The organism is Agromyces sp. NBRC 114283 (genome assembly GCF_030268405.1).
GTDB classification, from domain to species: domain Bacteria; phylum Actinomycetota; class Actinomycetes; order Actinomycetales; family Microbacteriaceae; genus Agromyces; species Agromyces mediolanus.
Window position 1 is genome coordinate 3296852 of the sequence record NZ_BSQP01000001.1, and the last position, 54041, is coordinate 3350892.

Annotated in this window: 55 protein-coding genes and 1 pseudogene (2 of these 56 running past the window's edge); 32 read left to right on the forward strand and 24 right to left on the reverse strand. The window is 72.0% G+C overall.

Annotation, left to right across the window (positions count from 1 at the left end; genetic code table 11):
* A protein-coding gene (locus QSJ60_RS15800; protein ID WP_285464395.1) for an ABC transporter substrate-binding protein crosses the window boundary here: on the reverse strand, nucleotides 1-775 show its 5' portion. It extends 194 nt beyond the left edge of the window; the window shows 775 of its 969 coding nt (coding positions 1-775); its start codon is at nucleotides 773-775; the stop codon falls past the left edge of the window.
* A gap of 78 nt (nucleotides 776-853) precedes the next feature.
* On the reverse strand, nucleotides 854-1681 hold the full coding sequence (locus QSJ60_RS15805; protein ID WP_285464396.1) for a helix-turn-helix domain-containing protein: 828 nt from the start codon (nucleotides 1679-1681) through the stop codon (nucleotides 854-856).
* A 55-nt stretch (nucleotides 1682-1736) separates the two neighbouring features.
* Here QSJ60_RS15805 and QSJ60_RS15810 point away from each other — a divergent pair, with 55 nt between their 5' ends.
* The 4 genes from QSJ60_RS15810 to QSJ60_RS15825 all read left to right on the forward strand — a co-directional run bounded on the left by QSJ60_RS15810 (nucleotide 1737) and on the right by QSJ60_RS15825 (nucleotide 7091).
* A complete protein-coding gene (locus QSJ60_RS15810; RefSeq protein WP_285464398.1) occupies nucleotides 1737-3377 on the forward strand; it encodes an ABC transporter transmembrane domain-containing protein in 1641 nt (546 codons plus the stop codon).
* Complete coding sequence (locus QSJ60_RS15815; protein WP_285464399.1) at nucleotides 3374-5122, forward strand: ABC transporter ATP-binding protein; 1749 nt, start codon at nucleotides 3374-3376, stop codon at nucleotides 5120-5122. The genes QSJ60_RS15810 and QSJ60_RS15815 overlap by 4 nt, the downstream gene beginning before the upstream one ends.
* Nucleotides 5123-5223: 101 nt before the next feature.
* The gene (locus QSJ60_RS15820) at nucleotides 5224-5961 is read left to right on the forward strand and encodes a DUF2306 domain-containing protein (RefSeq protein WP_285464401.1); all 738 of its coding nucleotides are present in this window, start codon (nucleotides 5224-5226) and stop codon (nucleotides 5959-5961) included.
* A complete protein-coding gene (locus QSJ60_RS15825; RefSeq protein WP_285464402.1) occupies nucleotides 5946-7091 on the forward strand; it encodes an FAD-dependent oxidoreductase in 1146 nt (381 codons plus the stop codon). The genes QSJ60_RS15820 and QSJ60_RS15825 overlap by 16 nt, the downstream gene beginning before the upstream one ends.
* Nucleotides 7092-7104: 13 nt before the next feature.
* Here the strand turns inward: QSJ60_RS15825 and QSJ60_RS15830 are convergent, their stop codons facing one another.
* Nucleotides 7105-7974 (reverse strand): PfkB family carbohydrate kinase, encoded by an 870-nt coding sequence (locus QSJ60_RS15830; RefSeq protein ID WP_230764394.1) that lies wholly within the window; start codon nucleotides 7972-7974, stop codon nucleotides 7105-7107.
* A 150-nt stretch (nucleotides 7975-8124) separates the two neighbouring features.
* On the opposite strand from QSJ60_RS15830, the gene QSJ60_RS15835 reads away from it, so the two are divergent.
* The 10 genes from QSJ60_RS15835 to QSJ60_RS15880 all read left to right on the forward strand — a co-directional run bounded on the left by QSJ60_RS15835 (nucleotide 8125) and on the right by QSJ60_RS15880 (nucleotide 20084).
* The gene (locus tag QSJ60_RS15835) at nucleotides 8125-9159 is read left to right on the forward strand and encodes a LacI family DNA-binding transcriptional regulator (RefSeq protein WP_285464404.1); all 1035 of its coding nucleotides are present in this window, start codon (nucleotides 8125-8127) and stop codon (nucleotides 9157-9159) included.
* Nucleotides 9160-9328: 169 nt separating this feature from the next.
* Nucleotides 9329-10504, forward strand: coding sequence for an ROK family transcriptional regulator (locus tag QSJ60_RS15840; protein WP_285464406.1), 1176 nt, complete (start codon nucleotides 9329-9331; stop codon nucleotides 10502-10504).
* 79 nt (nucleotides 10505-10583) lie between these two features.
* Entirely contained in the window at nucleotides 10584-12059 is a 1476-nt protein-coding gene (locus QSJ60_RS15845; RefSeq protein ID WP_285464408.1) for a M81 family metallopeptidase, read from the forward strand.
* Between the two features lie 255 nt (nucleotides 12060-12314).
* On the forward strand, nucleotides 12315-14120 hold the full coding sequence (locus tag QSJ60_RS15850; protein ID WP_285464410.1) for a peptide ABC transporter substrate-binding protein: 1806 nt from the start codon (nucleotides 12315-12317) through the stop codon (nucleotides 14118-14120).
* A 47-nt stretch (nucleotides 14121-14167) separates the two neighbouring features.
* Nucleotides 14168-15175 carry an ABC transporter permease gene (locus tag QSJ60_RS15855; protein WP_189085826.1) on the forward strand — a complete coding sequence of 336 codons (1008 nt, stop codon included), beginning with the start codon at nucleotides 14168-14170 and terminating at the stop codon, nucleotides 15173-15175.
* A complete protein-coding gene (locus tag QSJ60_RS15860) occupies nucleotides 15172-16065 on the forward strand; it encodes an ABC transporter permease (protein WP_285464413.1) in 894 nt (297 codons plus the stop codon). Before QSJ60_RS15855 ends, QSJ60_RS15860 begins: the two co-directional genes overlap by 4 nt.
* 56 nt (nucleotides 16066-16121) lie before the next feature.
* A complete protein-coding gene (locus tag QSJ60_RS15865) occupies nucleotides 16122-17798 on the forward strand; it encodes an ABC transporter ATP-binding protein (RefSeq protein ID WP_285465353.1) in 1677 nt (558 codons plus the stop codon).
* Entirely contained in the window at nucleotides 17795-18595 is an 801-nt protein-coding gene (locus tag QSJ60_RS15870; RefSeq protein ID WP_285464415.1) for a copper homeostasis protein CutC, read from the forward strand. The genes QSJ60_RS15865 and QSJ60_RS15870 overlap by 4 nt, the downstream gene beginning before the upstream one ends.
* On the forward strand, nucleotides 18592-19509 hold the full coding sequence (locus tag QSJ60_RS15875; protein WP_285464417.1) for an ROK family protein: 918 nt from the start codon (nucleotides 18592-18594) through the stop codon (nucleotides 19507-19509). The genes QSJ60_RS15870 and QSJ60_RS15875 overlap by 4 nt, the downstream gene beginning before the upstream one ends.
* A gap of 140 nt (nucleotides 19510-19649) precedes the next feature.
* Nucleotides 19650-20084 (forward strand): VOC family protein, encoded by a 435-nt coding sequence (locus QSJ60_RS15880; RefSeq protein WP_230764403.1) that lies wholly within the window; start codon nucleotides 19650-19652, stop codon nucleotides 20082-20084.
* Here QSJ60_RS15880 and QSJ60_RS15885 read toward each other — a convergent pair.
* Together QSJ60_RS15885 and QSJ60_RS15890 are read right to left on the reverse strand one after the other, a co-directional pair.
* Nucleotides 20044-20502: a pyridoxamine 5'-phosphate oxidase family protein gene (locus QSJ60_RS15885; protein ID WP_285464420.1), complete on the reverse strand. Its 459-nt coding sequence runs from the start codon at nucleotides 20500-20502 to the stop codon at nucleotides 20044-20046. The two genes, QSJ60_RS15880 and QSJ60_RS15885, sit on opposite strands and share 41 nt — an antisense overlap.
* Before the next feature lie 20 nt (nucleotides 20503-20522).
* Nucleotides 20523-21236, reverse strand: a complete 714-nt coding sequence (locus QSJ60_RS15890; RefSeq protein ID WP_285464422.1) for an NUDIX hydrolase — start codon at nucleotides 21234-21236, stop codon at nucleotides 20523-20525.
* A 97-nt stretch (nucleotides 21237-21333) separates the two neighbouring features.
* Here QSJ60_RS15890 and QSJ60_RS15895 point away from each other — a divergent pair, with 97 nt between their 5' ends.
* Nucleotides 21334-22044 (forward strand): endonuclease/exonuclease/phosphatase family protein, encoded by a 711-nt coding sequence (locus tag QSJ60_RS15895; protein ID WP_189085820.1) that lies wholly within the window; start codon nucleotides 21334-21336, stop codon nucleotides 22042-22044.
* 14 nt (nucleotides 22045-22058) lie between these two features.
* On the opposite strand, the gene QSJ60_RS15900 is transcribed toward QSJ60_RS15895, so the two are convergent.
* Complete coding sequence (locus QSJ60_RS15900) at nucleotides 22059-22415, reverse strand: hypothetical protein (RefSeq protein ID WP_285464424.1); 357 nt, start codon at nucleotides 22413-22415, stop codon at nucleotides 22059-22061.
* Nucleotides 22416-22565: 150 nt separating this feature from the next.
* Between QSJ60_RS15900 and QSJ60_RS15905 the strand changes: the two genes are divergently transcribed.
* A complete protein-coding gene (locus QSJ60_RS15905; protein ID WP_285464426.1) occupies nucleotides 22566-23015 on the forward strand; it encodes a DUF805 domain-containing protein in 450 nt (149 codons plus the stop codon).
* Between the two features lie 9 nt (nucleotides 23016-23024).
* Here QSJ60_RS15905 and QSJ60_RS15910 read toward each other — a convergent pair whose 3' ends face one another.
* Nucleotides 23025-23423, reverse strand: coding sequence for a hypothetical protein (locus tag QSJ60_RS15910; RefSeq protein ID WP_285464427.1), 399 nt, complete (start codon nucleotides 23421-23423; stop codon nucleotides 23025-23027).
* A 45-nt stretch (nucleotides 23424-23468) separates the two neighbouring features.
* On the reverse strand, nucleotides 23469-24884 hold the full coding sequence (locus QSJ60_RS15915) for an amidase (RefSeq protein ID WP_285464429.1): 1416 nt from the start codon (nucleotides 24882-24884) through the stop codon (nucleotides 23469-23471).
* A 70-nt stretch (nucleotides 24885-24954) separates the two neighbouring features.
* Here QSJ60_RS15915 and QSJ60_RS15920 point away from each other — a divergent pair, with 70 nt between their 5' ends.
* Nucleotides 24955-25581 (forward strand): TetR/AcrR family transcriptional regulator, encoded by a 627-nt coding sequence (locus QSJ60_RS15920; protein ID WP_285464431.1) that lies wholly within the window; start codon nucleotides 24955-24957, stop codon nucleotides 25579-25581.
* Entirely contained in the window at nucleotides 25578-26366 is a 789-nt protein-coding gene (locus QSJ60_RS15925) for a DUF2188 domain-containing protein (RefSeq protein WP_285464433.1), read from the forward strand. The genes QSJ60_RS15920 and QSJ60_RS15925 overlap by 4 nt, the downstream gene beginning before the upstream one ends.
* Nucleotides 26367-26375: 9 nt before the next feature.
* Here QSJ60_RS15925 and QSJ60_RS15930 read toward each other — a convergent pair whose 3' ends face one another.
* Together QSJ60_RS15930 and QSJ60_RS15935 are read right to left on the reverse strand one after the other, a co-directional pair.
* Nucleotides 26376-26750: a hypothetical protein gene (locus QSJ60_RS15930; RefSeq protein ID WP_285464434.1), complete on the reverse strand. Its 375-nt coding sequence runs from the start codon at nucleotides 26748-26750 to the stop codon at nucleotides 26376-26378.
* A gap of 27 nt (nucleotides 26751-26777) precedes the next feature.
* Nucleotides 26778-27353, reverse strand: coding sequence for a TlpA family protein disulfide reductase (locus QSJ60_RS15935; protein WP_285464436.1), 576 nt, complete (start codon nucleotides 27351-27353; stop codon nucleotides 26778-26780).
* A gap of 679 nt (nucleotides 27354-28032) precedes the next feature.
* Between QSJ60_RS15935 and QSJ60_RS15940 the strand changes: the two genes are divergently transcribed.
* On the forward strand, nucleotides 28033-28551 hold the full coding sequence (locus tag QSJ60_RS15940) for a LuxR C-terminal-related transcriptional regulator (protein WP_285464438.1): 519 nt from the start codon (nucleotides 28033-28035) through the stop codon (nucleotides 28549-28551).
* Between the two features lie 62 nt (nucleotides 28552-28613).
* Here QSJ60_RS15940 and QSJ60_RS15945 read toward each other — a convergent pair whose 3' ends face one another.
* Both QSJ60_RS15945 and QSJ60_RS15950 read right to left on the reverse strand, forming a co-directional pair.
* A complete protein-coding gene (locus QSJ60_RS15945; RefSeq protein WP_285464440.1) occupies nucleotides 28614-31283 on the reverse strand; it encodes an ATP-dependent Clp protease ATP-binding subunit in 2670 nt (889 codons plus the stop codon).
* 116 nt (nucleotides 31284-31399) lie between these two features.
* Nucleotides 31400-32626 (reverse strand): toll/interleukin-1 receptor domain-containing protein, encoded by a 1227-nt coding sequence (locus tag QSJ60_RS15950; RefSeq protein WP_285465355.1) that lies wholly within the window; start codon nucleotides 32624-32626, stop codon nucleotides 31400-31402.
* A gap of 311 nt (nucleotides 32627-32937) precedes the next feature.
* Between QSJ60_RS15950 and QSJ60_RS15955 the strand changes: the two genes are divergently transcribed.
* Complete coding sequence (locus tag QSJ60_RS15955) at nucleotides 32938-33765, forward strand: hypothetical protein (RefSeq protein WP_285464443.1); 828 nt, start codon at nucleotides 32938-32940, stop codon at nucleotides 33763-33765.
* 145 nt (nucleotides 33766-33910) lie between these two features.
* Here QSJ60_RS15955 and QSJ60_RS15960 read toward each other — a convergent pair whose 3' ends face one another.
* Nucleotides 33911-34858, reverse strand: coding sequence for a LysR family transcriptional regulator (locus QSJ60_RS15960; RefSeq protein ID WP_285464445.1), 948 nt, complete (start codon nucleotides 34856-34858; stop codon nucleotides 33911-33913).
* Between the two features lie 114 nt (nucleotides 34859-34972).
* Between QSJ60_RS15960 and QSJ60_RS15965 the strand changes: the two are divergent.
* Nucleotides 34973-35725 (forward strand): annotated as a pseudogene (locus tag QSJ60_RS15965) (EamA family transporter); the annotation flags it as partial.
* Nucleotides 35726-35803: 78 nt separating this feature from the next.
* Here the strand turns inward: QSJ60_RS15965 and QSJ60_RS15970 are convergent.
* Nucleotides 35804-37396 (reverse strand): ABC-F family ATP-binding cassette domain-containing protein, encoded by a 1593-nt coding sequence (locus QSJ60_RS15970; protein WP_285464446.1) that lies wholly within the window; start codon nucleotides 37394-37396, stop codon nucleotides 35804-35806.
* A gap of 155 nt (nucleotides 37397-37551) precedes the next feature.
* Between QSJ60_RS15970 and QSJ60_RS15975 the strand changes: the two genes are divergently transcribed.
* A complete protein-coding gene (locus tag QSJ60_RS15975; RefSeq protein WP_285464448.1) occupies nucleotides 37552-38046 on the forward strand; it encodes a DUF6993 domain-containing protein in 495 nt (164 codons plus the stop codon).
* A gap of 283 nt (nucleotides 38047-38329) precedes the next feature.
* Here the strand turns inward: QSJ60_RS15975 and QSJ60_RS15980 are convergent, their stop codons facing one another.
* On the reverse strand, nucleotides 38330-38737 hold the full coding sequence (locus QSJ60_RS15980) for a VOC family protein (RefSeq protein ID WP_285464449.1): 408 nt from the start codon (nucleotides 38735-38737) through the stop codon (nucleotides 38330-38332).
* 110 nt (nucleotides 38738-38847) lie between these two features.
* Between QSJ60_RS15980 and QSJ60_RS15985 the strand changes: the two genes are divergently transcribed.
* Nucleotides 38848-39123 (forward strand): hypothetical protein, encoded by a 276-nt coding sequence (locus QSJ60_RS15985; protein ID WP_285464451.1) that lies wholly within the window; start codon nucleotides 38848-38850, stop codon nucleotides 39121-39123.
* A gap of 56 nt (nucleotides 39124-39179) precedes the next feature.
* Here the strand turns inward: QSJ60_RS15985 and QSJ60_RS15990 are convergent, their stop codons facing one another.
* The gene (locus QSJ60_RS15990) at nucleotides 39180-40340 is read right to left on the reverse strand and encodes a Cmx/CmrA family chloramphenicol efflux MFS transporter (RefSeq protein ID WP_285464452.1); all 1161 of its coding nucleotides are present in this window, start codon (nucleotides 40338-40340) and stop codon (nucleotides 39180-39182) included.
* Between the two features lie 287 nt (nucleotides 40341-40627).
* Between QSJ60_RS15990 and QSJ60_RS15995 the strand changes: the two genes are divergently transcribed.
* Complete coding sequence (locus tag QSJ60_RS15995) at nucleotides 40628-40975, forward strand: hypothetical protein (RefSeq protein WP_285464454.1); 348 nt, start codon at nucleotides 40628-40630, stop codon at nucleotides 40973-40975.
* Here the strand turns inward: QSJ60_RS15995 and QSJ60_RS16000 are convergent.
* From QSJ60_RS16000 to QSJ60_RS16010, 3 genes are all read right to left on the reverse strand, one after another.
* Complete coding sequence (locus QSJ60_RS16000) at nucleotides 40962-41636, reverse strand: hypothetical protein (RefSeq protein ID WP_285464456.1); 675 nt, start codon at nucleotides 41634-41636, stop codon at nucleotides 40962-40964. The two genes, QSJ60_RS15995 and QSJ60_RS16000, sit on opposite strands and share 14 nt — an antisense overlap.
* Nucleotides 41637-41791: 155 nt before the next feature.
* Nucleotides 41792-42502 carry a hypothetical protein gene (locus tag QSJ60_RS16005; protein WP_285464458.1) on the reverse strand — a complete coding sequence of 237 codons (711 nt, stop codon included), beginning with the start codon at nucleotides 42500-42502 and terminating at the stop codon, nucleotides 41792-41794.
* Nucleotides 42503-42613: 111 nt separating this feature from the next.
* Nucleotides 42614-43099 carry a hypothetical protein gene (locus QSJ60_RS16010; protein WP_285464460.1) on the reverse strand — a complete coding sequence of 162 codons (486 nt, stop codon included), beginning with the start codon at nucleotides 43097-43099 and terminating at the stop codon, nucleotides 42614-42616.
* A 149-nt stretch (nucleotides 43100-43248) separates the two neighbouring features.
* Between QSJ60_RS16010 and QSJ60_RS16015 the strand changes: the two genes are divergently transcribed.
* The 3 genes from QSJ60_RS16015 (at nucleotide 43249) to QSJ60_RS16025 (ending at nucleotide 45408) form a co-directional block, all read left to right on the forward strand.
* A complete protein-coding gene (locus QSJ60_RS16015; protein WP_285464462.1) occupies nucleotides 43249-44424 on the forward strand; it encodes a DUF4303 domain-containing protein in 1176 nt (391 codons plus the stop codon).
* Nucleotides 44421-45044: an HD domain-containing protein gene (locus QSJ60_RS16020; RefSeq protein ID WP_285464464.1), complete on the forward strand. Its 624-nt coding sequence runs from the start codon at nucleotides 44421-44423 to the stop codon at nucleotides 45042-45044. The genes QSJ60_RS16015 and QSJ60_RS16020 overlap by 4 nt, the downstream gene beginning before the upstream one ends.
* 130 nt (nucleotides 45045-45174) lie before the next feature.
* Entirely contained in the window at nucleotides 45175-45408 is a 234-nt protein-coding gene (locus QSJ60_RS16025) for a hypothetical protein (protein WP_285464465.1), read from the forward strand.
* A gap of 132 nt (nucleotides 45409-45540) precedes the next feature.
* Here QSJ60_RS16025 and QSJ60_RS16030 read toward each other — a convergent pair whose 3' ends face one another.
* Genes QSJ60_RS16030 through QSJ60_RS16045 form a run of 4 tightly spaced genes read right to left on the reverse strand, consistent with a single transcriptional unit; the run spans nucleotide 45541 to nucleotide 49606 of the window.
* Nucleotides 45541-46431, reverse strand: a complete 891-nt coding sequence (locus QSJ60_RS16030) for a nucleoside hydrolase (protein WP_285464466.1) — start codon at nucleotides 46429-46431, stop codon at nucleotides 45541-45543.
* Between the two features lie 58 nt (nucleotides 46432-46489).
* On the reverse strand, nucleotides 46490-47371 hold the full coding sequence (locus tag QSJ60_RS16035; protein ID WP_230764452.1) for a carbohydrate ABC transporter permease: 882 nt from the start codon (nucleotides 47369-47371) through the stop codon (nucleotides 46490-46492).
* A 1-nt stretch (nucleotide 47372) separates the two neighbouring features.
* The gene (locus QSJ60_RS16040; protein WP_285464468.1) at nucleotides 47373-48317 is read right to left on the reverse strand and encodes a carbohydrate ABC transporter permease; all 945 of its coding nucleotides are present in this window, start codon (nucleotides 48315-48317) and stop codon (nucleotides 47373-47375) included.
* Nucleotides 48314-49606, reverse strand: coding sequence for a sugar ABC transporter substrate-binding protein (locus QSJ60_RS16045; RefSeq protein ID WP_230764454.1), 1293 nt, complete (start codon nucleotides 49604-49606; stop codon nucleotides 48314-48316). Before QSJ60_RS16045 ends, QSJ60_RS16040 begins: the two co-directional genes overlap by 4 nt.
* Nucleotides 49607-49843: 237 nt before the next feature.
* Here QSJ60_RS16045 and QSJ60_RS16050 point away from each other — a divergent pair, with 237 nt between their 5' ends.
* The 3 genes from QSJ60_RS16050 to QSJ60_RS16060 all read left to right on the forward strand — a co-directional run bounded on the left by QSJ60_RS16050 (nucleotide 49844) and on the right by QSJ60_RS16060 (nucleotide 51996).
* Nucleotides 49844-50857 carry a LacI family DNA-binding transcriptional regulator gene (locus tag QSJ60_RS16050; RefSeq protein WP_285464469.1) on the forward strand — a complete coding sequence of 338 codons (1014 nt, stop codon included), beginning with the start codon at nucleotides 49844-49846 and terminating at the stop codon, nucleotides 50855-50857.
* Nucleotides 50858-50940: 83 nt separating this feature from the next.
* The gene (locus tag QSJ60_RS16055) at nucleotides 50941-51453 is read left to right on the forward strand and encodes a hypothetical protein (protein ID WP_285464471.1); all 513 of its coding nucleotides are present in this window, start codon (nucleotides 50941-50943) and stop codon (nucleotides 51451-51453) included.
* Nucleotides 51454-51528: 75 nt separating this feature from the next.
* Nucleotides 51529-51996 (forward strand): VOC family protein, encoded by a 468-nt coding sequence (locus tag QSJ60_RS16060; protein ID WP_189085786.1) that lies wholly within the window; start codon nucleotides 51529-51531, stop codon nucleotides 51994-51996.
* A 57-nt stretch (nucleotides 51997-52053) separates the two neighbouring features.
* Here QSJ60_RS16060 and QSJ60_RS16065 read toward each other — a convergent pair whose 3' ends face one another.
* Entirely contained in the window at nucleotides 52054-53064 is a 1011-nt protein-coding gene (locus tag QSJ60_RS16065) for a hypothetical protein (protein ID WP_285464473.1), read from the reverse strand.
* A gap of 153 nt (nucleotides 53065-53217) precedes the next feature.
* Between QSJ60_RS16065 and QSJ60_RS16070 the strand changes: the two genes are divergently transcribed.
* Both QSJ60_RS16070 and QSJ60_RS16075 read left to right on the forward strand, forming a co-directional pair.
* A complete protein-coding gene (locus QSJ60_RS16070; protein ID WP_285464475.1) occupies nucleotides 53218-53667 on the forward strand; it encodes a DUF6389 family protein in 450 nt (149 codons plus the stop codon).
* Nucleotides 53668-53743: 76 nt separating this feature from the next.
* On the forward strand, nucleotides 53744-54041 hold the 5' end (the start) of the coding sequence (locus QSJ60_RS16075) for a DsbA family protein (RefSeq protein WP_285464477.1). 566 nt of this gene lie beyond the right edge of the window; only the first 298 of its 864 coding nucleotides appear in the window; it begins with the start codon at nucleotides 53744-53746; the stop codon falls past the right edge of the window.

Sequence of the window (54041 nt, forward strand, 5' to 3'; positions counted from 1 at the left end):
TCACGTCGACGTCGGCGAGGTCGCCGAGCTGCTCGTGGCTGAGCGCGCGGCCCGTGCTGTCGGGCTTCCCGTCCCCGTCACTGTCGGCGACCTTCGAGATCGAGAGGCCGAGGTCGGCGAAGACGAGGCAGGAGATGCTGTAGCAGCCGACCTGCACCTGCTCGTCCCAGTAGGAGGCGTCCGCGACGACGGGGTCGAGGCCCCGCTCGTCGAGCTCTGCGCGGATCTCGGCCACCCTCGCGTCGTAGGCGTCGGCCCAGGCCTGGTGCTCCGCCTCGCGGCCGAGGTCCTTCGCGAGCTGGGCGAATTTCACCCGCCAGTCGCCGCCGTCGAAGCCGTTGTAGGTGTAGGTCGGCGCGATCGGGGTGAGCTGCTCGTGCAGATCGGTCTCGTAGCCGAGGCCGTTCAGGATCAGGTCGGGGCCGACCTCGAGGATCTTTTCGAGGTTGTACTCGGGATAGTTGTGGAAGGTGCCGATGCCCTCGAGCTCCTCCTGCGGGAAGAACGTCGGGAAGCGGTCGAAGTCGTCGCGGATCGGCTGCTCCTTCGCGAGCGGGATGCCGAGGGTGATGAGCATGTCCACGTCGGTCGTGTAGAAGCCGAGGGCGGCCTTCGGCTCGGCGGGCAGCGTGACCTCGCCGTACTCGGTGTCGACGGTGATCGTGTCGCCGGCGGCGACGTCGGCCGCGGAGGACGCGGCGCAGGAGGCGAGGAGCAGGGTGGCCGCGACGGCGGCGGCGGCGCTGCGGAGCGCGCGCGAGGATGCGATCTTCATGTGACCTTCGTTGGATGCGGGGGTGACAGCGCCCGGCTTAGCTTAGGCTTACCTAAGAGCGCCGACTTCGATCCTGCATCACGCGGATGTCGCGCGCCCGCCATCCGGTGCGGCGAACGCGACAGCTTGGCCGGATGCCCCGGCGAACGCCCCCGGGGTCGTGCCGAACTCCCGTCGGAACGCCTGCACGAACGCGCTCGCCGTGCGATAGCCGACCCGCCGCCCGACGATGCCCACCGGCTGGTCGGCGGCGAGCAGCTCCACCGCCGCGCGCATCCTCGCCTTGGTGCGCCAGTCGGCGAAGGTGAAGCCCGTCTCCTGACGGAACAGTCGCGACAGGTTGCGCTCGCTCGCCCCCACAAAGGCGCCCCACTCGTCGAGCGTGCGCGCGTCGGCCGGGTCCGCGAGCACCGCGTCGGCGACCCGGCGCGTGCGGTCGTCGTCGGGCATCGGCAGGTCGAGCCGGGTGAGGTCGGCGCGCTCGAGGAGGCGCACGAGTAGCTGCTCGCCGAGCGCCCGGGTCTCGGGGTCGAGCGGCTTCGTCTCGAGCTCCTCGAAGAGCGCGCGCACGACGACGGGCACGGCGACGGCGCCCGCATCCGAGCGGGGTGCCGGCAGGCTCGTCGGCAGGTAGCTGCACGCGAACTCGGTGCCGGACCCCGCGGTCACCCGATGCGGCAGCCCGGCGGGGATCCACAGCCCGACCGTCCACGGCACCGCGTGCACCCCGCTCGGCGTCTCGACGACGAGCGAGCCGCGCGAGCCCCACAGCAGCTCGTGCCGGTCGTGCCGATGCCAGCCCCACTCCTCGTCGCGACGCACGACGAAAGAACTCGTCATGATCCCGTCGACCCGGACGGGCACGTCGAGCACCTGTGCGGGGAGAGCCTGGCGGGCATGCGACATTCTTCGGCTCCTTGTCGCTGAACTGATCAGGTGAGGCTATCCTAAGCTGTGGATCGTGCCTGCGACGACCCCCGCCAGGCGGCCGCCACGCAGCGAGCGGGCGATCGCCACCGTGTTCCACCGCCGCCGACTCCTCGTCGCCGGCTCCATCGCCGGGCTCGTCGGCCACCAGATCGCCGAGGCCCTGGTGCCCGTCGTGATCGGTCTCGTCATCGATCGGGCGATCGCCCCGAACGACCCAGTCGCCCTCGCCTGGACGCTCGCCGCGCTCGGCGCGGTGTTCATCGGCCTCCTGCTCTCGTGGCGGCTCGGCGAGCTCGCCTCGGTGCGAGCGAGCGAGTTCGCCGGCCGCGACGTGCGGCTCGGCCTCGTCTCGCGCCTGCTCTCCCGCCGCGGCTTCGCCGTACCGCGCAGCCCTGGCGAACTGCTCAGCATCGCCGGCACCGACGTCGACCGGACGGCCGGCATCGTCTGGGTGCTCGGCAGCGGCGGCGCGCAGCTCGCCGCCGTGCTCACCGCCGCGGTCGCGCTCCTCGCGATCTCGGTGCCGCTCGGCATCCTGGTGCTCGTCGCCGCCCCCGTGCTCGTCACCGTCATGCACCTCGTCACTGCGCCGCTGGAACGTCGGATGGCGAGCGAGCAGGCCGCGGTCGCCGCGGCGAGCGCGACGGCCAGCGACCTGCTCACGGGTCTCCGCACCATCGCCGGCCTGGGTGCCGAGCAGGCCGCGGTGGATCGCTTCGAGCGCGTGAACCGGCGCTCGCTCGACGCCGCGACGCGCGCCGTCTCGGCGAAGGCGGCGTACACGGCGGCGAGCCTCACCGGCTCCGCGCTGCTGCTCGCCGCGATCGCCTGGGCCGCGGGAGCGGAAGCGCTGGCGGGCACCATCAGCATCGGCGAGCTCATCGCCGTCCTCGGGCTCGCCCAGTTCGTCACCTGGCCGATCGGCGGGCTCGCCTTCGTCGCGGCCGAGCTCGCGACGGTCCGCGCGTCGGCGAAGCGCGTCGACGGTGTGCTCGCCGCGGAGGCGGCGGTGGATGCCTCGCCGCCCCCGGCCCCGACACCGACCGCCGCCCCGACCCCGCCGGCGACCTCCCACGGCGCCGAGCTCGTGCTCGACGGCCTCTCGACGCCGCACCTCCCCCCGCTCTCCGCGGTCGTCCCGGCGGGCTCAGTCACCGCGATCCGGGTCGCCGACCACCTCGCGGCCCGCGAGCTCGTCGAGGTGCTCGCCGGGGCCCGCACCCCCAGCTCCGGCCGGGTGCTCGTCGACGGGGTGCCGCTCGAGGAATCCGCCGTGCCGCTCCTCGCGCCGCCGCACGAGGCGACCCTGTTCGCCGGCACGCTGCGCGACAATCTGGAGCTGCACACGACGCTCGACGACGCACGCCTCGACGAGCTCGTACGGGCCGCCGCGCTCGACGACGTCGTCTCGGGAGCGGGTGGGCTCGAACGGCCGGTCGGCGAGCGCGGCTACAGCCTGTCGGGCGGGCAGCGGCAGCGCGTCGCGCTGGCCAGGGCGCTCGGCCGGGACGCCTCGGTGCTCGTGCTGCACGATCCGACGAGCGCCGTCGACGCCGTCACCGAGGCCCGCATCGCCGAGCGGCTGCCCGCCGTGAGGTCCGGGCGCACCACCGTCGTGGTGGCCGCGAGCCCCGCGCTCGAGCGCCTCGCCGATCGGCTGGTGACCGCGTGAGCACGACCCCGCTGCCCGTCGCCGGCCCGCGCGAGACCCGCCGCGAGCTGCGCCGGCTGCTTCGAGGCCGGGCCGGCGCCCTCGCCCTCGCCGCCGCCGCGCTGCTCCTCGCCGCCCTCGCCGGCCTCGCCCTGCCCGCCGCGCTCGGCGGGATCGTCGACGCGGTGCTCGGCGGCGATCCGGGCGCGCTCCTCCCCCTCGTGCTCGTGATCGCCGGCGTCGGCCTCGCGAACGCCCTCCTCACGGGACTCGGCCGGGCGCTCGTCGCGCGCCTCGGCGAGCGCGTGCTGGCCGAGCTGCGCGGGCTCGTCGTCACCCGGCTCATTCGCCTGCCCGCGACCGTCGTGGAGCGGGCCGGCCGCGGCGACCTCGTCTCGCGCGCCTCGACCGACACGCGCATCGTGGGCGACGTCGTGACGAACGTCGTCCCGGCCTTCGCGTCCGCGGGGTTCACCGTGGTCGTGACGCTAGTGGGGCTCGGCGCCCTCGACTGGCGCTTCGCCCTCGCGGCCCTCGCGGCAGTGCCCGTGCAGCTCCTCGCACTGCGCGCGTACCTGACGCGCGCCCGGCCCGTGTATCGGGCGGCGCGCGCCGCCGAGGGCGAACGGGCGCAGCGCATCCTCGAATCGGTCGACGCGGCCGAGACCGTGCGCGCCTACGGCGTCTCCGCCGAGCGCGAGCGCGTCGTCGACGAGGCGGCGCTGCACTCGGTCGAACTCGAGCGGCGGGCCGCCCGGGTGAGCGTCGGCTTCTGGAACCAGTTGAACCTCGCCGAGTTCCTCGGGCTCGCGGCGGTGCTCGGGGCGGGCTTCCTGCTCGTCGGCGCGGATCTCGCGACGGTGGGCGCCGCGACGACGGCGGCCCTGTACTTCCACGCCCTGTTCGGACCGGTCGGGCAGGTGCTCGGCAGCATCGACGAGCTGCAGAAGGCGGCGGCGGGGCTCGCGCGGCTCGTGGGCGTGCTCGAGCTGCCGGAGCGCCCTCGCCGGCCGGCGTCCGCACGCGGGGGTGCTGCGGGCCTCGAGTTCGATCACGTGGGCTTCGCGTACGACGGCGCGATCGCCCTCGACGGGGTGAGCTTCGAGGTCGCCCCGGGCGAGACGGTCGCCCTGGTGGGCGCGAGCGGTGCGGGCAAGAGCACGGTCGCCGCGCTCGTGCTCGGCGCCCTCGAGCCGGAACGCGGTCGGGTGCTCGTCGGCGGGATCGACACGGGCGCGGCGACGGCGACGACCCGGATGCCCCGGATCGGACTCGCCGGCCAGGAGCCGCACGTCTTCGCCGGTCCGCTCGCGGACGACCTCCGGCTCGCCCGCCCCGGCGCGGGCGACGGGGAGCTCCGCGCCGCGCTCGACGCGGTCGGGGCGCTCGGCTGGGTGGACCGGCTGCCGGAGGGGCTCGGCACCGTCGTCGGGTCCGGCGGGCACCGGCTGACGATCGTCGAGTCGCAGCAGCTCGCCCTCGCCCGGCTGCTGCTGCACGACCCGGCGCTGCTCGTGCTCGACGAGGCGACGGCCGCCGCGGGCGGCGACGGCGACCACGTGCTCGATCGGGCGATCGCCCGCGTCGCCGCCGGCCGCACGACGATGACGATCGCGCACCGCCTCGACCAGGCGGCCCGCGCCGACCGCGTCATCGTGCTCGACGCCGGCGGCGTCGTAGAACAGGGCCGGCACGAGGAGCTCGTCGCGGCCGGGGGTGCGTACGGCCGGCTCTGGGCGGCATGGTCGGACGGGCGTTCCGGCTAGCAGCCCCGTCAGGGCAACTACGTACGGCGCGGGGAATCCGCGCGGCTTCCGGGGGTTCTCCGGATGCCGGACGGCCTTCCCGCGCCCCTAGCGTTCGAGCCATGACCGCTGAACCCGCCCGCCCCGCCACCAGGATCGCCTGGCTCTGGGCGCTGCTCTCCTCGCTCGGCATCGTGGCCTTCGCCGTGACGCCGTACCTCACGACGTCGCTCGCCTCGCTCGCCGAGTCCCCGGCGGGCGGGCTCGCCGGGCACTACGCCGGCCAGCCGCCGCTCGTGCAGGCCGTCTTCTTCGCGCACATCGTGGGCGGCGGCCTCGCCCTCGCGCTCGGCCCGCTGCAGTTCTGGCGCGGGCTTCGCGAGCGGATGCCGCAGCTGCACCGCTGGATCGGCCGGCTCGCCCTCGGCGGCGTCGCGGTCGGCGGCGTCGCCGGACTGCTGCTCGCGCCGGTGAACTCGGCCGGGCTCGTCGGGTTGTTCGGCTTCGGCGCCCTCGCGGTGCTCTGGCTGGCCACGGCCGTCCTCGGCTACCGGGCCATCCGCCGCGGCGACGTCCCCACCCACCGGGCGTGGATGATGCGCTGCTTCGCGCTGAGCTACGCCGCCGTGACGCTGCGGCTCTGGCTGCCGCTGCTGATCGTCGCGCAGCTGCCGTTCACGACTGGCGCCTTCGACTTCGACGCCGCGTTCCAGAACGCCTACGCCGCGGTGCCGTTCCTCTGCTGGCTGCCCAACCTCGTCGTCGCGGAGTGGCTCATCGCCCGCCGCGGCCTGCCCGGACTGCGCTTCGCGCGGGCGGCCGCGCCCCGCGAGAAGATGGAGGCATGGATCTCATCGTGATCGGCGCCGGCGCCTGGGGGCTGCCGGCCGCGGCCGAGCTCGCCGAGCGCGGCCACCGGGTGACGCTCGTCGACCGGTACGGGCCGGGCAACCCGTTCTCGTCCTCGCACGGCCCGACACGGATCTGGCGGCTCGCCGATCCCGACCCCGCGAAGATCCGGATGACGGCGGCGAGCCTCGCGGCCATGGAGCGCCTCTCCGCGATCGCGGGCGAGCCGGTGTTCCTCCGTCGCGGCCTGCTCTGGCGCGACGAGGCGGCCGCGCTCGACGCCTTCGAGCTCGCGCTCGCGGCGCAGCAGGTCGACTTCGAGCGACTGCCGTCGGCGCGGGTCGGCGAGCGCTTCCCCGGACTGGTGCCGGACGGCCGCGACGCGCTCTGGACCGCCGAGGCGGGGCCGGTGCTCGCCGAGGCGTCACTCGGCGCGCAGCGCCGCCGCTTCGAGCGGGCGGGCGGCGAGCTCGTGCTCGCCCACGTCGTCGGCCTCGACGAGACGCCGGGCGGCGGGCAGCGGGTGCGCCTCGCCGACGGGCGCGCGCTCGAGGCGGAGCTCGTCGTCGTCGCTCCCGGACCGGGCGCTCCGGCGCTCGTCGCGGAGCTCGGTCTCGACGTGCCCCTGCGCCCGCACCTCGAGCAGGTCGTGCACGTCGTCGACCCCGCGGTGCCGGCCGACGGGCTGCCCGACCTCATCGACATCGCCGCCGGGGATCGGCCGACGCTCTACGCGATGACCACCCCGGGCACCGGCTACAAGCTGGGCCTCGACGCGCCGCTCCGCGACGTCGTGTGGGGCGAGGACGAGGACCGCGACCCGGATGCCGCGCGCACGGCGTTCCTGCTCGACTACGCCCGTGAGGCGCTCGGCATGCGCGGCGCGCGGGTCGTCGACGCGAAGGTGTGCAGCTGGACCGATTCGCCCGACGGGCGCTTCGTCATCGGCTCGCCGCGAGCCGGGGTCGTGCTGGCCTGCGGCGACTCGGGCGAGGGCTTCAAGTTCTCGGCGCTCATGGGCCTCGTGCTCTCGGACCTCGCCGAGGGGCGGGCGCCCGAGCTCGATCTGGAGCCGTTCCGGCTCGACCGCTTCAGCGAGGCGGATGCCTCGGGCCTCGAGTCCCCCACCTCGCTCGGCTGAGCGCCGGGTCGGATCACGCCGGCGGGCGCGCGCCCTCCCAGCCGACGGCGGCGGCGCCCGCCGCGGCCGCGGCTGCGGCCGCGTCGCGGAGGGACGCCCCGAGCGCGAGCGCCGCGGCGAGGGCGCCCGCGAAGGCGTCGCCGGCGCCGGTCGTGTCGACGACGCGCTCGACGCGCACCGCGGGCACGGCGTCGACGCCCGACTCATCGGCGACGAGGCATCCCTCCGCGCCGAGCGTGACGACCACCGAGCGCGCGCCGGCGGCCTCGCGCAGGGCGAGCGCCGCCTCGGCCGGGGTCCCGGTGGCCGCGGCGGCGCCGAGCAGCTCGGCGGCCTCGTGCTCGTTGACGATGAGCGGATCGGCGCCACGCGGCACCTCGTCGAGCGAGGCGGGCGCGGGCGCGGCGTTGAAGGCGAAGCGCGCGCCGATCGCGCCGGCGAGCTCGGCCGCGGCGACGACGACGGCGGGCGGGATCTCGGCCTGCGCGAGCACCACCGCGGCGCGGGTGTCGGCGGCGAGCTCGACGCGCACGTGGGAGTTCGCTCCGGCGTCGACGATGATCGCGTTCTCGCCGTCCTCGGAGACCTGGATGAAGGCGGTGCCCGTGGTGACCCCGGGCACGGTGCGGAGCTCGGCCACGTCGATGCCGAGCGCGGTCAGCTCGGCGCGCAGGGTGCGGCCCGACTCGTCGTCGCCGACGGCGCCGACGAACGCGACCCGGGCGCCGGCGCGCGCGACCGCGGCCGCCTGGTTCGCGCCCTTGCCGCCGCCGGAGACCTGCACGCCCTCGGCGAGGATCGTCTCGCCCGGCCGCACGTGCCGGCGCACGGCGATCATTCGGTCTTCGTTGACGGATCCGACCACGAGGACGTCCGTGTCCATGGGGCACTCCTTCTCTGCGGCCCGGTGGGCCGGGGGTGGGAAGCGGGCGGATCTACACGAGTAGATCCGCCTCGATCGTAGGGATAGCATGACCGGGACGCAAGCCGCCGGGCACCGGCCCGCGGCCCGGAACCGAGCCGAGGAGGCGCGATGCCCGCACCCGGCGACGCCCCTCGCGCCGCGACGCGCAACGACGTCGCGCGGCTCGCGGGCGTCAGCAGCGCCGTCGTCAGCTACGTGCTGAACGACGGCCCGCGGCCCGTCGCCGAGGCGACCCGCGCCCGCGTGCTCGCCGCGATCGCCGAGCTCGGCTACCGGCCGAACGCGACGGCGAGGGCCCTGCGGCTGCGCAGCACCCGCACGCTCGCGCTGCTCGTGCCCGACATCGGCAACCCCTTCTTCGCCGAGCTCGCGAAGGCGGTGCAGACGGCAGCGTTCGCCCGCGGCTACGCCGTCACCTACGGCGACACCGAGTACGACCCCGAGCGCGAGCGCGCGCAGCTCGCCGCCCTCGCCGAACGGCAGCCCGACGGCGTGCTCGTCATCGGCGGCACCCCCGGCACGCTCGCGCCGCTCCAGGCCGCCGGAGTGCCCGTCGTGACGCTCGATCGCAGCGGAGCATCCGGCCTCCCCGGCCCGGCCGGCGAACCGCCGAGCGTCGGCATCGACGACGAGGCCGCCGCGCGGGCCGGCATCCGGCACCTGCAGCGGCACGGCCACGAGCGGATCGCGCTCATCGCCGGCCCCGAAGACTCCCCCGCCGCGCTGGCCCGGCGGCGCGCATGGACCGAGCTCGTCGGGCCGACGGCCGGCGCGGCCGGGCTCGACCGGCTCGTCGCGAGCGCCGAGTACCGCCGCGAGGGCGGCTACCGGGCCGCGCTGGAGCTGCTCGACCGCGGCGGCGCGCCCACCGCGGTCTTCGTGAGCGCCGACGTGCAGGCGATCGGCGCGCTCCGGGCGTTCGCCGAGCGCGGCGTCCGCGTGCCCGGCGAGCTCGCGGTGCTCGCCTTCGACGGCACGAGCGAGGCGGAGTTCACCTCCCCGCCGTTGTCCGTCATCCGTCAACCGCTCGACGCGATCGCCGACGCCGCGCTCGAGCTGCTGCTCGACGGCACTGCGCCCCGGCACGTGCTCGTACCGCACGAGCTCGTCGAGCGGGAGTCCTGCGGGCCGCACCCCGACTGAGCCGGGTTCGCCGGCCGGGTCGGCGCCACGCCCGGCACGGGTCATCCGCCGTCGCATCGCCCGCACCGGACCGGCGGGTGGTTAGAGTAAGCGCCGAGGCGAGACTTCTGTTCGACTTCGGGGGAACAGCATCGATTCTCGGACCAATCGTCTCGGAGAGAGGTGCAGCGTGGCCACGACGAGCAGCGCGACGGCGGGGGAACTCTTCCGGCTCATCCACACGGGCCGGGCCGACTCGCGCGCCGAGCTCGCCCGGTTGACCGGCCTCAGCGCCTCGACCGTCGCGATGCGCGTCGACGAGCTGATCGAGTACGGCTACCTCGAGGAGGCCGGCCGCGGCGAGTCGACCGGCGGCCGCCGCCCGCGGCTGCTCGCGATCCGCGAGGGGGGCTCCGTCATCGCCGCCGCCGACCTCGGCGAGCGGCACGTCACGCTCGTGCTGATGAACCGCCGCGGCGAGATCGTCGCCGACGCGATCGAGCCCATCACGCTGCGCGACGAGCCGGCCGCCGTGATCGAGGCGGTCTGGGCCGCGGCGCAGGCGCTCGCCGCCGGGCTCTCGCCGACGCCCGCGATCGAGGGCATCGCGATGAGCCTCCCCGGACCGGTCGACTCGCGCGACGGGCGCCTGCTCGCCCCGATGCGGATGCCGGGCTGGAACGGCCTCGTCGTCGGCGAGATGCTCGGCCGCATCACCGGGCTCCCAACGCACGTCGACAACGACGCGAACGCCATGGCCGTCGGCGAGTTCGTCGAGCGCGGCCAGACCGTCAACGAGCTCGTCTTCGTGAAGGCGGGCAGCGGCATCGGCTGCGGCATCATCGCGGGCGGCGAGCTGTACCGCGGCTACCGCGGCGTCGCGGGCGACATCAGCCACGTCGCGCTCGCGGGTGCCCCGCCCGTCGTCTGCTCGTGCGGGCGCGTCGGCTGCCTCGACGTCGTCGCGAGCGGCACGGCGATCGTCGACGCCCTGCGCGGCACCGGCGAAGCGGTCGAGGACCTCGACGCGGTGCTCCGGCTCGCCCAGGACGCGCACCCCCGGGCGACCGCGCTCCTCCGCGAGGCGGGGCAGCGCACCGGCGAGGTGCTCGCCACGATCATCAACTTCTACAACCCGCAGCTGCTCGCCCTCGGCGGGCAGCTCTCGACGGCCGACGCCTTCGTCGCGGGCGTCCGGCAGGCGATCTACACGCTCTGCCTGCCGATGTCGACCGACCTGCTCGAGATCGGCGTCAGCGCGGCCGGCCCGCTCGCCGGCGCGCGCGGGGTGGGCAGCTCGCTGCTCGCCCGCCTGCTGGAGCCGGGGCGGATCGACGGCGCGATCGCCGAGGCGTCCCGCCAGTAAATCCATGAATCGAAGGAAGTAGCCAGACTTTTGCGAGCCTGAATCTGGGTTCACTCGACGGGTGATCTAAGCTGGCCGCATGACCCAGCGTCCTCGCATCGCGATCGCCGGCATGGCGATCGAGTCCAGCACCTTCTCCCCCCACCGCGCCGGGGCGCGCGACTTCCAGCGCGCCGAGGGCGAGGAACTGGTGCAGCGCTACACCTCGCTCCGCGACGGCACGCTGACGGATGCCGCGGAGTGGCTGCCCGTCTACTACGCGCGCTCCATCCCGGGCGGCGCGGTGCTCCGCGAGGTCTACGACGACATCAAGGGCCGCATCCTGGAGGGGCTCCGCGCGCTCATGGCCGACGGCGGCCTCGACGGGCTGTTCTTCGACATCCACGGCGCGATGAGCGTCGACGGCCTCGACGACGCCGAGGGCGACCTCATCACCGCGATCCGCGAGGTCATCGGCACCGACGTCATGGTCTCCGCCTCGATGGACCTGCACGGCAACGTCTCCGACGCGCTCGTCTCGCAGGTCGACCTCATCACCTGCTACCGGCTCGCCCCGCACGAGGACACCTGGCAGACCCGCGACCGGGCCATCCGGAACCTCGTCGAGACCTTGCGCGACGGCCGCACCCCGCGGCGCGCGCACGTCACCGTGCCGATCCTGCTGCCCGGCGAGAAGACCTCGACCCGCGTCGAGCCGGCGAAGAGCCTCTACGCCCGCATCGAGGAGGTCGAGCAGCGCCCCGGCGTCATCGACGCCGCCATCTGGATCGGCTACGCCTGGGCCGACGAGCCTCGCTGCCACGGCGTCGTCGTGGTCACCGGCGACGACGACGCCGCGATCACCGCGGCGGCCGAGGAGCTCGGCCGCGCGTTCTGGGACGTGCGCGACGAGTTCGAGTTCGTCGGCCCGCCCGGAACCCTCGCCGAGGGCGTCGACGCGGGCCTCGCCGCGAGCGACACCCCCTACTTCATCAGCGACTCGGGCGACAACCCGGGCGCCGGCGGCACCGGCGACGTGACCTGGACGCTCGCGCAGCTGCTGCAGGACGAGCGGCTCACCGCCGAGGGCGCGCCCACCGTGCTCGTCGGCTCGATCTTCGACCACGAGGCGCTCGCCGAGCTCCGCGGCAGGACCGTCGGCGAGACCGTCACCGTCACCGCCGGCGCGCGCGTCGACCACGGCCCGCACGGCCCGGTCACGATCACCGGCGTGCTGCACTCACTGCACGAGGGCGACCCCGACGCGGGCGGCGTCGCCGTGATCCGTGTCGGCGGGCTGCACGCGATCATCACCGAGTACCGCAAGGCGTACCACGACATCGCCGACTTCACCTCGATCGGGCTCGACCCCTTCGCGGCGCAGATCGTCGTGACGAAGATCGGCTACCTCGAGCCGACGCTCTACGACGCGCAGCGCGGCTGGACGCTCGCGCTCACGCCGGGCGGCGTCGACCAGGACCTCGAACGCCTCGGGCACCACCGCATCCAGCGGCCGATGTTCCCCTTCGACACATTCGAGACGGACCCGGCGCTCACCGCGCGGCTGTTCGGCTAGCGAGGAGCACGGCCGCCAGGCCGCGAAGGCGCCAGGCCGCGAAGGCGCCAGGCCGCGAAGGCGCGAGGGCGCGAGGGCGCGCCTCGCAGCCGGCGGCCCGCCGACCCTCGCGCCCCACTTTCTCCAATTTCATGAAAACTTAGTTACGCAAACGTAACAAGTTCGTGATTGTTGGCGTTGTTCCTTCGTGCAGGATGAATCTGCGTCGAGATTCTGCACGAATTCCATCCCTCGACGAATAAACAAGGAGGTTTGATGCGTACGACTGTGATGCGGCGCCTGCTCGCCCCCCTCGGACTCGCCGCGGCCGCGGTCCTCGTGGTCACCGGCTGCACCGCGCAGGGCGACGAGGCGTCGAGCGGCAAGGACTCCGTCAGCTACGCGCTGCCGGCCGGCACGGGCCCGAACTGGATCCTGCCGATCTCGAGCCCCGACACGATGGCCACCCACAACAGCGCCATCAAGGCGACGATGTGGCCGCGCCTGTTCGAGTACAACGGCACCAGCGGCACCATGGAGTGGGACCAGAAGGCCTCCGCCGCCAAGGCGTACGAGTTCTCCGACGACCACCTCTCGGTGACGATCACCCTCGCCGACCTCGACTGGTCGGACGGCGAGCCCGTCTCCTCGCGCGACGTCGAGTTCTGGTACAACCTCGTGCGCTTCAACGCCGAGAAGACCGGCGGCTACTCGGCCGGCCTGATCCCCGACAACATCACGAAGTTCGAGATCGTCGACGAGAAGACCTTCACGCTGACCTTCAGCCAGGTCTACAACGAGGAGTTCCTGCTCGCCAACCAGCTGAGCCTCGTCTACCCCATGCCCCAGCACGCCTGGGACAAGACGAGCGCCGACGGCGAGATCGGCGACTTCGACCGCGACGAGGCATCCGCCGTCCAGGTCTTCGACTACCTCTTCTCCGAGGCGAAGGACATGAAGAGCTACGCCACGAACGAGCTCTGGCAGACCGTCTCGGGCCCGTACGTCGTGAAGAGCTGGTCGGACTCCGGCCAGGTCGAGCTGACCGCGAACACGAAGTACACGGGTGAGGACACGCCCTCCATCCCGAACGTCACCTTCCTGCCCTTCACCTCGGCGGACGCCGAGATGAACGTCGTCCGCTCGGGCGAGGTCGACTACGGCTACATCACGAGCGCCCAGCTCACGAGCGAGTCGCAGTTCACCGACCTCGGCTACCGCGTCGAGCCGTGGGCCGGCTGGTCGATCACGTACATGCCGTACAACTTCGCGAACCCGGAGATGGGGCCGATCTTCGACCAGCTCTACATCCGCCAGGCGCTGCAGCACGCGGTCGACCAGGAGACCATCTCCGACGTCATCTGGCACGGCGCGGCGACGCCCGACTACGGCCCCGTCCCGCAGACGCAGGACAGCGCCTACCTCTCGAGCGAGCAGAAGGACAACCCCTACCCCTTCGACCTCGACGCGGCGGCGAAGCTCCTCGCCGACCACGGCTGGACCGCCGGCTCCGGCGGCACCCTCGAGTGCACCAACCCGGGCACCGGCGCCGATCAGTGCGGCGAGGGCATCGAGGCGGGCAAGAAGCTCGAGATCGTCGTCACCACGCAGAACGGCTCGCAGGAGACCGACAACATGATGAGCGAGATCCAGTCCTCGCTCGGCAAGATCGGCGTCGCCATGACGATCGACTCGAAGCCGCTCGACTCGGTGCTCACCGAGGCGCAGTCCTGCAAGACCGAGGGCTCGACCACCTGCTCGTGGCAGCTCGTCTTCTTCGGCACGGCGGGCTCGTGGTACTTCCCGGCCTACCCGACCGGTGAGCGCGTCTTCGCGAAGGACACCAAGTGGAACGCGGGCCAGTACGACAACCCGGAGGCCGAGGAGCTCATCACCCAGATGACCGCCTCGACCGACAGCGAGATCGCCCAGAAGTACTCGGCCCTGCTCGCGCAGGACCTCCCGGTCATGTGGATGCCGAACCCGGTCTACCAGGTCTCGGTCATCAAGGACGGCCTCGACGTCGGGCACCAGGACCCGGGCGCGTCGTTCTTCCCGCAGCGCTGGTCCTGGAGCGAGTGACCGGGCCCGTCCCGGCACGAACGGCGAAGTGAAGTAAGGCAGCAGTGATGGTGGAAGCAGCGCGGACCGCGGTCCGAACCGCGTCGGGCGGGGCCGGGATCCTCCGGTTCCTCGGCCGGCGACTCGTTCAGGGGGTGATCGTGATCCTGATCGTCACCCTGATCGTGTTCGCGCTGCTCCACCTGGCCATGCCGCAGGGGCCCGCCCAGGGCATCCTCGGCATGCAGGCGACGCAGGAGCAGATCGACGCGTTCAACCGCGCGAACGGCTTCGACCGCCCGCTCTGGCAGCAGTACTTCACGTTCCTCTCGCAGATCGCCGTCGGCGACCTGGGCGATTCGTTCAAACTGAACCGCCCAGTCGCCGACGCGATCGGCCAGCGTCTGCCGAAGACGCTGGTGCTCGCGCTCATCTCGATGGTCGTCGCCCTCATCGTGGCGATCCCGATGGGCATCTACCAGGCGGTCCGTCGCGGCAAGACCGGCGACTACGTCTTCACCACGATGAACTTCATCATCTACTCGACGCCGTCGTTCTTCCTCGGCCTCGTGCTCGTCATCGTCTTCGCCCAGTGGCTGCACCTCGTGCCGGCCCTCGCCCCGCAGGGCGACACCGTCGCGCAGGTGCTCGCGAAGCCCGCCGGCCTGGTGCTCCCCGTCGCGACCGCCGCGCTCGGCATCATCGCGACCATCTCCCGCTACATGCGCTCGGCGACGATCGACAACCTCTCCGAGGACTACGTCCGCACCGCCCGCGCGAAGGGCACGCCGATGCCGGTCGTCATCCGCCGGCACGTGGTGCGCAACTCGCTGACGCCCGTGATCGCGATGCTCGGCTACTACCTCCCCGTGATGTTCGGCGGCATGATCGTCGTCGAGTCCCTCTTCAACTACCCCGGCATGGGCCTCCTCTTCTGGACGAGCGCGCAGACGGGCGACTACCCGGTGCTGCTCGGCTGCGTGCTCGTGATCGCCGTCGCCACCGTGGTCGGCTCGATCCTCGCCGACCTCGTGCAGGCCCTGCTCAACCCGCGCACCCGAGGAGAGCTCGCATGACGACCGCCACCGCAGCCCAGCCGGCGACGCAGCCGGCCGGCCGCTCGCCGTTCCGCCGCGGCCTCCGCCGCTTCCTGCAGAACAAGCTCGCCCTCTTCGGCGTCGTCACGATCGTGCTGTTCCTGCTGTTCTGCTTCCTCGGGCCGATCCTGCACCCGACCGATCAGGTGCACACCGACCTGAAGAGCACGATGCTCCCGCCCGGCACGCCCGGCCACCCGCTCGGCACGGACGACGTCGGCTACGACGTGCTCGGCCGGCTCATGATCGGCGGGCAGGTGTCGATCCTGATCGGCCTCGCCGCCGGCATCCTCGCGACCGTGATCGGCACCCTCTGGGGCGCCATCGCCGGGTACGTCGGCGGCACCGTCGACGCCGTGATGATGCGCATCGTCGACGCGGGCATCGCCATCCCGGCGACGTTCCTCCTCCTCATCCTCTCCGCGATCATGCGGCCGAGCGTGCCGCTCATGATCGTCGTGATCGGCCTGGTGTCCTGGCTCGTGCCCGCCCGGCTCGTGCGCGCCGAGTCGATCTCGCTGAAGTCCCGCGAGTACGTGCTCGCCATCCGCGCGATGGGCGGCACCCACGGCCGCGCCGTGGTGAAGCACATCGTGCCGAACACGGTCGGCACGATCGTCGTGAACGCGACCTTCCAGGTCGCCGACGCGATCCTCCTCGTCGCGTACGTCTCGTTCCTCGGCATGGGGCTGCAGAAGCCCGCGACCGACTGGGGCGCGATGCTCACGGGCGGGATGACGTACACCTACGCCGGCGCGTGGTGGCTGATCTTCCCCGCCGGCCTCTGCATCGTGCTGACCGTCTGCGCCTTCAACAGCATCGGCGACGGCCTGCGCGACTTCTTCGACGTGAAGGGACGCGACCGTTGAGCGCCACCGACCGCACGGCCACCCCGGTCCAGGACACGGATGACGCCGAGGCGCCCATGCTCCGCATCCGCGACCTCGCCGTCACCTTCCGCACCGACGACGGGCCCGTCGAGGCCGTGCGCGGCATCGACCTCGACGTGCGGCGCGGCGAGGTGCTCGCCCTCGTCGGCGAGTCGGGCTCCGGCAAGTCGGTGACCGCGATGGCGGTGCTCTCCCTGCTGCCGGCGACCGCGACGCGCACGGGCTCGATCGAGCTCGACGGCCGCGAGCTCACCTCGCTCACCGAGCACGAGCTGAACGGCGTCCGCGGCAAGGAAATCTCGATGGTCTTCCAGGAGCCGATGACGGCGCTGAACCCCTCGATGCGCATCGGCGACCAGATCGCCGAGGCGCTGCTGAACCACGGCGTGGGCACCAAGCAGGAGGCGGCCCGCCGCGCGGTCGAGCTGCTCGCCCGGGTCGGCATCCCCGAGCCCGAGCGCCGCGCCGCCGGCTACGCGCACGAGATGTCCGGCGGTCAGCGCCAGCGCGTCGTCATCGCGATCGCGCTCGCCTGCGAGCCGAAGCTCATCATCGCCGACGAGCCGACGACGGCGCTCGACGTCACGGTGCAGGCCGAGATCCTCGACCTGATCCGCGAGCTCGCGCACTCGAGCGGCACCTCGTTCCTGCTCGTGACGCACAACATGGGCGTCGTCGCCGACATCGCCGACCGGGTCGCCGTGATGTACCGCGGCGAGATGGTCGAGCACGGCACCGCGATGCAGGTGCTGCGCGAGCCGAGCGCCGACTACACGAAGCGCCTGCTCGACGCCGTGCCGCGGCTGCCCGAGGCCGGCGAGACGGTGCCGCCCGCCGGCGAGCCCGACGGCACGGGCCCCGGCGGCGTCGCACTGCCGGTGCCGGTGCTCTCGCTCCGCGAGTCGAGCGTCACGTACCGCAAGGCGGGCAAGAGCTTCACCGCCCTCGACCAGGTGTCGATCGACATCGCGGCGGGCGAGATCCTCGGCCTCGTCGGCGAGTCCGGTTCGGGCAAGTCGACGCTCGGCAAGGTCGCCCTCGGCCTCGCGCCGACCTCGGGCGGCGAGCTGCGCCTCTTCGGCGAGAAGCTCGGCCGCGGCGGCCTGCGGGGACGCGCCGAGCGACGGCTCCGCGGCCGCGTCGGCGCGATCTTCCAGGACCCGGGCTCCAGCCTCGACCCGCGCACCACGGTCGGCGAGGCCATCGCCGAGCCGCTCGTCGTGCACCGCGCCGTGCGGCCCATGTCGGGGCGCGACCGGGCGGCGCGCGTGCGCGAGCTGCTCGAGGCGGTCGAGCTGCCCGCCTCCTACGCGAGCCGCTTCCCGCACGAGCTGTCGGGCGGCCAGCGTCAGCGCATCGGCCTCGCCCGGGCGATCGCGCTCGAGCCGGAGCTCATCATCGCCGACGAGCCGACCTCGGCGCTCGACGTCTCGGTGCAGGCCGCCGTGCTGCGGGTGCTCCGCGAGCTGCAGGAGCGCATGGACTTCGCCTGCCTCTTCATCAGCCACGACCTCGCCGTCGTGCACGAGTTCTCGCACCGGGTCGCCGTCATGCACGAGGGCCGCATCGTCGAGCTCGGCGCGACCGACGACGTGCTGCTGCGCCCGCAGCACCCGTACTCGCAGCGCCTGCTGGCCTCGGTGCCGGTGCCCGACCCGGTGGCGCAGCGCGAGCGCCGCGTCGCCCGGCTCGCCGCGAGGAGCGCCGCGTGAGCGGGGCCGCCCCGACGAGCGCGGTCACGCTCGAGCTCATCGCCCAGGATGCCGCGGCGGTCCGGGTCGCGGCGTCGATCGGCGCCGCGCGGGTGGAGCTCTGCCAAGCGCTCGCGCTCGGCGGGCTGACCCCGTCCCTCGGCACGATCGAGGCGGCCGTGCGGGCGGCCGGCGACGCCGTCGGCGTGCACGTGCTCATCCGCCCGCGGGGCGGCGGCTTCCACTACACGGCCGACGAGTTCGCCGTGATGGAGTCCGATGTGCGCGCCGCGGTCGCGGCGGGCGCGGCGGGCGTCGTCATCGGCTGCCTCGACGAGGCGGGCCGCTTCGACCTCGACGGCATGCGCCGGCTGCGGGATGCCGCGGGCCCGGCCGGGGTCGCCGCGCACCGCGCGATCGACGTCTCCGCCGATCCGCTCCAGGCCCTCGACACGCTGATCGAGCTCGGCCTCGACCGGGTGCTCACCTCCGGCGCCGCGCCGACCGCACTCGCCGGGCGCGACACGCTGCGCGCCTTCGTCGAGCGCGCCGAGGGCCGGATCGTCGTGATGGCGGGCGGCGGCGTGACCGCGGCGGATGCGCCCGGCATCCTCGCCTCCGGTGTGCGCGATCTGCACTTCTCGGCGAAGCGCACGGTCGCCGGCGACGCCGGCGGCGTGAGCATGGGCTCGGCGGGCAGCGGGGTCGGCGACTACGAGGTCGCGGATGCCGAGATCGCCCGGGAGATCGCCGAGGCGGCTCGCGCGGCGGCGACGTCGGCTTCTTCACCCTCGACCCCTGGCGGTGCCGCTCGATGATCGGCTCCACCGTGCTCGGGCTGGATGTCGGCGGCTCGAGCGTGAAGTACCGGCTTGCCTCGGCGGGCCAGGCGGACGGGATGCCCGACGCCATCGCCGAGGGCGTCGCCCCCGCCCTCGCCGAGGAGCTGCCGGCGACGCTCGCCGAGCTCGCCCGCACCGTCTCCGCCGGGCACCGGCTCGCGGCCGTCGCGGTCGCGATCCCCGGCCTCGTCGACGAGGCCTCGGGCACCGTCATCCGCTCCTCGAACGTGCCCGCGCTCGACGGCCGTGCCCTCGGCCCCGAGCTCTCGGCGCTCCTCGGCGTGCCCGTGTCGATCCTGAACGACGGCCGTGCGGCCGCCGTCGCCGAGGCCCGCTGGGGCGCGGGCGCCGGCGAGCGCGACGTCTTCACGCTTGCGCTCGGCACCGGCATCGCGGGCTCGCACCTGGTCGACGGCGTGATCGCCGACGGCGCGCACGGCTCGGCCGGCGAACTCGGGCACGTCGTCGTCGAGCCCGGCGGGCGGCTCTGCTCGTGCGGGCAGCGCGGATGCCTCGAGACGCTGCTGGGCGCCCCGGCGCTCCGCCGCGCCTGGAACGCCGCCGGCGGCGAGGGCTCGGCCCGCGAGCTGCTGGCCGCGTACGACGAGGACGACCCCCGGGCCGTGCCGATCGTGCGGACCGCCGCGCAGCACCTCGCCGACGCCGTGCTCACCCTGCTCGCCCTCGTCGACCCCGGCGTCGTCGTGGTCGGCGGGGGGCTCGCGAGCGCGCCGCACCGGCTGGTCGAGCTCGCGGCGGGCTACGTCGCCGAGCAGGCGACGTTCCACCGGGTGCCCCCGATCGTTCCCGCCGAGCTCGGCCGCTGGGCCGGCGCCGTCGGGACCGCGGCCGAGGCCCGCGCACTCGCCGCGCGCGCCGTCGCCGCCTGAGCCGGCGGAGGCGGCGCCGGGTGCCCACACACGCCCGGCGTCGTCTTCGCCCTTCCGGCGGAATGGTTTGCGCCACGTCGGCGTTGCCACCAGTCACGGGGCGCCGCGAGGGCGCGACGGCATCGACGGGGAGGCAGCACATGGCAGCGCAGGGCGAGGGTCGGGTCAGGCAGCTTCGGCTCGTGGCATCCGTGCCGGAGGGCGAGGACTTCGAGGCGACGCTCGCGTTCTACCGCGACGTGCTCGGGATGCCGGTGCAGGAGTCGTACGAGGCCGAGGGCGACGCCCGGGTCGTGATCCTGGATGCCGGTCGGGCCACGCTCGAGCTGTCGAACGCCGCCCAGGTGCGCTTCATCGACCGGGTCGAGGCCGAGGGCAAGCCGAGCGCCGCCCTGCGGGTCGCCCTCGAGGTCGACGACTCGGTCGCCGCGACCGACGAGGCGGTCGCCGGCGGCGCCGAGCTCGTGGCGGAGGCGCGCGAGACGCCGTGGCGCTCGATGAACTCGCGACTGAACGGCCCGGCCGGGCTGCAGCTCACGCTGTTCCAGGAGCTCGACGGGGCGGACGAGGCGTAGCCCCGAGCGCGACCTCGCGCATGACGGGCGTCTCCCCGCGGAAGTCGCCGTGCCTCGCCCAGTCGAGCGCGATGCGCACGAGCACGACGGCGCCCGCCTCGAAGGAGCCCGCGAACTCCGGGAAGGCGTCGAGGTACTCCGCGGTGCAGCGCTCGAGCTCCTCGTCCGCGGGGAAGTCGGCGCGCCCCTCGGCCTGCAGCGTGGTGCCGTCGGCGCCGCCGACGACGACGGCGACGCGCCCGTCGCGGCGCAGGTTCGCGATCTTCCGCGAATCCGGCTTCGCGTCGAAGAGCAGCTCGCCGCGGCCGCTCGCGGTGATCGCGAGGTAGGCGGCCTGCGGGGAGGCATCCGCTCCGAGCGTCGAGACGACGCCCGCCCGCTGCGCCCGGACGTACGCGATCAGTTCGGCGAGCTCCATCGCGCCAGCGTAACGCCGCCTCAGCGCGACAGCTCGCGCGCGGGCGGCACGACCTCGCGGCCGGTGTCCCAGGGCTCGGCCCAGCCGAGCTCGTCGAACATGCGCGAGAGGATCAACGCCGTCACACCCCACACGAGCCGCTCCCCGACGGTGAACGCCGGCGAGCGGTGCACGAAGCCGTCGCGCCGCAGCACCGTCATCGCGCGGTTCGCGGGCGCGAGCAGCTCCGCGACCGGCACCCGGAACACGTCGACCGACTCGTCGTGGTCGACCGCGGCGACGCGCGACTCGTGCGTCCACCAGGCGGGCACGGGCGTCACGAGGTGCCGACTGAGCGGCACCGGCATGGGCGGCAGCTCGCCGAGCGGCTCGACGCCGCCCGTCTCGACGCCGGTCTCCTCACGGGCTTCGCGGAGCGCGGCATCCACCGCTCCGCCGTCGGATGCCTCGAGCCGCCCGCCCGGGAAGGCGATCTGCCCGGCGTGCGTGCCGAGCGTCGCCGCCCGGCGCAGCAGCAGCACGTCGAGGTCCCGCGGCACGACGGTGGCAGCGGCATCCGCGGGACTGGCAGGCACCCGGTCGAGCACGCCGAATAGCACGAGCACGGCGGCGGGACGCAGCTCCGAGGGGTCGGGCATCGCGAGCCCGGGGATGCGGGTCGTCGGGGCATCCGGGCCCGGGAACCAGTCGAGCCCGCGCTCGCAGAGCGCGAGCAGTTCGGCACGGGCATCCACGGCCCCAGCGTAGCGAAGCGAAGCGACGGATACCGTTCACCGGACTGCCGCGCAACCCTCAGCCGTCGTCCACGGAACCGCGCGTACGCTGTGGAGAATGCTGATCATCAGCTACAACCTGCGGAAGCACCGCGCGATCTCCGAGCTCGCGGCGCTCGATGAGCGCTACTCGCCCGACGCCATCTGCCTGCAAGAGGTGGACACGGCGGGCCTCGCCGAGGACATCGGGCGGATGCAGCTCGCCCACTCGACCACCGGCAACCGGCTCGGGCTCGCGATGTACTACCGGCCCGACCGGCTGCTCCCCCGCGACGTGCGCGCCTTCGCGCTGAAGAAGTCGCTGCACGACCGGGTGCTCCGGCCCGCGCACGAGCGGCTACTCGCGGTGCGCTTCGACGACCTCGAGCACGACCGCGAGCTCACGATCGCCTCGTTCCACGCGGCCCCGCTCACCGCGCTGAACTCGCTGCGGCGAGCGCAGATCAACGCCGCGCTCGGCGAGCTGCAACTGCTCGGCCCGAACCTGCCCGCGCTCATGGTCGGCGACTACAACTACCCGGTGTTCAAGGACAACCTGGCCGAGAAGGTCCGCGAGGCTGGCTACGAGCTGACGCTCAGCGACCGGCACACGTACACGCGCTACCGCTACTTCCGCGGGCACTTCGACTTCGCGACCTCGGCGGGGCTCGTGCTGCGCAGCATCGAGACGCTGCCGCGCGGCGAGTCCGACCATCTGCCGATCCTCGTCGACGCGCACTACACGGGCACGGCCGCCGAGGTACCGGCCGACATCGACGTCGTCATCTGAGCCGAGGGCCCCGATCACCCGTCGATCGCACTGCCCACGGCACCCGCGAGCACGCCGAGCAGCACCGCCCCGACCATGACGCCCATCGCCGTCACGAGCGGCCGTCGGCTCCGGCCGCGGCGCGCGAGCCGCACGATCGAGACGACCATGCCGACGATGAGGGCGACGGCGGTGGTGAGCATCACGAACCAGCTGCCGGAGCGCTTGACGACGGCGCAGGCCTCGCCCGCGCAGCCCATGGCGTCCACGCCGACGAGGGCGCCCGCGATGAGCGCCGCTCCGGCGACGACGAACATGAGGATGAGCACGAACACCGTGAGCAGCACGTTCGTCAGCGGGTCCATCGGGGGGCCGTCGTGTCGGGAGCTCATCCCCTGAAGCCTACGGGCAGGGGCTGCGCACCACCTGGGGCGACCCTCGCACGGGGGCATGCCGCCCGGGCGGTGCGGCGCTACGCTGACGCCGTTCGCGGGCAGCACTGCCGCGGCGCATCCGGTTCCACCCCTACGAGGAGCACGATGATGACGACCACTGCGACGACCGACGCCGCCCTCGACCGCCCGCTGTACGGGGCGACCTTCGGGCAGGCGATCTCCCGCTTCTTCAAGAAGTACGCCACGTTCTCGGGCCGCGCGAGCCGCAGCGAGTTCTGGTGGTGGTACCTGGCCAGTGCGATCGTGAGCGGCGCGCTGTCGCTCGCCATGTCGCTGTCGGGCGGCTGGATGTACGACGCGGCGACGAACACGATGACCCCGCCGAGTGGCGGCTACGTGTTCTTCGCCTCGGTGCTCGGGCTCTGGGGCCTCGCGACGCTCATCCCGTGGATCGCCCTCAGCTGGCGTCGGCTGCACGACTCGAACCGTCCGGGTCCGTGGTGGTTCATCGGCCTCATCCCGATCGTCGGCGGGATCATCCTGCTCGTGTTCTTCCTACTGCCGAGCGACCCCGCCGGCGCCCGCTTCGACCGCTGAGCGCGACGCTCAGCGCCCGAGCAGGCGGTTCAGCCAGCCCGGCCCCGCGACGAGCGCGGCCGGGTCGAGCCGCGCCCGCAGGCCCCGGTCGGCGGTGACGACGAGCGGTCGGAGGGATGCCTCGGCCGCGACGAGCTCGACGATGGTCGAGTCGCCGTCGGCCGGCGCGGCCACGACGAGGATGCCTCCGGGCTCCGCCGCACCGCGCGCCGCCCCCTCGACGACGGCGGTGATCGCGTCGAGGCGCAGCAGCGCTCCCGACTCGTCCGGCCCCTCGACCTCGGCCCCGGCGAGCGCGGGCAGCCCGGCGAGCAGCCGGGTCGCCGCGCCGCGCCGGTCGCGCCACCAGCCGTCGGGGCGCGAGCCCATGACGTTCGCGACGTCGACGATCAGGCGCACAGCGGTCATGCTCCGATTCTGCACCCGGCGTGGTTCAGCCCGCGTCGGCCCGGCTCAGAGCGCGGGCCACCACGAGGCATCCGTCCAGAGCCCGAGCTCCTGCTCGAGCGCCGCGCCGACCCGGAACACCGCTGCGTCGTCGTACGTGCGCCCGACGAGCTGCACGCCCGTCGGCACGCCGTTCGGCGCGATGCCCGACGGCAGCGCGAGCACCGGCACCCGGCCGATCACGTTGAACGGCAGCGTCATGAGCTGGGAGAAGATCGCGGTGCTGTCGGTGCACGGCTCCTCGGCGGCGAGGCCGGTCGAGGCGACCGTCGGGCAGAGCAGCACGTCGAAGCCCGTCATGAGCTCGGCGAAGGGGCGGTAGAACGCGGACTCCGCGACGAGCCCCTCGACGTAGCCGCCGCCGGCCGCCGCCTGCGCGGCGAACGCCCGCGTGTACGGCATGAGCTGCGCGGCGCGCTCGGCATCGCCCTCGACGATCTGCTCGATGAACGGCCCCATCACCGCGCCGAAATGCGGCCAGGCGGTGTCGAGCACCCGCTGCGGGCCCCAGGGCAGCTCCACCTCGACGACGGTCGCCCCGGCCGCGGCGAGCGCGGCGGCGGCCGCCCGCGTGTTCGCCTCGACGGCCGGGTCGACGTCATAGCCGCCGAGCTCGAGGCAGAGGGCGACGCGCACGCCGGTGAGGGAGCCGACGCGACCGGAGACCTCCGCGATCTCGCGGAGCGAGGCGGCGTCGCCGACCCACGGTCCGGCGAGCACGTTCTGCAGCAGGGCGACGTCGGCGACGCTGCGCCCCATCGGCCCGTCGGCGCAGTACGTGTCGGAGTTGAAGGGCGCCATGCCGGGCACGCGACCGAACGGCGGCTTGTAGCCGACGACGCCGCAGAAGGAGGCGGGGATGCGGATGGATCCGCCGATGTCGGAGCCCGTGGCGAGCAGCGTCGCCCCAGCGGCGAGCACGGCGCCGGAGCCGCCGGAGGAGCCGCCCGGCGTGTAGTCGGGGTTCCACGGGTTGCGGGTGACCCCCCAGAGCTTGGAGTGCGTGACGGGGGCGCAGCAGTACTCGGGCGTCGTCGTGCGGGCGTGCACGACCGCCCCGGCCGCCTGGATGCGCTCGACGATCGGATGCGTCTCCTCGGCGAGGTTGCCCCGCTCGAGCAGGCAGCCGTCCTCGAGCAGGCGCCCGGCGATCGGCTGCTCGTCCTTCAGCATGAGCGGGATGCCCTCGAGCGCGCCGAGCGGCGCCCCGTCGCCGGTACCCGCGGCGGCCGCCGTGAAGCGCGCCTCGGAGGCGAGGGCTGCGGCGCGGGCCTCGTCGATCCACTGCTCGGTGACCGCGTTGATGGTCGGCTCGACGGCGGCGGTGCGCTCGAGCACCGCGTCGAGCAGTTCGACCGGGGAGAGCTCACGGCGGCGGAACCGCTCGGATGCCTCGGTGGCGGTGAGGTGGTGCAGGTCCATCGGTGCGTGCCCTTCGCGCGGCCGTACAACGTACGGCTCCGTACAGTGTACGGACGATACTCTTGCATCCATGCCGTCCCGTCAAGAGGCGCCCGCCGCCCGCCCGGTGCTGAGCCGCCGCGAGCTCGCCGCCGCGGCCATCGAGCTCATCGAACGCGACGGCCTCGACGCGCTGACGATGCGCCGGCTCGCGAGCGAGCTCGGCTTCGCCCCCATGAGCCTCTACACGCACGTGCGCAGTCGCGACGACCTCGTCGACGCCATCGTCGAGCAGCTCATCGAGCGCCTCGGGCTCGGCGACGACGACGCGACGAGCCCGACCGCCGACTGGCGCGAGCTCGTGCGCCGCACGCTCGGCGCGTACCGCGACCTTGCGGTCGCCCTCCCCCGCTCCTTCGAGCTGCTCGCCCTCGCGCCGTACGGCACGGCCCCCGTCGCCCCGCACCTGCTGGCGACCATCGCCCGGCTCGAAGCCGCGGGCCTCGACCCCCAGGCGGCGCGGGAGATCCTCGGCATCGTCGACGGCTACGCCTCGGGGTTCCTCGTCGTCTGGGCGCGCAGCCGCGAGACGGCCGCAGCCGAGGTCGACGGCGTCGCCGCGCTCCGCGACCTCGCCATGTTCGACCGCGGCATCGACGCGATCATCGCCGGCCTCGACGCGACGCTCGTGCGGGGCGGAGCGGGCGGCCGGGCATGACCCGCGAGTACCGCTACGACGTCGACCTCGTGCGGATCATGTACGACTACACCTCCTCGGTGGTGTGGTTCCCCGACCCCGTCGACTACGACGCGAGCCGACTCAGTGCCGAGCTCGTCGCCGAGCTGCGCGCGTGGGGGGAACTCCATGAGGAGGGCCTCGATGCGGACTTCAATTGGCGCTCACCCGACTACCCCGACCGCATCGACCGAGCGCGGCAGCAGCTCGCGCATCGGCTCGGCGACGAGCTCGGCGAGGCGTTCGAGGTCGAGTTCGCCGTGCCGCACCGCGTGTGGTTCGGTCCGCGCTGGGCCCACTACCGCTCGAACGCCCCGGCGACGAACCCGGAGGCCGCGGCGTACTTCGCACGCCTCGCCGCGGCCGCGGCCGAGCAGCGGGCGTTCTGGGGGCTGCAGGCGGCGGCCGCCGCCGGCTCGTGGTTCGCGCACCAGCCCCTGAGCGGCGAGGTCTTCCTCCCCGACGGCGCCGACCCCGTGACACGCGAGCAGGCGGAGCGTATCGTCGCGAACGCGGGCGCATCCGCGTCGGCGTCGAAAGCCGGGAGGGAGCGTGCCGGGATGGCACAGGGAGATGTCGTGACCCGTTCGAACCGCGGGCAGTGGGAGAACGAGGTCGAGGGCGAGCCCGCGCGTTCGCAGAGCTTCGCCAGCCGCGAGGAGGCGATCACCGCGGGCCGGGAGCTCGCCGCCCTGCTCGGCACCACGCACACCGTGATCGAGTCGGAGCCGACAGGCGTCATCACCGACGAGGAGCCCGAGGACTAGCCGGGCGGGTCAGTCCAGCTCGTCGAACAGAATCGCGCGCGGGTCGATCCCCGTTCGTCGGGCGATCAGCTGACGAGCCCGCCGCTCGACTGAGGTGCTGCGCAGCCCCCGCACGCGGACGCCATGGTCGGGCGCGTCGAGGATGACGACGGGCCCGAGCTGCGACGTCCGCACCCGCACGAGCTCCGGGTCGAGGTCGGAGAGCGCGTAGGCGACCTCGTCGTCGGCGAAGCCCGCCGCCCGCAGGCCCGCCTCGACCCGGTCAGCCCGCGGTCGCGGTACGGATCGCCGCCCCTCCGTCCGCGATCCGCGAAGCTCGAGCCAGCCCATCGCCGCCGCGAACGCGAAGACGAGGCCGAGCACCACGAGCCCGACGACGTTCATGCCCTCAGGCTAGGCGAATTGGCGACGCTACGGGACGGCGGAACGGCTCGCTGCCGAGATCAACTCGCGCAGGACGCTCGCGCTCTCGACGGCGCCGAGCACCCGGGCAGCGACGCGTCCCTCTTCGTCGAGGATGAGCGTCGACGGCACCGCATTGGGTGCGAGCTCGCCGGCGAAGGCCAGCTGCGCGGCACCTGAGTCGCGATCGAGGATCGAGGGGTACCCGATTCCGTAGTCACGCTCGAACGCGGCGGCATTCTCGGCCGAGTCGCGCACGTTGACGCCCACGAACACCACGTCGGGCAGCTCGGCTTGCACCGTGGCGAGGATCGGAGCTTCCGCGCGGCATGGTGCGCACGCAGCGAACCAGAAGTTGACGACCGTCACTCGCCCCGCAGTGTCAGCGGATGAGAGGGCGCCGCTGGCGGTCTCGCCTCCGAACTCCACCGCGTTCCCCCGCTCTGCGAGTGGGAACTCGGTGATCGTCCCGTCACCCGAAACGTAGCCTTTCGGTTCCGCCGCAGCGAGTCGCTCCGCCAGCGGCTCGGCGGCGCAGCCGACCAGGGTGACGGCGAGCGCCGCCGCAGCGAGCGCTTTCACCATCCGAGCGACACGAGAAGTTTTGGGATCCCAGAGCGGAGCCATCTCCTCAAACTACCTCACGACCGCGCCACCGCGCGAGAGGCCTGTCAACCGCTTGTATCCGTGGGGGCATTCACGGACCCGAACACGCGCCGTAGAAACGAGTCAATGCTCCACCAACAAGACGGCGCAGCGACCTCAGCCCGGAAGGACAGGAGACGAAAATGCCCATTTTCTCGAAGTTGATCGCAACGTCGGCGGCGGCGGCAGCGGCCTTCGTCCTCGCCGTAAGCTCTTCCAGCCCAGCGGTCGCATACGGATACGCAAGCGGGGTTCACAACTGCCCGGCGTCATGGTACGGGCAGATCACCGTCACCGCGAAGGGGTCGGTGCGCGTCTACGCGCCAGGTGATCGCTCGACATATGGTGAGACCATGAACTCAACTGGATACCAGACAGTGACATTCCGTGGAGCCCGTGGCGGTGGCCTGTGGGCTGTCGATGCTCTGGACTCGACCGCGGACATCTCGAGCCAGACGACGTTCTGCGTGTAGTCCGGATGTCGAGACAAACCCCCACGGCGGAGCGCTTTCGCAAACGCTACGGACTCGCCGTGATCTCGCCTCGCCGCTTGCTTCGAGACTCTGTGCATCTCGCGCTCATCCCCAGTGGGGCAGTCCCGAGCGGGTCGTTTGAGTCCATGGCGCAGTTTGAAGCAGAAGCAGGAGCTTCTGCCGCGTCCATCTTGATTGTCGACCTCGAGACCCGCCACCCTCTCGACAGTCCACGCGTGGTGGACGCGCTCATGGAGTCTCCTCTCGAGGCGGTGGTTGGACTGGCAACAGCACATTGCAAGAGCGCTGAGATGCGATTCCGACAAACCGCGCTGCGGCTACGACGCCGTGGCTGGCGTATCGCGAGTGGTGAAGCCGGTCTTGATGAGCTGCGCTCGATCGTCAACTCGATCGTCCGCTCCGAGTACGGCGATGAGTCGCTCGTCTTGACCGACCGACAGCAGCAGGTTCTCCACCTCGTCGCGTCCGGCATGTCCAACGCTGAGATCGGTGAACGCCTGACGATCACCACCGGTACCGTCAAGCGGCATATCCACGACTGCTTCGAGAGGCTGGGAGCGAGCACTCGACTCGACGTGATCATCCGAGCCCATCAACTCGGGATCATCGAGACGGTCCCCGAACTCGCGCACCAAGCGGTGTAGAAGCTCGAGAGGAGCAGAACGCCCGGCCCTCCGCGGAGGGCCGGGCGTTCCGGTCGATGGGGTTACGCGGCCTGCGGCATCCCGGTGGCGGGAACCGCGGATGCCACGACGAGCTCGCCGCCCGAGGCATCCACCCGCACGAGTCCACCGTCACCGAGCTCGCCGGAGACGAGCAGATCGGAGATGCGGTCGTCGACCTCGCGCTGGATCAGGCGGCGCAGCGGCCGCGCGCCGAATTCGGGCTCGTAGCCGTGCTCGGCCATCCACGCGACAGCCGCGTCGGTCACCTCGAGACCGATCTCGCGCGCACCGAGGCGGGCGCGGGTGGCGACGAGCATGAGCGAGACGATCTCGGCGATCTCGTCCTTCGTGAGCTTCTTGAACAGCACAATCTCGTCGATGCGGTTCAGGAACTCGGGACGCATCGCCTCGCGCAGCTTGCCCATGACTCGGTCGCGCAGGTCCTTCTCCGAGGAGAAGCCGTTCGCCGAGGCATCCGCCGACGCGACGAAGCCGAGCGCACCGGACCGCGAGGCGAGGAACTCCGACCCGAGGTTCGAGGTCATCACGACGACCGTGTTGCGGAAGTCGACCGTGCGACCCTGCCCGTCGGTGAGGCGTCCGTCGTCGAGCACCTGCAGCAGCAGGTTGAACACGTCGGGGTGCGCCTTCTCGATCTCGTCGAACAGCACGATCGAGTACGGGTTGCGGCGCACGCGCTCGGTGAGCTGACCCGCCTCGTCGTAGCCGACGTACCCGGGAGGGGCGCCGACGAGCCGCGACACGGTGTGCCGCTCGCCGAACTCCGACATGTCGAAGCGGATCACGGCGGACTCGTCGTCGAACAAGCGGTCGGCGAGCGCGCGGGCGAGCTCGGTCTTGCCGACGCCCGTCGGCCCGAGGAACAAGAACGAGCCGACCGGCCGCTTCGCGTCGCCCATGCCGGTGCGGTTGCGACGCACAGACTTGGCGACGGCGGTGACCGCGTCGTCCTGCCCGATCACGCGGGCGTGCAGCTCGTCTTCGAGGGTCGCGAGGCGCTCGCGCTCCCCCTCGGTGAGGCGGTTCACGGGGATGCCGGTGGCGCGCGAGATCACCGCGGCGATCTGCGCCTCGTCGACGATCGTTCCCTGAGCCTGTCGAAGGGAATCCTGGCTGGTCCCCTGAGCCGCGTTGGTTCCCTGAGCGTGTCGAAGGGAACTCGCCCCCACCTCATCCAGCTTCCCCTGCACCTTCGAGATCTCGTCGCGGATGCGGGATGCCTCCTCGTAGTGCTCGGCGGCGACGGCGGCGTTCTTCTCGGACTCGAGCTCGGCGAGCCGCGCCATGAGCGCGGGCACGTCGGTCTTCACGCCGAGGCGGAGGCGCAGTCGCGCACCGGCCTGGTCGATGAGGTCGATCGCCTTGTCGGGCAGCACCCGGTCGGGCAGGTAGCGGCTGCCGAGTTCGACGGCGGCGCGCAGCGCGTCATCCGTGTACTCGACGCCGTGGTGCTCCTCGTAGGCGGGCTTCAGGCCCTGGAGGATGCGCACGGCGTCCTCGATCGAGGGCTCGCCGACGCGCACCGGCTGGAAGCGGCGCTCGAGGGCGGGGTCCTTCTCGATCTGGCGGTACTCCTTGAGCGTGGTCGCCCCGATGAGGTGCAGCTCGCCGCGCGCGAGGCGCGGCTTCAGGATGTTGCCCGCGTCCATGCCGCCCTCGCCCGCGCCTCCGGCGCCGACGACGGTGTGCACCTCGTCGATGAAGACGATCAGCTCGCCGCGGTGGGCGGCGATCTCCTCCATCGTCTTGGTGAGGCGCTCCTCGAAGTCGCCGCGGTAGCGGGTGCCGGCGAGCATGCCGGGCAAGTCGAGCGCGATGACGCGCTTGCCGAGCAGGGCTTCGGGCACCTGCTCGTCGACGATGGCCTGCGCGAGACCCTCGACGATCGCGGTCTTGCCGACGCCCGCCTCGCCCACGAGCACGGGGTTGTTCTTCGTGCGGCGGGAGAGGATCTCGATGGTCTGCTCGATCTCGTCGGCACGGCCAATCACGGGGTCGAGCTCGCCGTTGCGGGCACGCTCGGTGAGGTCCATGCCGAACTTGTCGAGCGTCGGCGTGGATCCCTGAGCCTGTCGAAGGGAATCCCCCTCGCCGGTTCCCTGAGCCTGTCGAAGGGAATCCTCGTCAGTGCCCTGTCGAAGGGCCTCATCCACCCCGTCCCGCATCGTCTGCGTCAGGGCCTCGGCCGTGACGCCCGCACGGGCGAGCACCTGTCCGGCCGGGGCATCCTGTCCCAGCACGAGCGCGAAGAAGAGGTGCTCGGGGTCGATGTACGTCGCGCCAGAGGAGCGCGCCACCTGGTAGCTGTGGAACAGCGCGCGGGAGGCCGAGGGCGTGATGGTCGCGGCGTCGCGCCGCTGACCCAGCTCGTCGAAGGGGACGTCGCCGGATGCCGGCAGGCGCGCCTCGGTCGCGGTGATGATGCGCTCGGGGCTCGCGCCGACGCGACGGATCGCCGCCTGCACGCTCTCGTCCTCGACGATGACGCGCAGGATGTGCAGCGCGTCGAGCTCGGTCTGGCCGCGCTCGAGGGCGAAGCGTCCCGCCTGCTGAAGAATGCTCTGGGTGCGGGCCGTCAGGAACCGGCTGAGGTCGATCGACCGCGCCTGACGGGCCTGCTCACCCGCGAGGTATCGGGCGAGGAACTCGTCGAACGAGCTCGCGCCGGCCTCGTTGAAGTCGTTGGGCACCTGGCCTCCTGGTTGAAGTTGAGTGTGGTTCGCTCAAGTTCAACGCATGGGCGCGGGAGGTATTCCCAGCTAGCACCTGCCCGCGCTCGTCCAGTCCACTCCAAGCACTCGTCGGGTCACGCCTCCGCATCCATCCGGGCGAGCGCGTCACGGATGAGCGGACTCCAATCTTCCAATGTCTCAGTGCCGTCAATGATGTTCCGCATCGCGGTTTCGAACCGGCGCAACACCGGCCGCAAGTCACGGCTGATGCCCTCATTCGCCTTGGCAGCATCCGCTGCAGTCTTCATCCCCGACACAGCCGTCTTGGATGCCTCGATCATGCCGACCAGCTGCTCTAGGGCCCTTCGCGAACCGGCTTGGTTAACCTGGTTGCTCGCGATTTCGATTACCGCTCGAACGGCGGGGTCCAGTCGAATCAGCTCCGTCGAGTAGTCCCGAGATCGCTTCTCAAGGTTCAGTAGCTCTGGTTCAATATCGCGGGCGAGCTGCCGAGCGATGCGAACCTTGGCGGCGAATGAATTGGGGCGAGAGTTGGCGGCGTTCATCTCCTCGGTGGCGGCGGAAAACCGCGCATTGAAGGCCTCAATCGCCGGGGGCAGCGCTTCAACCGCCTGCCCCCAATCCTGCATGGCTGGCCCCAGATCTACCAACCTGTCTAGTAGACCCGGGGCGTCCTCTCTGGCCTCAACCTGACCACCTGCGGCACCAATCGGATCCACCACCGAACTCGCGGGCATGGTGCTAGATGGGGATACTCCGTCGGCTGAAACGCGTTCGATTCCAGCGTCGGTCGCGATCGCTGCGCTACCGGCCAACGTGCCTTGCCCGGCCGGACCGCCTGATGCTTCCAGCTCCTGTGTGAGTTCTACGAGCCGGAGAGCCAGCCGGTTGATCGCCGCCCGATAGTCCGCCGATGCCTCGTCGAGCAATCGCATGCGTTCCCAAGGCTCATACTGCATTCTCGCCGCGATCGCCTTCAGCTCATCGCCGCTGTCCTCTATCAGGTCTGGAACTGGAACGTATCGGACCGAAAGAAGGAGCTGCGGGAGTCCAACTTTGCTCGCCGAGGTTGCAAAGCGGCGCAGCTCGTTCCGACACTCTTCCCGGGTGAAGTACGTCGGCGTGAGTATGGGGATAAAGAACAACGTCGCTTGGAGCGCCTCATCAAGCTTCGCGCGAAAGTCCTCGCCCCAGCGAATATGCTCTCGATCCGTGAAGATGTCGATGGTCGCGCCGGTGAGCATCTCAAACTCAGCGCGAAGCTGCGCAGCGAGCCTGAGAACTCGCCCCTGCTCTCGGTCGTCGTCGGCATGTGCATAGCTCAGAAACGCTCGCGCCACGATCTCCAAGGAAGCCCCCAATCGTCGATGAGTGATCGTTCCAGGGTGGCAGCATCGGCTCGACATCAGGGCGGCGCTTCTCCCCCCAATCCGGGGGATTCATTCCGCTAAAACCGGCCGCGGGAGGCCCATGCGAGCTCACGTTTGCTCTCGCGCCACAATTCAGCACGAGGCGTCTGGCGCAGCTGCCCTCCCGGCCCGCCCAGAAATTGGGCCAAGGTGCCAATTCGCAGTCCATTCCACGGCCGCAGACACTTGCCCACGCAGACACGGCTCGAGGCTCGAGCCTGGACGCAACTACCATCAGGGTCATGGACAAACCTGAACCCGATTCAGTGTCTGACGCGCACTTCGTAATCCGCGCGAAGACCCTCTCTGTCGCAGCGGGAATTGCCGCGCTGGCCGCGATTGCTGCGCTTGTGACAGTGATAGGGGTAACTGGGAGCGACGCGTTGGCCGCCGTCGCGATCGCGCTAGCCATCCTCGCGTTCCTTGTTCAGATCATTGTCCTAGTCGCAGATCTCATGGCAACCAACGCACGCGACGAGGAAGCTCGCCGCATCAACGCCGATTCGCGCGCACTCCTAGCTCGCGTCGAGATTCGGACGGAGCAAACCTCAACGATCGTGAGTGAACAGCTTGCCAAGCTGCTGGATGCTGTGCTCGTATCGACTAAGCCCGCAGTGGACGGCAGCTCGGCAACAATCGACGACGTCCGCGAGGCCCTCAAAACGGTGCGCTCGGAGACGCTCGGGGATGCGAAGCAGGCAGCAGGCGCTGCTCGTGTCTCCTTGGTCCGGATCTGGCCATCAGCATCGACGCTAGAGCGGCTAATCGCGCAGGGGATTCAGCAGCTCCCCGATCTGTGCTTCCCTCTACTCGACATCCTTGCGATGGATCTTGTGAGTTCGTACCAGCAAGGCATTCCCGAAGGCCGAGTCATGGATACGCCGATGTACGCGGAGGCAGCGGCTGCGCTCGTAGCAAACGGCTACGCAACGCAGAATGAGATCCGACTGGTCCTGACTCACAAAGGGATCGAGGCGGCCAGCCTCATCGCCGCCTACGATCCGGTCCCTGACTACGTACTGAACCTCTGGCCAGATCTCCCAGCGGTTCGCCAAAGGTCGCAACGCTAGCAGCAAGCGAGCAGAGGCTCCGCATGACAAGCGTCGCATTCGGGCGCCCTCAAAGGCTCGCTCTTCGGATCAGCAGCCTCGTCTCGCAAGTTCAATGCTCAGAACAGCTTCCAGGCGGCGTTCCTGATCACAGGGTTTGCTCCGCTCATCGAGCGTCCGACGATTGCGCCGATGTGAAGCCAGGCTGGCCTGCCCGCACCCCCTCCAGCACCACCTGCAGCGCCGGCGAGTCCGCCTGACTCCGACGATGCACGGCCGAAACTCCCCGGGTCGACGCGGGCTGCGCGGTCGGGATCGCCACGAGATCGTCATGCAAGGCCGGACGCCCCATCCGCGGTACCAGCGCGACCCCGAGCCCGGCGCGCACGAGCTCCAGATGGTTCTCGAACTCCATCGACTCGTGCACGATGCGGGGCGCGTTCGAAACGCCGTCGAACAGCCGCCGCAGCCACTGGCGGCAGATGGTCGAGTCGAAGGTCGCGATCCAGTCCTCGTCGGCGAGGTCGAGCGGAGTCAGCGTCGAAGCGCCGGCCAGCGGGTGGTCGCGGCGCAGGATCACGTCCGCGACATCCGTGAACAGCGGCGTCTCGACCAGGTGATCGGGCATCGCGAGCGCGACGCCGCCCCAGCGGTGCACGATGCCGAGGTCGCGCTGCCCCGACGCGACGAGCGCGATCGTCTCCCACGGCTCGCTCTCGCGCAGGGGCACGCGCAGCTCGGGATGCTCCGCCCGCAGCTTCGGCAGCACGTCGACGAGCAGCCCGCGCACCGCGGTCGAGAACACGCCGATGCGCACTTCGCCGACGACCGGTCCACGATCGGCGGCGGGACCGCCCGCGAGGTGCAGGTCGGCCTCGATCCGTTCGAGCTCGGCGAGCACCGTCGCCGATGACGTCACGAGCTGGCGACCGGCATCCGTCAGCACCACCCCGCGCCCCGCCCGCTCGAGCAGCGCGACACGCGTGCCGCGCTCGAGCCGCTTGATCTGCTGCGACACCGCGGACGGCGTGAAGCCGAGCGCGTCGGCCGCCGCCGCGACGCTGCCATTGGTGGCCACAGCGCGCAGGGCGACCACGGCTTCGAGATCGATCATGCACGGATGCTACCGAATCATCCGCAGAAATGATCGCTGGTGTTTCCGGATGCTTCGCGCTGAACTCGGAGGATGACGCGACGGGACATGCTGCTGGCCGCCCTGGTGGCGACGATGTGGGGCTTCAACTTCGTCGTCATCGACTGGGGCATGACCGGCATCCCGCCGCTCCTCTTCGTCGCCATCCGCTTCGCCGTCGTCGCCCTCGCGGTCGTTGTCGTACCGCGCCCGCTCGCGAGCTGGAAGACGATCATCGGCGTCGGCCTCTTCATGAGCCTCGGCCAGTTCGCGCTGCTCTACACCTCGATGGCGCTCGGGCTGCAGCCGGGTATCGCGGCGCTGCTGCTGCAGGCGCACGTCGTGCTCACGATCGTGGTCGCTGCGCTCGCGCTCCGCGAGCGGCCGACGCGGATGCAGACGATCGGCGTGCTGGTCGGCACCGTCGGGCTGGGGGTCGTCGCGCTCGGACGCGGCGGGGATGCCCCGGCCCTCGCCGTCGTCCTCGCCCTGCTCGCCGCGCTCTCCTGGGCGATCGGCAACGTCATCTCGCGGAAGGCGGGACCGGTCGCCCCCGCGAAACGGCTCGGCGCGCTGTCGCTCACGGTGTGGTCGTCGCTCGTCGTGCCGCTGCCGGCGCTCGCGCTGTCGGCGCTCATCGAGGGGCCCGACGCCATTGCCGCGGGCCTCGCCGCCTTCGGCTGGCGCCCGATCCTGTCGACGCTCTACACCGCCGGACTCTGCACCCTCATCGGCTACGCGATCTTCAACGCCCTGCTCGCGCGCAACCGGGCCGCCTCGGTGGTGCCGTGGGTGCTGCTCGCACCCGTCGTCGCGATGGCGTCTGCGGCGCTGCTGCTCGGGCAGGTGCCGAACGTCTGGGAGACAGTCGGCGGTGCGGTGCTCGTCGCCGGCGTCTTCATCGCGAACGCGCCGGCGCGGCGGCGCCTACAGCGCCCCGGTCGCCGGCTTCTCGACGACGCGGCCGTCGCCCTCGAAGGAGAGCAGCCGGTCGGCGAGTTTGTCGACGAAGAAGCGGTCGTGCGAGACCACGACGACCGCGCCGGGGAAGTGCGTCAGCGCCCGCTCCATCACCTGCGTCGAGGTGATGTCGAGGTGGTTGGTGGGCTCGTCGAGCACGATCACCGCGGCTCCTGAGAGCAGGCACTGGGCGATCGCGACGCGCGCCCGCTGCCCGCCCGAGAGGGTGCCGATCTTCTGCTGCAGGTCGGCGTCGGAGAACTGCAGCATCGCGAGGAACCGCGCCACGCTCTTCTTCGTCGCCGTGAACGCGAGCGAATCGGGGTACGCGTTCACCGCGTGCCCGACGGTGTCGGTCAGATCGAGCTCGGCGTACACCTGGTTGTACGACACGAAGCGGGCACCCTTCGCCCAGCGCACGCTGCCCGCGTCGGGCGACGTCACCCCGGTGAGCACGTCGAGCAGGGTCGACTTGCCGGATCCGTTCGGCCCGATCACCGCGACCCGATCGCCGCGCTGCAGATCGAAGCTGAGCCCGTCGAACACGGGCGCACCACCGAACGACTTCGACAGTCCGGTGACGGTGAGCAGGTCGTTCGACACCTTCAGCCCGTCGTAGATCGAGGTGATGATCTGGTCGATGGGGCGCGGCGCCTGCCGCTTCTTGATGTCGGCGAGGCGGCGGGCGACGGCGTTCGAGGGGTTGCGCGCCGCTTCGCGACGGGCGGATGCCGCGGCCTGCTCGTAGGCGAGCAGCTCCTCCTCGTGCGCGAACTGCTTCTCGAGCATCTTCAGCCGGGACTGCTTCGCGTGCACGTACGCGGAGTAGTCGCCCTCGTACTCCTGCAGGCGGTAGTTCTCGATCTCGATGATGCGGTCGACGACGCCGTCGAGGAACTGCCGGTCGTGCGACACCACGAGCACCGCCCCGGCGAAGCCCTGCAGCCAGTTCTCGACCCACTTCACGCCGTCGAGGTCGAGGAAGTTCGTCGGCTCGTCGAGCAGCAGCACATCGGGCGCCTGCACGAGGATCAGCGCGAGCGCGGCGCGGTTGCGCCATCCACCCGAGAGCCGATCGACGGGCAGGTGCCGGCGCTCCTCGTCGAAGCCGAGCCGGGTGAGCACGGTGTCGATCGTGGTCTCGTAGGTCCACCCGCCGACGGCGTCCATCCGCTCGAACAGCGCGCCCTGCTCGGTAAGGAGCTTGTCCATGGCCGAGGCATCCATCGGCTCCGCGAGCTGCGCGCCGATCTCGTCGAGCCGGGCCTGCGTCTCGTGCACCTCGGTGAAGTGGTCGCTCAGCGTCTGCTGCACGCTGCGCTCGCCGTCGAGCTCCGAGAACTGCGAGAAGTAGCCGATCGTCGTGCCCTGCGTGACGTCGACCGTGCCGCCCGTGGGCTCGCGCCGGCCGAGCACGATCTCGAGGAACGTCGACTTCCCCGTGCCGTTCTTGCCGATGAGGCCGACGCGGTCGCCCTTCCGGAGCTTCAGGAACGCCTCTTTGAGCACCGGTCGCCCGTCGTAGTCCATGCTGACGTCGTTCAGGCGGATCAGGCTCACGGGTGTCCTCGCGTCGGGGGGGTCGGGAGCGGCGAGACGGATGCCTCGAGCCGCCAGTCGACTCTACCGAGCGCGGCTGTGCACGGGCGGCGACGCCGAGCAACGGAATGTGCGAGGCTCCAGGTCGCGTGAACGGAGATCGGAGGGAGATGCGGATGCCTCAACGAGTGCTCGCCGTCGCGGCATCCATGATCGCGCTGACGCTCGTCGGATGCACCCCGACCGCTACGCCCGCGTCGCCGAGCACGCCGGTGTCTGTTCCTCCGCCGTCGACGTCGGCGACACCACCCGCGCTCGACCTGAGCGCGCCACCCGCCGGCAACCTCGAATCCTTCGACGCCGTTGCTCGCGAGGTCATCGCACGGGATGCACCGCCGACAACGTCAGACTTCGTCGATGCCCTGCGCACCGCGGGTGCACCCGACGAGCGCCTTGAGTTCGGCACGGACCTGACGACCGAGGGAAAGCCGGTCGATGCGTACTTCTGGGCGGTACGGTTCGACGACGGATGCCTCGTCGGCCAGTTCCGGCCGCTCGAACCGGACCCCGATCGGCAGTACCTCAGCGCCGAGGCGCCACTCGTCGGCGGCCGTTGTCTGGTGGCCCGACCGTCCGAGACCCGGAACAGACCGGATAAGGTCGCACCATGAATCCCGCCGCGACATGGAACCAGCGGACACTCCAGTGAGTCAGACCACCGCCGAACTCGTGTTCGCGAGCATCGGTTTCATCGGCTTCTTCGCGTTGGGCATCGCCTCAGTCGTCGTCCCGCGCCGAGTCGGCCGGTTCTTTCAAGTGGGAGGAGGCCCACTTCTAGGACCTCGAATGGCCGCCAAGATGTTCTCGACGGGCCGCATCCGCTACACGGAGTGCGTGTTGGCGCTCATGACGCCGTTCATGGCGTGGGGCGCCGTCACGAACATCCTCGCGTGATCACTCCGCGTCGCGCGGCGGGTTGTGCATGAACTCGATGCGGATGCCGTTGTCGTCCTCGAGGAACGAGGCGTAATAGCGCTCGTTGAAGCGGGGGTACAGCTTGGGCGCGCGCACGACGTTCCACCCGGCATCCGTCGCGACCGCGTGCAACCGGTCGACCTCGTCGCGGGAGTCGACCGCGAATGCCAGGTGCTGCCAGCCCACCCGGCCGTGCTCGTGCGGTCCCGACTCGGGCTCGCGCGCGGCGAAGACGATGAACTCCGTCTCGCCCTCCTTCCACCAGGCGGCCGAGTCGTCGTGCTCGCCACCCTTCTCGAAGCCGAGGGCGGTGAGCACGGCATCGAACTGGTCGATGCCGCGGCGGAGGTCGGCGACGGAGACACCGAGGTGGTCGAACACAGGCATGCGCACCAGTCTGACGGATGCCGGCGACCCCCGCGGATGGGCAGCGCTCCCCATTCCCCCGACGCGAGCGCGGGGATAGCTTGGCCGCACGCACGACCGAAGGGAACACGATGCGCACCTCCATCCGCACGAAGACCGCGGCGCTCGCCACCGCGGCGAGCCTCGCCCTCGGTGGCGGCCTCGCGCTCGCGGCTGCCGCCCCCGCGAACGCCGCCTACGAACAGATGCAGACGTACAGCAACTACCCGACGAAGCAGCGCTGCCAGTCGGAGCAGACGTACGCGTTCCAGCGCATCGCGGCGACCGGCCACACGCGCACCGCGTACACGCCGTGCCACTACCAGGACTCGAAGCGGAAGTGGATGTTCCAGGTCTGGTTCATCTGAGCCGGCACTGAGCCGAACGAGCTGAGGGCCGCCCCGGGATCGGGGCGGCCCTCGACTCATCCCCGCCGCCGCACCGCCGCGACCACCCCGGCGACCGCGACGAGCCCGGCGCTGACGAGCAACGGGCCGACTGCGCCGAGCGCGCTCGCGTAGGCCGCGCCGCCGAGCACCGGTCCGAGAGCCGCACCGACGTTGAGCGACGCCGTCGCGTACGAGCCCGCCATGGTCGGCGCCCCCGTCGCGACGCGGATCGACGCGGCGATGAGCGTGCTCCCGACCGCGAACGACAGCGCACCCTGCACGAAGGTGAGCACGAGCAGCGCGGCCGGGCTCGCGGCGAGCAGCGCGAAGGCGCACCAGCCGACGAGCAGTGCGACGCCCCCGAACCGCAGGATGGCTCGCGCATGCCCGTCGCCGAAGCGACCCGCCGCCCACACGCCGAGGAACGATCCGAGCCCGAACAGCGCCAGCACGAGCGGCACCGCCGCCTCGTCGAGTCCGGCGCGCTCGGTCACGAGGGGCGCGAGAAAGGTGAACGCGCAGAACGTCGCGCCGTTCACGAGCGCGCCGAGGGCCAACGGGCGCAACAGCGCCGGGCGGCGGAGTTCCGCGAGCTCGCCGCGGAGCGGCGGCGCGGCGGATGCCCCGTCGCGGGATGCCGTCGAGGCATCCATCCCCGTCGGCACGGCGAGCGCGACCCCGAGGAGCGCCGGCAGCGAGAGGAGGGCGACGCCCCAGAGCGCCGCCCGCCAGTCGAGGAGCGCGCCGACCGCGGCGCCGGCCGGGACCCCGACGATGAGCGCGAGCGTCGTCCCGCCGAGGATCGCGGCGAGCGCGCGGGCGAGCCGGTACGGCGGCACGAGCGCCGAGACGGTCGAGAGGGTGACGGCGAGGAAGCCCGCATTGCAGAGCGCCGCGACCACGCGCGTCGCGAGCAGCACGCCGAAGTGCTCGGTCAGGGCGCCGACGACGTGCATCGCGATGAAGCCGAGGAGGAGCGCCGAGAGCGCGATCCGTGGCGACCAGCGCCGCGCGAGCGCCGCCATGAGTGGCGCGCCGACGATCATTCCGGCGGCGAAGGCGGTGGTGAGGAGCGCCGCTTCGGGCACGGTGACGCCCAGGTCCGCGGCGATGGCCGGCAGGAGGCCGGCGAGCATGAACTCCGAGGTGCCCTGCGCGAAGACCGCGACAGCGAGCAGCACGATGAGAATTGGCATGAGTGAACTCCGATGAGGGTGACGGTCGGTCGATGACGGACCGGCACACCGGAGCCCCGAACCAGGGCTCGGCGCAGCGCCGAGGCGATGCAGCGAAGCGCGCGCCGCTCAGAGGGCGCGATGGAGGTTGGAGCTACCGGCGGGCCGGCAGCTCGACTCTGGATGCTTCGGGAGAACTCACCCGGCCAGGCTAGCGGATGCCTCGACGAGCTGGCGTGCGTCGGTTGATAGGGTGCCGGGACACGTGCGTCGCGAACCAGGGACGACGCAGGAACCCGGGGGCCACGATGAGCGTTTCACCGACTGACGACCGAGCGGCGACGCCGAACCCGCGCCTCGCATTCCGGTACCTCATCGTCGGACTCGTGGCGGAGCTCGTGGCCCTCGGCGCGTGGTTCGGGGTCGCGCTCCTCGAGCAGGGCTCCCCGCCGGCCGTCGCGCTCACCTTCTTCGCCATCGCGCTGCACGCATTCTCGCTCGCGTTCCTGCTCGCCGCGACCATCTTCGGCATCGTCAATCTGCGCCGCCGCGTTCAGCCCACCGCCATTCAGCTGCTGGCGGCGCTCGCGCTCCCGATCGCGGTGGTGCTGCTGGTGCCCTTCGTGGTCGTGCTGTTCCTCATCACGACCTCGTAGACGCTCGACGCGTCGCGGAGGTCCCGAGGTACGCGCGTGCGTTTCGCGTGAGCAGGAGGATGAGGGCGGCGAGGAGCAGCGTGACGTCCAGGAGTGCGACCGGCGTCACCCGGAGCGACACCACTGCCGCCGCGATCAGCAGGATCGGCACGCCCGCCCAGACCCACGTCTGCCCGCGCCAGCAGGCGAAGGCGACCGCGAAATGCGCGGCGGCGCACACTGCCGCGAGCACCACCGTCTGCCAGTCGCTCGCCGACGGCCCGGGCTGCGGGCCCGGGAAGAGGATGAACGTGATCGGGATCGTCCAGAAGGCACCCGCGAACGTCACCACCCCGCTCGCCGCGGCCACCGATGCCGGAACTGCGCGCGACGGGACTGCGTTCCAGCCCGCCGGACGCCTCGCACGCTCGGGTCGCTCGATTTCGGCAGACACCGCGAAGCGCCGCGCCGCCGGCATCCACAGCAGGATCACCGCGGCGAGCGCCGCCGCAGCCGCGCCGAGCAGCACCAGATTCGGACTGACCCCGCTCAGCACCGACGCGGTCATCAGGGCGGCGTACGCGGCGATGACGATCCGCGGCCACCGCCTCCGGCTCCGCACCGCCAGCGCGGCGCTGGCCGGAACCGCGACGGCCCCGACCGAGACGAGGGCGAGCAGCACGGCGGTCGGCGCCACGACATCGGCCGGAAGCCCCGCGTACACGGACGGGAGGAAGAGCGGGACGGCGTTGATGAGACTCAGGCCGGCGCACACGAAGAGGAGGAGCGTCGCCCAGCGGACGGTGGACGGTGGCGCGGGCCGGCTGACCGGAACACTCATCGAGGATCACCCTGCGGTTGCTCGGAACGCAGCCCGCTACCCGAGGGCTCCGCGCGGCGCGCACGTGCGATCAGTTCTTCGATGAGCTCCCGGTACACGAGATCATCGACCGGGGAAAGGGCTCGTGATGTCGCATCCACCGGCACGATGCCGAGCTCGTACCTCTCGCCATTCGCGAACCCGGCGACGAGAATCGCACGTTCTACGAGAGTGCCGAAGTTCGCGGTGCCGACGTCGATCGAATCGACTCGGTCGAGGCGCAACCGCGCACCGGCCGACCAACGCCGGCGCCCGGCGTTCCGCAAGGTCAGCGTGCGCTCGTCCAAGGTCATCGCCTGGTAGCTGATCCAGGGCCGCAGCCAGCTGAGCACGATGCTGAGCTCCGCCGGCGGGAAGGTCGAGAAGTCGGCAGTCGTGCGGACGGCGATGGCGCGATGGTCATCGGCTGACTGCATTGCCGAGCGCAGGTTCGCCCGCCCCACCGCGAAGTACAGCGGCCACAAGGCGAATGAGACCAGCGCCATCACCGTGATCGCGGTCGCTGCCCCGAGCGCGGCGGAGAGGCCGCCGTCGCGGCCTTCGAGAAGCGCGACAGCTCCGACGACCAGAGCGAGGAATGCCGCATGAACAGTGGCGATGCGCCGCCGTCGCGGGAGACCCGGCCGTCTTCGTCGTCGAAGGAGGACACCGCTCAGTTCCATCTTCACGTTTCCTTGCGCATCAGTGCCCATCACAGCGGAACACCCACAGCCTGGCACAGCCGGTGTCCCGAACGCGATGCGCCGCCCGGACATGTCGATTCCCCGGCCGCCGACGGCTCACTCCGTGGATCGCTCGGTTGCCTCGACGACGAGCGTATCGAAGCGGAACGGACCCGGGCACTCGCCGAACATGCCGGTGCGCTCGACCGCGACCGGGATCTCGTACTCGCCGTCGACCAGGCCGGCCCCGTCGACGGCCTCGACGACCACGCGCACGTTGCGCTCACTCCCGTCGCCGTACACGCCCTCGCCGAGGTACGGCGCCGCCTGCGGCACCCGCCAGACCCCGCCGGGCACGGTCTCGCCGACCGTGGGCTCGGCGCCGCGCTCGACGGGCGCGGGTGCGCACCCGGCGCCGAAGCAGGCGGAGACGAGGGCGTCGTCGGGCAGCTCCGGGTCGAAGGCGACGACTGCCGGGCCGTCGTAGAGGTAGCCGACGGCCGAGCAGGCGACGGCACCGGGGCCGGCGCAGCCGCTCAGCGCGAGCGCGAGGCCTCCGGCGAACATGGCGCCGGCCGCGGTGGTGGTCGGTCTGCTGCGCATGCCCCGAGCCTGCCAGGGAATGATCCCGCGCGACGCGGGGCCGAGGCATCCGTTGTCGAAGCGATGCGCGATCGTCGCCGAACCGGGACCGGGCACCCCCAACCCCGAGCGCCTTTCACTCGTCGGGGGGTGCATGCGAGGATCGGCATATGAGCCCCGCCGCGCTGACCCCCGCCGACTGGCGCGCCCTCGAGGCGCACATCGCGGAGCGCTACGCCGAGGCGGTCCACGCCTACCTCGCGCACCACCCAGGCGAGCGCGTGTTCGGCGTCGCCTCCCATGTCTTCTCCGGCGAGACCGGCGGGGTGATCGCGTGGCCGGGGCTCGCCGTCGGCAGCGAGGAGTCGCTCGCTGCGGCCACCGAGGATTCGAGCTTCAGCACCGAGGAGCTGCGGTGGAGTCCTGCCGACTGGGCGTTCCAGCTCGATCCGAGCGAGGCCGACGACGACTGGACCGCCCGCGCCGAGGCGGCCGCCCGGGCCGGCGACGACGCCCACTGGGAGGCGATCTACGCGCGGTTCCTCCGCAGCTTCGCCACCGCCGCGAAGACGGCCAAGAAGCGGCTGCGCGCCGAGGGCGCCGTCGCCCCGGGGTTCCTCGCCCTCGCCATGGACGAGGCCTGGGAACTCGTCCCCCTGAGCCTCACGAAGGCCGAGCTCGAGCGGCACTTCCCCGAGCTCGGCGAGGAGGCGCAGGAGCTGGCCCGCCTCCAGGCGCTTCCCGCGCCCGAGCGGGCCGCCGCCCTCGGCGAACTGCTCGACGCGTACACGCCGGGCGTCGTCTCCTCCGAGCAGGCGGAGCGCATGCTGCGTGAGCTCGGCGAGGCATCCATCGACGTCGCCCTCGAACGGATGCCTCGCTCGCAACGCCGTTGGCAGTGGGCGAAGCTGCTCGCCGACCTCGGCATCCCCCGTGACGACGCGGTCGACGCCCTCGCGACGGTGCTGCGCGCGAAGAAGCTGCCGGAGCCCGACCGCGCCTGGGCCGCCGCAGCGCTCGCGCGACTCGGTCGCCTCGACCTCGTGCTCGCCGAGGTCGAGCGGATGCCTCGCCCCGTGCTGCTGCGCGGGCTCGCCGCCCCGTACACCTCGTTCCGCGACCGCGCGGTTCGACACCTGCCGCTCGACTACGCCCCGCTCGAAGCCGCCCTCGCCGAGCACCCGGAGCTGGCCGAGCCGATGCTCGACGAACTCCGCCCCGGCAGCGGGTACTGCACCATCGAGCCTGCCGAGGCGGCGACCGCCCGCGCCGCGCTCGGCTCGCCCTTCGAAGTGGTGCGGCGACACGCGCGGGCGGTGCTGGAAGACGCACGGCGGTCAGTATGAGCTCGGCGCCCGATGCTGCGCTCGGCGCTGCACTGCTCAGGGTCGCGGCCGAGGCATCCGTCCCGTCCGCCACGCTGCGCGACGCCGGGCTCATCGACGCCGTCCCCGAACTCGCGGCGCTCGCCGCCACCCCGCAGGATCCGCAGTGGCACCCGGAGGGGGACGTGCTCGTGCACTCCCTCGGCGCGGCCGACCTCGCGGCCCGGCTCGCCGACGAGCAGGGCGTCGGCCCCGAACGGCGTCGCCTGCTCGTGCTCGGAACGCTGCTGCACGACGTCGGAAAACCCGCGACGACCCGTGAACGTGAAGGGCGGATCACCTCGCTCGGTCACGCCGAGCACGGCGGCGAGCTGGTGCGCGAACTGGGGGCCCGCCTGACCTGGCCGGAGTCGCTCACCGAGCCGCTCGCGGCCCTCGTCGAGACGCACATGGCGCACGTCTCGGTGCAGGGCGATCCGTCGCGGCGCGCAGTGCGTCGGCTGCGCACCCGGCTCGAGGCCGCCGGCACCACGCTCGCCGACTGGGCGGTCGTGGTGCGCTGCGACGGCGAGGCGCGCGGGGCCGCGGCACGGCCGGATGCCTCGCTCCCCTGGCTGCGGGTCGCGGCAGAGCTCGGCTGAGCAGGGGCAAGTGGAGCAGCTGACCGATGGGCAGCCCTGCCCATTCCCTCGGCGCCCGGCTCGTCGCTAGCCTGGGCGCACGCCACCGCGGGCGACCGCCCCGGTGCACCGTTCGGGGGAAGGAACGCAGATGCGTGCAGTGAAGACCCTGGCGGCTCTCGGAGTCAGCCTCGCGATGGTGTTCGGCGGCTCGGCCGTCGCGAACGCCGCACCGCAGACCTGGTACTACATCACGGGATACAGCCAGACCGATTGCCAGCGCATCTCGAACCAGTACCGCGGGCTCGGGGCGCGCATCGTCACGGCGTGCCACAAGCGCTCGTACGACCAGAAGTGGGCGTTCTCCTACTACTGGATCAACTGATCCGGCACCGGCCCCTGGCGGGAGGAGATTGTCACCCAGGGAGGCCTCTGGGCCGCGAAACGACCTCCCTGGGTGACGATCTCCTCCCGCCGGGGGCGGCGGGGTGCCCGGGATCGGGCACGGGCAGCGCGCTCAGGCCGCGCTGCTCCCGGCGGCCACGATCGCGGTGACGATGTGCTCGGCGACGGCCTCGGCATCCAGCTCGCGCACCACCCGGGTCGTGCCGCCGCCCGGCGTAAAGACGCTGCGTCCCTCGCCCTCGCCCTCGCGCTCGATCGTGACGGTGCCCGGCTCGGAGACCTCGAACAGTCCCGGCTCGGTCAGGGTGAGCACGGTCACCGGGTCGTGCGGCACGTTCCACTCGACGTTCCAGTAGCGCCACCACTGCTCGACCTCGGCGAGGACGAGCGCGCCGAGCGGACCCGCCGCCCCGATGCGGTCGAGCTGGTCGCGGCGGATCTCGACGCGGCGGGTCACCTCGAGTCCCGTGACGGTGGTCGGGATGCCCGCGCCGAAGACGAGCTCGGCGGCCGCCGAGTCGCTGCGCAGGTTGTGCTCGGGCTCGTCGTCGGTGAAGGAGCCGCCCATGATCCAGAGGTGGCGCACGGCGCCGGCGAAGCGCTCGTCCGCCTCGATCGCCGCGGCGATGTTCGTGAGCGGCCCGATGGCGACGACGTCGATCTCGCCCGGGTTGCCGACGACCTGCTCGACGAGGAAGTCGACGGCGTCGCCGGCCTCGACGTGCTCGCGCTCGAGCTCGTCGAGCAGCGCGCCCTCGTGCCCGGCCCACCAGATTCCCCGGCCCGAACGGGTCTCGGCGCGGCCCGCGTAGACGGGCACGTCGCGGCCGGCGAGCTCGACGATGCGGCGGCTCATCCGGGCGCGCAGCAGCGTGTCGCCGTAGACGGTGGTGACGCCGACGAGCTCGACGGCGGGAAGGCCGAGCAGCTGGCTGAGCGCCATGGCGTCGTCGACGTCGGAGCCGAGGTCGGTGTCGAGGATGACTCGGTGGGCAGCGCGCATCGGCGGTGCTCCTTTCGGGGTGGTGCGAGTGGTGCGAGTGGTGCGGAGATCGGGTCGGCTACTTGAGCCCGGTCGTGGAGACGGACTGGATGAAGTAGCGCTGGAAGCCGATGATGATCGCCAGCGGGATGAGGATGAGGATCACGGAGGCCGCGAACAGCACCCCGTAGTCGACGGCGAACTGCCCCTGCAGGTTCGACAGGGCGACGGGCCCGACGACGTGGTCGCGGTCGGTGCCCATGAGCAGCGGCCACACGTACGCCTGCCACTGGAACAGGAACAGCATGAGCCCGGCGCCGATGAGCGCCGGCACCGACAGCGGCAGGTAGATCCGGCGGAACACGCCCCACGGTCCGAGGCCGTCGAGGCGGGCCGCCTCGACGAGCTCCTCGGGGATCGCGAGGAAGAAGGTGCGCAGCAGGAAGATCGCCATGCCGTTGCCGAGGCCCGGCAGGATCAGCCCGAAGAACGTGTTCTGCAGGTTCCAGTCGCGGAACATGTCGGCGAGCGGGATCGCGATCGCGTCGAACGGGATGAGGAACGACAGGATGATCAGCGAGAACACGAGCCCCTGCCCGCGGAACTTGAACGCCGACAGCCCGTACGCCGCGGTCGCGCAGATCACGAGCCCGACGACGACGGTCACGAGGCTGATGAACAACGAGTTCAGGATGGCCCGGCCGAGGTCGGTGTCGAGCAGCGCGAAGTAGTTGTCGAGCGTCGGGGTGAGCGTGAAGAAGGTGCGCCACTCGAGCGGGTTCAGGTAGCGGAAGGTCTCGTCACCGGGGCGCAGCGAGTTCACGACCGTCCACCACAGCGGGATGAGGAACGCGAGCCCGATGACGGCGCCGAGCACGGAGGTGCCGACGGGGCCGAGGCGACGACGGGCCGATCGGCGGCGGCCGGCCGGCGCCTGGGACGGGGCGAGGGATGCGGTCATGTCAGTCCTCCGACCGGAGCAGGCGGAACTGCAGGGCGACGATCACGAGCGTGATGAGCACGAGGATGACGACCTCGGCCTGCGCGGTGTTCAGGTCGCCGAGCGTGTACGCCCTGGTGAAGATGTCGTACATGAGGAGGTTGGTGGAGCCCTCCGGCCCGCCCTTCGTGAGGATCTGCACCGGCGCGAAGACGAGCAGGTTCGACACCGTGTCGGCGACGAGCACGAAGGCGAGCGGCCGGCGCACGAGCGGGAAGGTGATGGTCCACAGCTGCCGCCACGCGGAGGCGCCGTCGAGCGAGGCGGCCTCGTAGTAAGAGCGCGGGATGTCGTTGATGCCCGCGATGAGGAACATCATCCAGTACCCCACGCCGATCCACGACAGCAGCACCATGATCGAGGCGAGCGCCTGCTGCGGCGAGGTGAGGAACGGCTGCGCGGGCAGGCCGAGCAGGTCGAGGAACGCATTGGCGAGGCCGTCGGGCCGGTAGATGACGCTCCAGATCACCGCGGAGACGGCGGGCGGCACGGCGATCGGCAGGATGACGAGCGAGCGCCAAATCTTCGAGCCGGCCGCCTTGCGCGTGTAGAGCACCGCGAGCAGGAACGCGGTCGCGACCTGCAGCGGGTTGATCAGGATGGTGAACACGAGCGTGACGAGCAGCGCGTTCTGGAAGTCGGGGTTGCCGAAGAGCTCGAAATAGTTGCCGAGGGCGACGAACTGGGTGCCGCCGAGCAGGCTCGCACGGAACAGGCTGTCCCAGAGCGCCACGGCGGCCGGCGCGAGCCGGAGCACGAGCAGCGCGATGAGCGCCGGCGCGAGGAAGGCGAGGGCGATGAGGGCGGGATGCCGCCGCCCGCGCCGAGTGGGGCGGGCCGGCGGCGCCGGCCGCACCGCCCGGCGGGCGCGAGGATCCGCGCCCGCCCGGGTGGTGGGAGTGGTCATCGCAACTTCTTCCAGGCGTCCTGGATCTGGGTGGTCGCCTGCTCGAGGCGGGCGGCCGGGTCGGAGCCGTTGCGGATGTCCGCGAAGGCGGTGTTCATCGCCGACTCGAACTGCACGTAGCCGACGGAGACGGGCCGCGGCACGGCGGTCTCCTCGATCTCGTAGGTGATGAGGTCGGCGACGCCAGCGGCGTGCGCGCCGCCGAGCTCTTCGAGCCCGGGCAGGTACTTCGCGGCGGCCTCGGTGTTCGACGGGATGATCGTCGTCGCCTCGGTCGTGGCGAGGGCACCGGCCGGGTCGAGCGCGGCGAACTCGATGAACTCGCGCGCGGCGTCCTTGTTCTTCGACGCGGTGTTCACGCCCCACGACCAGGAGCCGGTCGGAGTCGCGACCTCGCCGCCCTCGAAGTACGGCATCGGGGCGACGCCCCAGTCGAACTTCGCGTCGGAGGCGAAGCGGCCCACGTCCCACGGGCCGCCGACGAAGAAGGCGACGTTGCCGTCGATGAAGACGGGCGCGGTCTGGAAGCCGCCGACGCCGCGCGGCGAGAGGCCGCTCTCGAAGGTGTCGCCGTACCAGGCCATGGCCTGCTGCCATCCGTCGTTCGTGACGTCGACGGTGAGCATGTCGTCACCGGTGATGCCCGAGCCGCCGCCGAGGGACTCGGCGAGGGGCTGCAGCTGGTAGTACGCCTCGACCTGCTCGAGCAGCAGGCCGTACTGGGTGCCGGCGGCCTGGGCCGCGCGGCCGGCGTCGGCGGTCTGCTCCCACGTCCAGCGGGCGGCGGGGTCGGCGGTGGGCGCCTCGACGCCGGCCGCGGCGAGGGCGTCGCGGTTGAAGAACAGCATCTGCGTCGAGTTCCAGACCGAGAGGGCCCACATCTTGCCGTCGTACTGGTTGATCTCGAACTGCGCGGAGCTCGTGGCGGCCTTGGCCTCGTCGGCGAGGTCGCTGAGGTCTTCGAGGAAGCCCTGCGCGGCGAGCTGGGAGAGGTTCGGCTGGTCGACGGCGTAGACGTCGATCGTGTCGTCCTTCGCGCCGAGCCGCTGCTGCAGCGTGCTCGAGTACTGGTCGAACGGCACCTGGGTGTAGTCGATCGTGATGTCCGGGTGCTCGGCCTCGAACGCCGCGATGACCGGGGCGAAGGTCGCCGGGTCCTCCGGGCCGAGGAACCGGACCGTGCCGGATCCGTCGCCGGCCGAGCCGGAGTCGGCGGGGGCCGAGCAGCCGGCGAGGAGCACGGCGCTCGCCGCGACTCCGGCGAGCAGCAACGCTCGTGAACGCTTCATTGGGTGCACCTTCCGTCGGGGGAATCGTCGCGCTCGTCCGCCGCGCCGGCAAGTGGGCCGGGATCCCGCCTGCTGTGCGCAGGATCTAAGCGGATAGACGAAGCGGTTAGATGGCACTCTAGGCTACCGCCTCCAGCGACGCAAGACGCCGGCGCCGCGGCATCCGGCTGCGCCCCTGCGGCCCGGCGCACTGCTAGCATCCATGCAGGTCTAACCGCTTAGCAGGAGGGAGCCGCGATGGCCACCGGACGCGATGTCGCCCAGCTCGCCGGCACCTCGACGGCCGTCGTGAGCTACGTCTTCAACAACGGCCCGCGCAACGTCTCCCCCGCGACCCGCGAACGCGTGCTCGCCGCGGCCGCCGAGCTCAACTACCGGCCCAACGCGCTTGCCCGCGCGCTCAGCTTCGGCCGCACCTCGACGATCGGGCTCATCGTGCCCGACATCGCGAACCCCTACTTCGGCGAGCTCGCCCGCGCCCTCGAGGACGCCGCCATGGAGCGGGGCGAGCTGCTGCTCATCGGCGACTCGAGCCTCGACCCCGAGCGGGAGCGCCGGCACATCGCCGCCTTCGTCGAACGCCGGGTCGACTCGGTCGTCATGGTCTCCCTGCTCGACGAGCCCGACTTCGCCGCCTTCGAGCAGGCCTCCATCCCGGTGATCGCGCTGCACCCCATCGCCGACGAGGCGCCCGCGGCCTCGCTCACGATCGACTACGAGCTCGCCGCGCGCGCCGCCGCCGCCCACCTCGTCGCCCACGACTTCGACTCGATCGGCCTCCTGAACGGCCCCGCGCACTCCGTCGGCGCCGGCCAGCATCGTCGCGGCTTCCTCGCCGCCATGGCCGAGGCCGGCCGCGAGCTGCGCCACGACGAGCGCAACAGCGGCACCTCCCGCGCGGATGCCTCGGCCGTCTCGCTGCGCTGGCTCGCCGAGCCCGACCGCCCGCGCGCCATCACCTGCGCCACCGACGAGCAGGCGTACGGCGTGCTGCACGCCGCCTACCTGCTCGGCCTGCGCGTGCCGCAGGACCTCGCGGTCATCGGCTTCGACGGCACGGAGCACTCCGAGTACGCGGTGCCGCCGCTCACGACCGTGCGCCAGCCGATCCGGGCCATCGCCGCGCGCGCGATCGAGCTCGTCGCCGAGGCCGCCGCCGAGCCCGCCGACGGCGCGGACTTCACCCGCGTGCGCGAGCTCGCCGGCCACGAGCTCATCGTGCGCGCCTCGTGCGGCTGCGCGGAGGCGTAAGCGGGCGCTTCCGCTGAGCCGCCCCTAGCCCCCGAGCCCCGGGCCGTGCCAGCATGTCCTCACCGACGAGCCGGGAGGCCGCCATGCGAGACACGCTGCACCACTCCCCCGACGCACGACTGTCCACCCTGCCCGGCGCGACGATCATCCGGCGCATCCGTCGCCTGCTGCTCTGGGGACTCGGCACCGCACTCGTCTACACCGGCCTGAGCGCCGCCTCGAAGGGGCTCTGCCGCGGCGGCGCCACGGGCGACGGCGGCTACCTCGACGCCGACGGCCGGGCGACGACCGCCGTACCGCTCTGCGTCGACCTCGTGCTGCGGCCGAGCCCCGTCGTCTACGTCGCCATCGCCGCGATCGCGCTCACCGCCATCACGCTCGTGCTCCGGCGCTCGGCCGACGAGGCATCCGCCCTCCGCACCCTCGACCGCGCCGTCATCCTCATCGTCGCCGTCACCGCCGCCTGGCTGGCGCTCACGCTCGTGTCGTTCATGTCGATCCCGCTCGACGCCTGGGACGGCGGCGAGCGGTTCTGGATCCCCTTCACCTTCGGCAACGTCGACATCGACGTCTCGCCGATGCAGTCGGGAGGCTGAGCGCTACCGGCCGGCGCCAGGACGGCGTAGCCTGTGCGCGATTCGACCACGCCCATTCGATCAAGGGAGACCGTCATGGCCGCACTCGCAGCGATCCAGCCCTGCCTCTGGTTCAACGACCAGGCGCGCGAGGCGATGGAGTACTACGTGGGGGTGTTCCCGGACTCGCGGATCAACTCGATCGAGGCGTACCCCGACGAGTCCCTCGACGAGCACTTCGCGGGCATGGCGGGCAAGGTCATCAATGGCAGCTTCACGCTGAACGGCGTCGACTTCGTCTGCCTCGACGGCGGCCCGCTGTTCACCTTCAACGAGTCCGTCTCCTTCGTCGTCTCCTGCGCCGACCAGGCCGAGATCGACCGCTACTGGGCGGCGCTCTCGCACGTGCCCGAGTCGGAGCAGTGCGGCTGGTGCAAGGACCGCTTCGGCGTGAGCTGGCAGATCATCCCGGCGAACATGTCCGAGCTCATGCAGCGGCCGGCCCAGGTGCAGGTGATGATGGCGCAGAAGAAGATCGTGATCGCGGAGCTCGAGCAGGCCTGAGCGCTCCGCGCCGGGCGACCGTGTCGGTCGCCCGGCGCGGCTCGGCGGACTCACCGCTCAGCAGGGCACCTGGTAGGTGAAGCCGAAGGGGTCGGGCAGGTAGCACCAGCGGTACTCGCTCCCCGAGCCGTCGTCGCCGCCGTCGCCGCCGCCGTCCCAGGACTCCTCCGGCTCGGGCTCAGGGGCCGGCGTGTTCGCGGTGTGCGAGTCGCGCACCGCTGCGGCGGCGTCGACGTACCCCTGCGCCGCGGCGCCGACTTCCGCGAACGGCGGGGTCTCGCCGCGTCCCGTCCAGTCGACCGGCAGCGAGGTTCCGGCGACCGCCTGCAGCGCGGCGACCGACTGCTCCAGCGCGGCCTTCGCCTCGGCGCTCGCGTACCCGGAGGCCGCGATCGTGGCGGCTCCGGCCGCCGCCCCCGCGCCGGCCGCGGCGACGATCGCGGCGTCCACGGCGTCGACCGCAGCGCGGACCTCGGCCTCGGCCGCATCGAGCTCCTCCGCGAGCCCGTCGAGTCGCTGCACCTCGCCGGAGAGTTCGCGCCGCGCGGCCTCCCGCTCCTCGCCGCCGAGCTGCTCGTAGTGCGTGCGCACCTCGTCGTCACCGGCGTCGGGCGCCCAGTCGAGCGAGGACGCCGTCGCGGCATCCTGGGCCACCGGCGCCGCCAGGCTCGCGGTGAGCGCGTCGACGGAGCCCGTCAGCGCGCCCGCCGCGTCCGCCGAGAACTCCCCCGCGCGTCCGGCGACGAGGTCGCGGACGCCAACGGCCGTCGTCTCGGAGAACTCGATCGCGAGGCCGGCGGTCGCCTCGAAGCGCGCGGAGGCCTCCGTCGCGCCGGCGACGGCGGCGTCGAGCCGCGCGGCGTCCGCCGAGGCGGCCTCGGCCGCGGCCGCGCGATCCGCCGCCCACGCCCCCACCGGCACGCCGACGCCGACGAGCAGCGCGAGCACCGCCGCCGGGACGAGCCAGCGCAGGAGCCGCCGACGGCCGCCCGTACTGCTCGAGTCTCCGGCCGTGGTCTGCGCGCCCGCCGCAGCGGGCTGCGGTCCGGGTGCCGAGTCGTGGTTCATGATCGCCTCCGTTCGCGCGCGCCCCCTGGCGCGCGCGACATCGAGATTCGCGGTGACGGACGCCGCCGCGCATCATCCTCGAGGATGAGGACACCACGTAGCCGGTCGAACGAGCATCCGTGGAACCGCGGACGCGGCGGATAGCCTGGGCCGATGGATGCCTCCGCGTACGCCGCCGCCCTCCGCACCCAACTCGACCGGGTCGCCGACGCCGCCGCCGCGAAGCTCGAACGCATCGTCGCGGCCGCGCCCGACGCCGCCGAGGAGCTGCAGCTGCTCGTCTTCCCCGATCAGGACGGCGAGGGCGGCTTCTCGATCGTCGCGACGCTCGAGGGCCCGGACGCCTACGTGCTGAACCGCGCGATCGAGGTCGACCGCACCCTCTTCGAGGTGCGGCACGGCGCGCAGGGCCCGACGCCGCCCGTGCCGATGTTCGCCCCCGGCCGGGCGGGCTTCGAGGTGCGCGACGTCATCGTCGACGCGGCGAGCGGATGGCTCGAGGAGCTCTGGGCGCGCGCGGCGCGCGGGCGCAGCCCGATCCCCGGGTACATCGCGGGCATCGACGGCTGGGGCACGGTCGCGCCGGTCGAGCTCGAGGCCTGAGGGCGCGACGGGCCGTCGCCGTCACTCCCAGCGGCCGCCCATCCTGCACTTGGATACAAGTTGTATCCTGGGCGCGATGTCCAAGACGCCGCCCGAGAAGCCCGCCCAGCCCGCTGCCAAGGCCGCCGCACCCGCCGGCCCCGGCCACGCCACCGCCCACGCGGCGGGGCTCGAACGGCGGCTGCGCCGCTCCCGCCTCCTGAACGTCGTGCTCGGCGCCCTCGCCGCGTTCCTCGCGGTCGTCGTGCTCGCGCAGGCGCTCCCCGGTGCGACGGGCGGCGCCACGGCGAACGGCGGCCCGGCGGGCACCGAGGCGCCCGCCACCGGGGCGCCCGCCGCGAACGAGAACCCCGAGAACCCGGCCATCGCCAAGC

Bases quoted from the DNA above. Each gene is read 5' to 3' on its own strand.
- QSJ60_RS16065 (WP_285464473.1), bottom strand. From the start codon at position 53,064: ATGAACCACGACTCGGCACCCGGACCGCAGCCCGCTGCGGCGGGCGCG.
- QSJ60_RS15830 (WP_230764394.1), bottom strand. From the start codon at position 7,974: ATGGACACGGACGTCCTCGTGGTCGGATCCGTCAACGAAGACCGAATG.
- QSJ60_RS15905 (WP_285464426.1), top strand. From the start codon at position 22,566: ATGACGACCACTGCGACGACCGACGCCGCCCTCGACCGCCCGCTGTAC.
- QSJ60_RS15915 (WP_285464429.1), bottom strand. From the start codon at position 24,884: ATGGACCTGCACCACCTCACCGCCACCGAGGCATCCGAGCGGTTCCGC.
- QSJ60_RS15900 (WP_285464424.1), bottom strand. From the start codon at position 22,415: ATGAGCTCCCGACACGACGGCCCCCCGATGGACCCGCTGACGAACGTG.
- QSJ60_RS16020 (WP_285464464.1), top strand. From the start codon at position 44,421: ATGAGCTCGGCGCCCGATGCTGCGCTCGGCGCTGCACTGCTCAGGGTC.
- QSJ60_RS15845 (WP_285464408.1), top strand. From the start codon at position 10,584: ATGACCCAGCGTCCTCGCATCGCGATCGCCGGCATGGCGATCGAGTCC.
- QSJ60_RS15895 (WP_189085820.1), top strand. From the start codon at position 21,334: ATGCTGATCATCAGCTACAACCTGCGGAAGCACCGCGCGATCTCCGAG.
- QSJ60_RS15930 (WP_285464434.1), bottom strand. From the start codon at position 26,750: ATGAACGTCGTCGGGCTCGTGGTGCTCGGCCTCGTCTTCGCGTTCGCG.
- QSJ60_RS15835 (WP_285464404.1), top strand. From the start codon at position 8,125: ATGCCCGCACCCGGCGACGCCCCTCGCGCCGCGACGCGCAACGACGTC.
- QSJ60_RS15865 (WP_285465353.1), top strand. From the start codon at position 16,122: ATGCTCCGCATCCGCGACCTCGCCGTCACCTTCCGCACCGACGACGGG.
- QSJ60_RS15935 (WP_285464436.1), bottom strand. From the start codon at position 27,353: ATGGTGAAAGCGCTCGCTGCGGCGGCGCTCGCCGTCACCCTGGTCGGC.
- QSJ60_RS16055 (WP_285464471.1), top strand. From the start codon at position 50,941: ATGCGAGACACGCTGCACCACTCCCCCGACGCACGACTGTCCACCCTG.
- QSJ60_RS15850 (WP_285464410.1), top strand. From the start codon at position 12,315: ATGCGTACGACTGTGATGCGGCGCCTGCTCGCCCCCCTCGGACTCGCC.
- QSJ60_RS15940 (WP_285464438.1), top strand. From the start codon at position 28,033: ATGGCGCAGTTTGAAGCAGAAGCAGGAGCTTCTGCCGCGTCCATCTTG.
- QSJ60_RS15995 (WP_285464454.1), top strand. From the start codon at position 40,628: ATGAGCGTTTCACCGACTGACGACCGAGCGGCGACGCCGAACCCGCGC.
- QSJ60_RS15860 (WP_285464413.1), top strand. From the start codon at position 15,172: ATGACGACCGCCACCGCAGCCCAGCCGGCGACGCAGCCGGCCGGCCGC.
- QSJ60_RS15880 (WP_230764403.1), top strand. From the start codon at position 19,650: ATGGCAGCGCAGGGCGAGGGTCGGGTCAGGCAGCTTCGGCTCGTGGCA.
- QSJ60_RS16060 (WP_189085786.1), top strand. From the start codon at position 51,529: ATGGCCGCACTCGCAGCGATCCAGCCCTGCCTCTGGTTCAACGACCAG.
- QSJ60_RS15980 (WP_285464449.1), bottom strand. From the start codon at position 38,737: ATGCCTGTGTTCGACCACCTCGGTGTCTCCGTCGCCGACCTCCGCCGC.
- QSJ60_RS16030 (WP_285464466.1), bottom strand. From the start codon at position 46,431: ATGCGCGCTGCCCACCGAGTCATCCTCGACACCGACCTCGGCTCCGAC.
- QSJ60_RS16070 (WP_285464475.1), top strand. From the start codon at position 53,218: ATGGATGCCTCCGCGTACGCCGCCGCCCTCCGCACCCAACTCGACCGG.
- QSJ60_RS15925 (WP_285464433.1), top strand. From the start codon at position 25,578: ATGACCCGCGAGTACCGCTACGACGTCGACCTCGTGCGGATCATGTAC.
- QSJ60_RS15820 (WP_285464401.1), top strand. From the start codon at position 5,224: ATGACCGCTGAACCCGCCCGCCCCGCCACCAGGATCGCCTGGCTCTGG.
- QSJ60_RS15960 (WP_285464445.1), bottom strand. From the start codon at position 34,858: ATGATCGATCTCGAAGCCGTGGTCGCCCTGCGCGCTGTGGCCACCAAT.
- QSJ60_RS15990 (WP_285464452.1), bottom strand. From the start codon at position 40,340: ATGCCAATTCTCATCGTGCTGCTCGCTGTCGCGGTCTTCGCGCAGGGC.
- QSJ60_RS16040 (WP_285464468.1), bottom strand. From the start codon at position 48,317: ATGACCACTCCCACCACCCGGGCGGGCGCGGATCCTCGCGCCCGCCGG.
- QSJ60_RS16050 (WP_285464469.1), top strand. From the start codon at position 49,844: ATGGCCACCGGACGCGATGTCGCCCAGCTCGCCGGCACCTCGACGGCC.
- QSJ60_RS16045 (WP_230764454.1), bottom strand. From the start codon at position 49,606: ATGAAGCGTTCACGAGCGTTGCTGCTCGCCGGAGTCGCGGCGAGCGCC.
- QSJ60_RS15910 (WP_285464427.1), bottom strand. From the start codon at position 23,423: ATGACCGCTGTGCGCCTGATCGTCGACGTCGCGAACGTCATGGGCTCG.
- QSJ60_RS16015 (WP_285464462.1), top strand. From the start codon at position 43,249: ATGAGCCCCGCCGCGCTGACCCCCGCCGACTGGCGCGCCCTCGAGGCG.
- QSJ60_RS15855 (WP_189085826.1), top strand. From the start codon at position 14,168: ATGGTGGAAGCAGCGCGGACCGCGGTCCGAACCGCGTCGGGCGGGGCC.
- QSJ60_RS16010 (WP_285464460.1), bottom strand. From the start codon at position 43,099: ATGCGCAGCAGACCGACCACCACCGCGGCCGGCGCCATGTTCGCCGGA.
- QSJ60_RS15805 (WP_285464396.1), bottom strand. From the start codon at position 1,681: ATGTCGCATGCCCGCCAGGCTCTCCCCGCACAGGTGCTCGACGTGCCC.
- QSJ60_RS15955 (WP_285464443.1), top strand. From the start codon at position 32,938: ATGGACAAACCTGAACCCGATTCAGTGTCTGACGCGCACTTCGTAATC.
- QSJ60_RS15875 (WP_285464417.1), top strand. From the start codon at position 18,592: ATGATCGGCTCCACCGTGCTCGGGCTGGATGTCGGCGGCTCGAGCGTG.
- QSJ60_RS15920 (WP_285464431.1), top strand. From the start codon at position 24,955: ATGCCGTCCCGTCAAGAGGCGCCCGCCGCCCGCCCGGTGCTGAGCCGC.
- QSJ60_RS15975 (WP_285464448.1), top strand. From the start codon at position 37,552: ATGCCTCAACGAGTGCTCGCCGTCGCGGCATCCATGATCGCGCTGACG.
- QSJ60_RS16025 (WP_285464465.1), top strand. From the start codon at position 45,175: ATGCGTGCAGTGAAGACCCTGGCGGCTCTCGGAGTCAGCCTCGCGATG.
- QSJ60_RS15985 (WP_285464451.1), top strand. From the start codon at position 38,848: ATGCGCACCTCCATCCGCACGAAGACCGCGGCGCTCGCCACCGCGGCG.
- QSJ60_RS16035 (WP_230764452.1), bottom strand. From the start codon at position 47,371: ATGACCGCATCCCTCGCCCCGTCCCAGGCGCCGGCCGGCCGCCGCCGA.
- QSJ60_RS15825 (WP_285464402.1), top strand. From the start codon at position 5,946: ATGGATCTCATCGTGATCGGCGCCGGCGCCTGGGGGCTGCCGGCCGCG.
- QSJ60_RS15885 (WP_285464420.1), bottom strand. From the start codon at position 20,502: ATGGAGCTCGCCGAACTGATCGCGTACGTCCGGGCGCAGCGGGCGGGC.